Origin of the sequence: Quadrisphaera sp. RL12-1S (genome assembly GCF_014270065.1) — a bacterium.
Taxonomy (GTDB): Bacteria; Actinomycetota; Actinomycetes; order Actinomycetales; family Quadrisphaeraceae; genus Quadrisphaera.
Map to the genome: position 1 here is coordinate 1 of NZ_JACNME010000010.1, position 56665 is coordinate 56665.

Annotated in this window: 56 protein-coding genes (1 of these 56 cut by a window edge); 29 read left to right on the plus strand and 27 right to left on the minus strand. The window is 75.2% G+C overall.

Annotated elements, in window-relative coordinates; genetic code table 11:
* Positions 1 to 152 precede the first annotated feature (152 nt).
* The 7 genes from H7K62_RS16045 (at position 153) to H7K62_RS16075 (ending at position 8053) form a co-directional block, all read left to right on the plus strand.
* Entirely contained in the window at positions 153 to 1277 is a 1125-nt protein-coding gene (locus H7K62_RS16045; protein WP_186720185.1) for a sugar ABC transporter ATP-binding protein, read from the plus strand.
* The gene (locus tag H7K62_RS16050) at positions 1274 to 2329 is read left to right on the plus strand and encodes an ABC transporter permease (RefSeq protein ID WP_186720188.1); all 1056 of its coding nucleotides are present in this window, start codon (positions 1274 to 1276) and stop codon (positions 2327 to 2329) included. Before H7K62_RS16045 ends, H7K62_RS16050 begins: the two co-directional genes overlap by 4 nt.
* On the plus strand, positions 2326 to 3291 hold the full coding sequence (locus H7K62_RS16055) for an NAD-dependent epimerase/dehydratase family protein (protein WP_186720189.1): 966 nt from the start codon (positions 2326 to 2328) through the stop codon (positions 3289 to 3291). Before H7K62_RS16050 ends, H7K62_RS16055 begins: the two co-directional genes overlap by 4 nt.
* Positions 3288 to 4724: a gluconokinase, GntK/IdnK-type gene (locus H7K62_RS16060; protein ID WP_186720195.1), complete on the plus strand. Its 1437-nt coding sequence runs from the start codon at positions 3288 to 3290 to the stop codon at positions 4722 to 4724. Before H7K62_RS16055 ends, H7K62_RS16060 begins: the two co-directional genes overlap by 4 nt.
* The gene (locus tag H7K62_RS16065) at positions 4717 to 5634 is read left to right on the plus strand and encodes an amidohydrolase family protein (protein WP_186720196.1); all 918 of its coding nucleotides are present in this window, start codon (positions 4717 to 4719) and stop codon (positions 5632 to 5634) included. The genes H7K62_RS16060 and H7K62_RS16065 overlap by 8 nt, the downstream gene beginning before the upstream one ends.
* A gap of 146 nt (positions 5635 to 5780) precedes the next feature.
* Entirely contained in the window at positions 5781 to 6113 is a 333-nt protein-coding gene (locus tag H7K62_RS16070) for a hypothetical protein (protein WP_186720197.1), read from the plus strand.
* A gap of 245 nt (positions 6114 to 6358) precedes the next feature.
* Entirely contained in the window at positions 6359 to 8053 is a 1695-nt protein-coding gene (locus tag H7K62_RS16075) for an ABC-F family ATP-binding cassette domain-containing protein (protein ID WP_186720198.1), read from the plus strand.
* A 27-nt stretch (positions 8054 to 8080) separates the two neighbouring features.
* Here the strand turns inward: H7K62_RS16075 and H7K62_RS16080 are convergent, their stop codons facing one another.
* The 9 genes from H7K62_RS16080 to H7K62_RS16120 form a co-directional block, all read right to left on the minus strand.
* On the minus strand, positions 8081 to 8695 hold the full coding sequence (locus tag H7K62_RS16080) for a DJ-1/PfpI family protein (protein WP_186720200.1): 615 nt from the start codon (positions 8693 to 8695) through the stop codon (positions 8081 to 8083).
* A gap of 23 nt (positions 8696 to 8718) precedes the next feature.
* Positions 8719 to 9147, minus strand: coding sequence for a GNAT family N-acetyltransferase (locus tag H7K62_RS16085; RefSeq protein WP_186720201.1), 429 nt, complete (start codon positions 9145 to 9147; stop codon positions 8719 to 8721).
* 260 nt (positions 9148 to 9407) lie between these two features.
* A complete protein-coding gene (locus H7K62_RS16090) occupies positions 9408 to 10430 on the minus strand; it encodes a LacI family DNA-binding transcriptional regulator (protein WP_186720203.1) in 1023 nt (340 codons plus the stop codon).
* Between the two features lie 188 nt (positions 10431 to 10618).
* Positions 10619 to 11350, minus strand: a complete 732-nt coding sequence (locus H7K62_RS16095) for an alpha/beta fold hydrolase (RefSeq protein ID WP_222437724.1) — start codon at positions 11348 to 11350, stop codon at positions 10619 to 10621.
* Positions 11351 to 11460: 110 nt separating this feature from the next.
* A complete protein-coding gene (gene folE / locus H7K62_RS16100) occupies positions 11461 to 12060 on the minus strand; it encodes a GTP cyclohydrolase I FolE (RefSeq protein WP_186720444.1) in 600 nt (199 codons plus the stop codon).
* Between the two features lie 31 nt (positions 12061 to 12091).
* The gene (gene purU / locus H7K62_RS16105) at positions 12092 to 13030 is read right to left on the minus strand and encodes a formyltetrahydrofolate deformylase (protein ID WP_186720208.1); all 939 of its coding nucleotides are present in this window, start codon (positions 13028 to 13030) and stop codon (positions 12092 to 12094) included.
* Entirely contained in the window at positions 13027 to 13881 is an 855-nt protein-coding gene (locus tag H7K62_RS16110; RefSeq protein WP_186720210.1) for a methylenetetrahydrofolate reductase, read from the minus strand. Before H7K62_RS16110 ends, purU begins: the two co-directional genes overlap by 4 nt.
* 13 nt (positions 13882 to 13894) lie before the next feature.
* On the minus strand, positions 13895 to 14614 hold the full coding sequence (locus H7K62_RS16115; RefSeq protein ID WP_186720212.1) for an alpha/beta fold hydrolase: 720 nt from the start codon (positions 14612 to 14614) through the stop codon (positions 13895 to 13897).
* Positions 14611 to 16044 carry an aminomethyl transferase family protein gene (locus H7K62_RS16120; RefSeq protein ID WP_186720213.1) on the minus strand — a complete coding sequence of 478 codons (1434 nt, stop codon included), beginning with the start codon at positions 16042 to 16044 and terminating at the stop codon, positions 14611 to 14613. Before H7K62_RS16120 ends, H7K62_RS16115 begins: the two co-directional genes overlap by 4 nt.
* 298 nt (positions 16045 to 16342) lie before the next feature.
* Here H7K62_RS16120 and H7K62_RS16125 point away from each other — a divergent pair, with 298 nt between their 5' ends.
* Positions 16343 to 16930, plus strand: a complete 588-nt coding sequence (locus H7K62_RS16125) for a TetR/AcrR family transcriptional regulator (RefSeq protein WP_186720214.1) — start codon at positions 16343 to 16345, stop codon at positions 16928 to 16930.
* Positions 16931 to 16998: 68 nt separating this feature from the next.
* On the opposite strand, the gene H7K62_RS24150 is transcribed toward H7K62_RS16125, so the two are convergent.
* From H7K62_RS24150 to H7K62_RS16170, 9 genes are all read right to left on the minus strand, one after another.
* The gene (locus H7K62_RS24150; protein WP_370591814.1) at positions 16999 to 18609 is read right to left on the minus strand and encodes a methyl-accepting chemotaxis protein; all 1611 of its coding nucleotides are present in this window, start codon (positions 18607 to 18609) and stop codon (positions 16999 to 17001) included.
* 120 nt (positions 18610 to 18729) lie between these two features.
* A complete protein-coding gene (locus H7K62_RS16135) occupies positions 18730 to 19755 on the minus strand; it encodes a LacI family DNA-binding transcriptional regulator (RefSeq protein WP_186720216.1) in 1026 nt (341 codons plus the stop codon).
* A 64-nt stretch (positions 19756 to 19819) separates the two neighbouring features.
* Positions 19820 to 20656 carry a PaaX family transcriptional regulator gene (locus H7K62_RS16140; protein WP_186720217.1) on the minus strand — a complete coding sequence of 279 codons (837 nt, stop codon included), beginning with the start codon at positions 20654 to 20656 and terminating at the stop codon, positions 19820 to 19822.
* Between the two features lie 116 nt (positions 20657 to 20772).
* A complete protein-coding gene (locus H7K62_RS16145) occupies positions 20773 to 21516 on the minus strand; it encodes a maleylpyruvate isomerase family mycothiol-dependent enzyme (protein ID WP_186720219.1) in 744 nt (247 codons plus the stop codon).
* A gap of 1 nt (position 21517) precedes the next feature.
* The gene (locus tag H7K62_RS16150) at positions 21518 to 22408 is read right to left on the minus strand and encodes a fumarylacetoacetate hydrolase family protein (RefSeq protein WP_186720220.1); all 891 of its coding nucleotides are present in this window, start codon (positions 22406 to 22408) and stop codon (positions 21518 to 21520) included.
* Positions 22405 to 23565, minus strand: coding sequence for a cupin domain-containing protein (locus tag H7K62_RS16155; RefSeq protein ID WP_186720221.1), 1161 nt, complete (start codon positions 23563 to 23565; stop codon positions 22405 to 22407). Before H7K62_RS16155 ends, H7K62_RS16150 begins: the two co-directional genes overlap by 4 nt.
* Positions 23562 to 25322, minus strand: coding sequence for a (2,3-dihydroxybenzoyl)adenylate synthase (locus H7K62_RS16160; RefSeq protein WP_186720224.1), 1761 nt, complete (start codon positions 25320 to 25322; stop codon positions 23562 to 23564). The genes H7K62_RS16155 and H7K62_RS16160 overlap by 4 nt, the downstream gene beginning before the upstream one ends.
* A complete protein-coding gene (locus H7K62_RS16165) occupies positions 25319 to 27511 on the minus strand; it encodes an acetate--CoA ligase family protein (RefSeq protein WP_222437725.1) in 2193 nt (730 codons plus the stop codon). Before H7K62_RS16165 ends, H7K62_RS16160 begins: the two co-directional genes overlap by 4 nt.
* A complete protein-coding gene (locus tag H7K62_RS16170; RefSeq protein WP_186720227.1) occupies positions 27508 to 29169 on the minus strand; it encodes an FAD-dependent monooxygenase in 1662 nt (553 codons plus the stop codon). The genes H7K62_RS16165 and H7K62_RS16170 overlap by 4 nt, the downstream gene beginning before the upstream one ends.
* Positions 29170 to 29357: 188 nt before the next feature.
* On the opposite strand from H7K62_RS16170, the gene H7K62_RS16175 reads away from it, so the two are divergent.
* Positions 29358 to 29759, plus strand: coding sequence for an ATP-binding protein (locus H7K62_RS16175; RefSeq protein WP_186720229.1), 402 nt, complete (start codon positions 29358 to 29360; stop codon positions 29757 to 29759).
* Positions 29760 to 29792: 33 nt separating this feature from the next.
* Here the strand turns inward: H7K62_RS16175 and H7K62_RS16180 are convergent, their stop codons facing one another.
* Positions 29793 to 30476, minus strand: a complete 684-nt coding sequence (locus H7K62_RS16180; RefSeq protein ID WP_222437726.1) for a DUF1345 domain-containing protein — start codon at positions 30474 to 30476, stop codon at positions 29793 to 29795.
* 177 nt (positions 30477 to 30653) lie between these two features.
* Here H7K62_RS16180 and H7K62_RS16185 point away from each other — a divergent pair, with 177 nt between their 5' ends.
* The 3 genes from H7K62_RS16185 (at position 30654) to H7K62_RS16195 (ending at position 33354) form a co-directional block, all read left to right on the plus strand.
* Positions 30654 to 31700, plus strand: coding sequence for a Gfo/Idh/MocA family protein (locus H7K62_RS16185; RefSeq protein ID WP_186720232.1), 1047 nt, complete (start codon positions 30654 to 30656; stop codon positions 31698 to 31700).
* 33 nt (positions 31701 to 31733) lie between these two features.
* Complete coding sequence (locus tag H7K62_RS16190; protein WP_186720234.1) at positions 31734 to 32762, plus strand: Gfo/Idh/MocA family protein; 1029 nt, start codon at positions 31734 to 31736, stop codon at positions 32760 to 32762.
* 115 nt (positions 32763 to 32877) lie between these two features.
* Entirely contained in the window at positions 32878 to 33354 is a 477-nt protein-coding gene (locus H7K62_RS16195) for a YbaK/EbsC family protein (protein ID WP_222437727.1), read from the plus strand.
* Positions 33355 to 33474: 120 nt separating this feature from the next.
* On the opposite strand, the gene H7K62_RS16200 is transcribed toward H7K62_RS16195, so the two are convergent.
* Positions 33475 to 34020 carry an ArsR/SmtB family transcription factor gene (locus H7K62_RS16200; protein WP_222437728.1) on the minus strand — a complete coding sequence of 182 codons (546 nt, stop codon included), beginning with the start codon at positions 34018 to 34020 and terminating at the stop codon, positions 33475 to 33477.
* 68 nt (positions 34021 to 34088) lie between these two features.
* Here H7K62_RS16200 and H7K62_RS16205 point away from each other — a divergent pair, with 68 nt between their 5' ends.
* Positions 34089 to 35411, plus strand: coding sequence for an MFS transporter (locus H7K62_RS16205; RefSeq protein WP_186720239.1), 1323 nt, complete (start codon positions 34089 to 34091; stop codon positions 35409 to 35411).
* Positions 35412 to 35620: 209 nt separating this feature from the next.
* Here the strand turns inward: H7K62_RS16205 and H7K62_RS16210 are convergent, their stop codons facing one another.
* The 5 genes from H7K62_RS16210 to H7K62_RS16230 all read right to left on the minus strand — a co-directional run bounded on the left by H7K62_RS16210 (position 35621) and on the right by H7K62_RS16230 (position 40732).
* Positions 35621 to 36559: a phosphotransferase gene (locus H7K62_RS16210; protein WP_186720241.1), complete on the minus strand. Its 939-nt coding sequence runs from the start codon at positions 36557 to 36559 to the stop codon at positions 35621 to 35623.
* Between the two features lie 120 nt (positions 36560 to 36679).
* Entirely contained in the window at positions 36680 to 38095 is a 1416-nt protein-coding gene (locus H7K62_RS16215; RefSeq protein ID WP_186720242.1) for a glycoside hydrolase family 32 protein, read from the minus strand.
* Positions 38096 to 38129: 34 nt separating this feature from the next.
* A complete protein-coding gene (locus tag H7K62_RS16220) occupies positions 38130 to 38468 on the minus strand; it encodes a hypothetical protein (protein WP_186720243.1) in 339 nt (112 codons plus the stop codon).
* A gap of 108 nt (positions 38469 to 38576) precedes the next feature.
* Positions 38577 to 39023 (minus strand): hypothetical protein, encoded by a 447-nt coding sequence (locus tag H7K62_RS16225; RefSeq protein ID WP_222437730.1) that lies wholly within the window; start codon positions 39021 to 39023, stop codon positions 38577 to 38579.
* 158 nt (positions 39024 to 39181) lie between these two features.
* Complete coding sequence (locus tag H7K62_RS16230; protein WP_186720244.1) at positions 39182 to 40732, minus strand: MFS transporter; 1551 nt, start codon at positions 40730 to 40732, stop codon at positions 39182 to 39184.
* Between the two features lie 90 nt (positions 40733 to 40822).
* Between H7K62_RS16230 and H7K62_RS16235 the strand changes: the two genes are divergently transcribed.
* The 3 genes from H7K62_RS16235 (at position 40823) to H7K62_RS16245 (ending at position 42714) form a co-directional block, all read left to right on the plus strand.
* Positions 40823 to 41398, plus strand: coding sequence for a TetR/AcrR family transcriptional regulator (locus H7K62_RS16235; protein WP_186720246.1), 576 nt, complete (start codon positions 40823 to 40825; stop codon positions 41396 to 41398).
* A gap of 184 nt (positions 41399 to 41582) precedes the next feature.
* Complete coding sequence (locus H7K62_RS16240; protein WP_222437731.1) at positions 41583 to 42140, plus strand: 2'-5' RNA ligase family protein; 558 nt, start codon at positions 41583 to 41585, stop codon at positions 42138 to 42140.
* A 121-nt stretch (positions 42141 to 42261) separates the two neighbouring features.
* Positions 42262 to 42714 (plus strand): hypothetical protein, encoded by a 453-nt coding sequence (locus tag H7K62_RS16245; RefSeq protein ID WP_186720250.1) that lies wholly within the window; start codon positions 42262 to 42264, stop codon positions 42712 to 42714.
* A gap of 4 nt (positions 42715 to 42718) precedes the next feature.
* Here the strand turns inward: H7K62_RS16245 and H7K62_RS16250 are convergent, their stop codons facing one another.
* Together H7K62_RS16250 and H7K62_RS16255 are read right to left on the minus strand one after the other, a co-directional pair.
* Positions 42719 to 43375 carry an HAD-IA family hydrolase gene (locus H7K62_RS16250; RefSeq protein ID WP_186720252.1) on the minus strand — a complete coding sequence of 219 codons (657 nt, stop codon included), beginning with the start codon at positions 43373 to 43375 and terminating at the stop codon, positions 42719 to 42721.
* A gap of 66 nt (positions 43376 to 43441) precedes the next feature.
* Positions 43442 to 43948 (minus strand): pyridoxamine 5'-phosphate oxidase family protein, encoded by a 507-nt coding sequence (locus H7K62_RS16255; protein ID WP_186720253.1) that lies wholly within the window; start codon positions 43946 to 43948, stop codon positions 43442 to 43444.
* Positions 43949 to 44032: 84 nt separating this feature from the next.
* Here H7K62_RS16255 and H7K62_RS16260 point away from each other — a divergent pair, with 84 nt between their 5' ends.
* From H7K62_RS16260 to H7K62_RS16320, 13 genes are all read left to right on the plus strand, one after another.
* On the plus strand, positions 44033 to 44224 hold the full coding sequence (locus tag H7K62_RS16260; protein ID WP_186720254.1) for a hypothetical protein: 192 nt from the start codon (positions 44033 to 44035) through the stop codon (positions 44222 to 44224).
* 1 nt (position 44225) lies between these two features.
* On the plus strand, positions 44226 to 44396 hold the full coding sequence (locus H7K62_RS16265) for a hypothetical protein (protein ID WP_186720255.1): 171 nt from the start codon (positions 44226 to 44228) through the stop codon (positions 44394 to 44396).
* A gap of 3 nt (positions 44397 to 44399) precedes the next feature.
* The gene (locus tag H7K62_RS16270) at positions 44400 to 44714 is read left to right on the plus strand and encodes a hypothetical protein (protein ID WP_186720256.1); all 315 of its coding nucleotides are present in this window, start codon (positions 44400 to 44402) and stop codon (positions 44712 to 44714) included.
* Between the two features lie 75 nt (positions 44715 to 44789).
* Positions 44790 to 44999 (plus strand): hypothetical protein, encoded by a 210-nt coding sequence (locus H7K62_RS16275; protein WP_186720258.1) that lies wholly within the window; start codon positions 44790 to 44792, stop codon positions 44997 to 44999.
* A gap of 8 nt (positions 45000 to 45007) precedes the next feature.
* Positions 45008 to 45670 (plus strand): Pr6Pr family membrane protein, encoded by a 663-nt coding sequence (locus H7K62_RS16280; protein WP_186720259.1) that lies wholly within the window; start codon positions 45008 to 45010, stop codon positions 45668 to 45670.
* A 134-nt stretch (positions 45671 to 45804) separates the two neighbouring features.
* The gene (locus H7K62_RS16285; protein ID WP_186720260.1) at positions 45805 to 46887 is read left to right on the plus strand and encodes a LacI family DNA-binding transcriptional regulator; all 1083 of its coding nucleotides are present in this window, start codon (positions 45805 to 45807) and stop codon (positions 46885 to 46887) included.
* Positions 46888 to 46943: 56 nt separating this feature from the next.
* A complete protein-coding gene (locus H7K62_RS16290; RefSeq protein WP_186720261.1) occupies positions 46944 to 48236 on the plus strand; it encodes an ABC transporter substrate-binding protein in 1293 nt (430 codons plus the stop codon).
* Positions 48236 to 49231: a carbohydrate ABC transporter permease gene (locus H7K62_RS16295; protein ID WP_186720269.1), complete on the plus strand. Its 996-nt coding sequence runs from the start codon at positions 48236 to 48238 to the stop codon at positions 49229 to 49231. The genes H7K62_RS16290 and H7K62_RS16295 overlap by 1 nt, the downstream gene beginning before the upstream one ends.
* The gene (locus H7K62_RS16300) at positions 49228 to 50106 is read left to right on the plus strand and encodes a carbohydrate ABC transporter permease (RefSeq protein ID WP_222437732.1); all 879 of its coding nucleotides are present in this window, start codon (positions 49228 to 49230) and stop codon (positions 50104 to 50106) included. The genes H7K62_RS16295 and H7K62_RS16300 overlap by 4 nt, the downstream gene beginning before the upstream one ends.
* Before the next feature lie 122 nt (positions 50107 to 50228).
* Complete coding sequence (locus tag H7K62_RS16305) at positions 50229 to 52331, plus strand: hypothetical protein (RefSeq protein ID WP_186720271.1); 2103 nt, start codon at positions 50229 to 50231, stop codon at positions 52329 to 52331.
* A gap of 19 nt (positions 52332 to 52350) precedes the next feature.
* Positions 52351 to 53358, plus strand: coding sequence for a glycoside hydrolase family 130 protein (locus H7K62_RS16310; RefSeq protein WP_186720273.1), 1008 nt, complete (start codon positions 52351 to 52353; stop codon positions 53356 to 53358).
* Between the two features lie 97 nt (positions 53359 to 53455).
* On the plus strand, positions 53456 to 54277 hold the full coding sequence (locus H7K62_RS16315) for a hypothetical protein (RefSeq protein WP_186720275.1): 822 nt from the start codon (positions 53456 to 53458) through the stop codon (positions 54275 to 54277).
* A gap of 123 nt (positions 54278 to 54400) precedes the next feature.
* On the plus strand, positions 54401 to 56665 hold the 5' portion of the coding sequence (locus H7K62_RS16320; protein WP_222437733.1) for an FdhF/YdeP family oxidoreductase. 75 nt of this gene lie beyond the right edge of the window; only the first 2265 of its 2340 coding nucleotides appear in the window; it begins with the start codon at positions 54401 to 54403; the stop codon falls past the right edge of the window.

The following is a 56665-nucleotide window of genomic DNA, read 5'->3' on the forward strand; positions in this document are numbered from 1 at the left end:
GGGGTCACCCGCACCGAGTTCACCTCGCGGCAGGCCCTTGCCGAGGGGGTGCGGATCGCCCACCAGGAGCCGGCCGTCGTGCCCCAGCTCACCGTGGTGCAGAACCTCCTGCTCGGGCGGACGTCGACCAGGCGCTGCAGGACGTCCACCGCATGGGCTTCCCGCTCCAGGCGCGGACGGTGGTGGGCCGGCTCAGCCCGGCGCAGCGGCACGCCCTGACGATCGCCCGCGCCTTCGCGTTCGACGCGAAGATCGTGGCGCTCGACGAGCCGACCACGTCGATGCTCGAGCACAACGTGGAGGGGGTGCTCTCCCGGGTCCGGGAGATCGCCCACACCCGCGGCGTGGGCGTCATCTACGTCTCGCACAAGATGCCCGAGGTCATGCGCGTGTCCGACACCGTCGTGGTCCTGCGCGACGGCCGGACCGCCTACGACGCCCCCATCAGCGAGACCTCCTCGGAGGACATCGTGCGGCGGATGGTCGGTCGCGAGCTCCTCTCCTTCACGCGACAGCACCCGGTCGCCGCGGACGCCCCGGTGCACTTCGAGGCGCACGGGGTCACCCATCCCAGCGGGGTCGGCCCGGAGTCCATCTCCGTGCGCCGCGGCGAGGTCGTCGGGATAGCGGGCCTGGTCGGCTCCGGCCGCACCGAGTTCCTGCGGGCGCTCATCCGTGCGGACGAGGGCACCGGGGGCAGCGTCAGCGTCGCCGGCCGGGAGGTGCGGATCCGCTCCCCGCGCGACAGCCGCGACGCGGGCATCGCCTTCATCCCCGAGGACCGCAAGCACCAGGGCCTGGTGCTGCAGACCCCGGCGTTCGCCAACGTCGCCCTCACGTCCGACCGCCAGCTCAACGGCTTCGGGCCGTTCACCAGCACCCGCAAGCAGGTCGACACGGCCGAGGAGATGGGCCGGCGGATGTCGCTGCGCCCCGCGAACGTGCGCCTCAACGCCCGGCAGTTCTCCGGTGGCAACCAGCAGAAGATCGTCATCGCCAAGTGGATGTGGCTGGGCGCCAGCACCTTCCTCTTCGACGAGCCCACCAAGGGCGTCGACGTGGGCGGCAAGGTCGAGATCTACCAGCTCATCGACCAGCTGGCCGCCGAGGGCAACGCCGTCGTGGTGGTGTCCAGCGACCTCCCTGAGGTCATCTCCGTCAGCGACCGCGTGCTGGTCATGCGGTCGGGGCGGTTCGTCTCCGAGCACGTCGGCGACGACATCAACGAGCACAGCATCGTGACCAACGCCATGGGCGTCTCGGGAGGAACATCGTGAGCACAGCTCAGACCGGGAGCGCCGCGGCCGCGCCGCGCCGCTCGCTGAACCTGCAGGCCGTCGGCATCTACCTGGCGGCCGTCGTCCTGTTCGTCGTCCTCGGGGTCCTGAACCCGAACTTCCTCACCCTGCCCAACCTGCGCGACGTCGCGGTCTCGGCCAGCGTCAACGCGATCATCGGGATCGGCCTGACCTTCGTCATCATCACCGCGGGCATCGACCTGGCGGTGGGGGCGATGGCCAGCTTCGTCGGCATCGTGAGCGCCACGCTCATGGTGAACTCGGGGCTGCCGCCGGCCGGAGGGCTGCTCCTGGGGCTCGCCGTCGGGGTGCTGTGCGGCGCCGTCAACGGCCTGCTCATCACCAAGCTGTCGCTGCCACCGTTCATCGCCACCCTCGGCACCATGAGCGTCTTCCAGGGCGGGGCGTACGTCGCCACCAACGGCAAGCCCGTGTACGACGTGCCCCAGCAGTTCGTGCTGATGCTCAACAGCTACGTGGCCGGCGTGCCCGTCGTCGTGGTGGTCGTCGCCGTCGTCGGCGTGGCCGCCTGGCTGCTGCTGCGCAAGACGGTCTTCGGCCAGAACGTCATCGCCGTCGGCGGCAGCGAGGAGACCGCGTGGCTGTCCGGCGTCCGGGTCCACCGGGTCAAGATCGCCGTCTACTGCATCTCCGGCGGTCTGTCGGCCCTGGGCGGCCTGGTCATCGTCGCCCGCATCAACGCCGCGCAGCCGGACGCCGGCGCCCCCTACCAGCTCACCGCCATCGCGGCGGCGGTCATCGGCGGCGCCAACCTCATGGGCGGCGAGGGCCGCATCGCCGGCACCCTGGTCGGTGCGCTCATCCTGGGCGCCCTCACCAACGGGCTGGTGCTGCTCAACGTGCCGAGCTTCTACGAGCAGATCGTGACCGGCTCGGTCGTGCTCATCGCCGTCTCCCTCGACCAGGGCAGCCGTGGCTGGCCGCTGCTGGCCAAGCTGCGCAGCCGGTCGACCCCGGGTGGGGGCAGCACGCCCGCAGCGCCCGCGCAGGCCCCCTCGGTGAACGCGTGAGCAGAGCGCTCGCCTCCCTCGCCGGTGCCCAGGTCCTGGTCACCGGCGGGTCGGGTCTCATCGGGCGGCCCACCGTCGCGGCGCTGCTCGCGGCCGGCGCGGTGGTCACCACCCTGGACCGGGCCCCCGGCGCGACCGGGACGGCGCCCGGCGACGCCGACGGAGGGCAGCGGGTCCGCGTCGTCCTCGGGGACGTCACCGACACCGACGTCCTCGCCGGCGCGCTCGACGGCCAGGACGCCGTGGTGCACCTGGCCGGCTACGCGGGCCTGGGCATGGCCGACGCCGCCGAGACCTACCGCGTCAACGCCGCCGGCACCTTCGCGGTCTTCGCCGCGGCCGCCGCCAGCGGTGTGGGCAAGGTCGTCTACGCCTCCAGCATCAACGCCAACGGCTACCCGCTGGGCGTGCGCCGCACCATGCCGCCGTCGCTGCCCTACTCCGAGGACGCCACCCCGGCGGTCTCCGACGAGTACTCGCTGTCCAAGCTGGCCGGGGAGCAGGCAGCCGTCATGGCCCACGACACCTGGGGGCTGTCCCTGACGGGCCTGCGCTTCCCGCTCGTGCGCGACACCACCCTCGACGGCGGGCGCACGTTCGGCGCCCACGTGCGCGCGGCGCTCACCGGTGACCCGCGCCGCCAGGCGGCCGAGGGGTGGAGCTACCTCGACGTCGCGGACGCCGCACGGGCCGTGCTCGCGGCGCTCCTGCACGACACGCCCCCGGCTCCCGGGATCCTCGTCGCGGCGCCGCTGACGTACCTGACCACGCCCACCGCCCGGGCCGCGGCGCTGCACGCGCCGGGCGTCGAGCTCGGAGACCTGCCGGGCCGTGCCGTCGGCCTCGACCTGACCCGCGCCCGCGACGTCCTGGGCTTCGAGGCGCGCGTCCTGCTCGACGATGTCGCCCCCGAGCAGCTGGTGGACCTCGAGCTGCTGGCCGGGAGCGGGACCGGCGGATGAGCGCCGCCCTCTCCCTGCTCGGCCTGGGCCCCATGGGGGCCCCCATCGCCGAGAACCTGCTCGCCGCCCGCGGCGACCTGGTGGTGTGGAACCGCACGCGGTCGCGCGCGGAGGCGCTGGCCGAGCGGGGCGCGGCGGTGGCCGACACGCCCCGGCAGGCCGCCGCGGACGTCACGCTCACGGTGCTCCCCGACCTCCCGCAGGTCGAGGCGCTGCTCGACGGTGACGACGGCCTGCTCGCCGGCTGGGCCGACGCCGGCACCACGGACCCCGTCCTGGTGGTCCACGGGACCGTCTCCCCCGTGGCCGTGGCCGCCTTCGCCGCGCGGATGCTCGTCGACCACGGCGTGCACGTGCTCGACGCCCCCCTCAGCGGGGGGACGGCGGGTGCGCGGGACGCGACCCTCAGCGTCATGGTCGGAGGCGACGCGGCGGACTTCTCCCGGGCCGCCCCCGTGTTCGCCGCGATCGGGACCACGGTGCGGCACCTCGGGCCCAGCGGCTCGGGCGCCATGGCCAAGGCGTGCAACCAGGTGGTGGTGGCCGGCACCGTCACCCTGGTCTCCGAGGCGATGCTCCTCGCCCGCAGCGGCGGGCTGGACCCCGCCGTGCTGCTGGAGCTGCTCCTGGGCGGCCTCGCCCGCAGCGCCGTGCTGGAGCAGAAGGGGCGCAACTGGGTCGACGAGGACTTCACCCCCGGAGGCAGCGCCCGCAACCAGCTGAAGGACCTCCGCTTCATCGCCGACGCGGCCCGGGCGGGCGGGCTCGACCTGCCGGCCACGGCCGTGGTGACCTCGCTCTTCGAGGAGGTGGTGGACCGCGGCGACGGCGACCTCGACCACACCGGCGTCTACCGCGCTCTCGCTGCGAGAGCGGGGCGTGAGGAGGCCGCTACGCGCACCTCCCCGGCGGCGGTGGTGGTCATGGGGGTGGCCGGGTCCGGCAAGTCGACTACCGGCCTGCTGCTCGCCGAGGCCATCGGCGGGCGGTTCGTGGACGGCGACGACCTCCACCCGCCCGCCAGCACGGCCAAGATGGCGGCGGGGACCCCGCTGGACGACGACGACCGCCAGCCGTGGCTGCGCGCCGTCGCCGAGGTCCTCGCCGGCGCCTCGGACCGGACCCCCGTGGTCGTCGCCTGCTCGGCGCTGCGCCGCAGCTACCGGGACCTCCTGCGCGAGCGCGCCGGCCTGCCCGTCGTGTTCGTCCACCTCCACGGGAGCCCCGAGCTCCTCGCCGAGCGCATCGGAGCGCGCACGGGGCACTTCATGGCCGCGGGCATGCTCGCCTCCCAGCTGACGGCGCTCGAGCCCCTGGCCCCTGACGAACCCGGGGTCGTCGTCGACGTCGGCGGGGCTCCCGAGGACGTCGTCTCCGCGGCGCTGGCCCACCTGCGCGGCGCCCACCGCACGAGAGGACAGGGACGTGCTTGACGGAGGACCGCTGGAGGTCGTCGACCCCCACCACCACCTGACAGACCTCAGCCGGTCCTACCCCTGGCTGGAGGGCCCCGTCGAACCGTTCCGGTACCACGGCGACGACCGCCCCCTGCGCCGGTCGTACTCCCTCGACGACTACCTCGAGGACGCGCGCGACGTCGTCCTGCTCGGCTGCGTGCACGTGGAGAACGGCGCCGCCGACGCCCTCGCGGAGACCGCCTGGGTGGACGCGGTCTCGCGCGAGCGCGGTCTGCCCACCGGGCACGTCGCCCACGTGTCCCTGTTGGACGCCGACGCGGCCCGCCAGCTGGAGGAGCACGCCGCCTACCCGGTGACCCGCGGCGTGCGGGACATCCTCAACTGGCACCCCGACCCCGTCTACACGCACCGCGACCGCGGCGACATCATCACCGACCCCACCTGGCGGGCCGGTCTCGCACGGCTGGCTCCGCTGGGACTGTCGTTCGACCTGCAGGTCTTCCCCTCCCAGCTGCACGAGGCGGCGCAGCTCGCCGCGGACTTCCCCGAGACCGCCGTGGTGCTCGACCACGCCGGCATGCCCATCGGACGTGACCCGGAGTCCTTCGACCAGTGGCGACGGGGGCTGCGCGCCGTCGCCGCGCAGGACAACGCGGTGGTGAAGCTGTCCGCGCTCGGCACCAACGACCACGCGTGGACCCGCGCGTCCATCGAGCCCTTCGTCCACGAGACCCTCGAGGCGTTCGGCCCGGGGCGCACGATGATCGCCAGCAACTTCCCGGTCGACAGCCTGTACAGCACCTTCACCGAGCTGTACGCGGCGTTCTCGGCGCTGACCGCCCGGCTGTCAGCCGCGGAGCGACGCGCCGTCTTCGTGGAGACGGCGGCCCGCACCTACCGGCTGCCGCTGACCGGTCTCCGCTGACCGGTCTCCGCAGCCTCCGGACGAGAGGTGGCCCCGGTGGAGATCTGCTGCCTCGCGCTGTTCGCGCCGACCGACCTCCGCCCGCGAGGTGGACACCGCGGGCGACCTTGCCGGGCGCCCGCTCCGGGCGCCATCATGATCGTGTGGTGGCGCGCGCGGACTCGAGGCCGTCCTTCGGTGCAGCGGCCGGGCTGCTCCTCGCTGGCGCCGGCTCGGCCGTGCTGGCGCTCGGCCGGCTGACCGTCACCGCGGACGGGGCTGCCGAGGCGGTGGGCACCACGGCCTGGCTGCTCGGTTGGACGCTGCTGACCTGGGCGGCTGTCGCCACAGCGGTGGCGGCGGCGACCTCGGCGCGCCACCTCCTGGCACGACGCGGGCCCTCGGCGCTCACGTGGGTGCTGCTCGTCGCGGCGACGGCGCTCGTCGTCGCCACCGCCGTGGCCAGCCCCCTCGTGGGGACAGGGGCTGGCAGCGCCTGACAGCCGGGGCGGCTGCGGGGACGGCGGCGCTGCGAGGCGTGGAGACCGCGCCTGCAGAAAACGAGTGGCGTCCCCCGCTCGGGGCGGGGCAGCATGGACGCGTCCTGTCGTCGACGGAAGGGGCACCGGTGGAGATCTCCGGCCTCGCGCTGTTCGCGCGCTGACCGGCCTCCACCCGCGAGCAGATCCGCGCGGGAGGAGCACCGCTGGTCAGCGCACCGCCGCCGACCGTCCGGAGCCCCCGCATGTCCCAGCCCTTCCACGCCCCTGCCCCCTCCCACGCCGCTGCGCCGACCGCGCCGCCCGTCGTCGTCCTGGCCGGCCTGTCCTTCGAGCACCCCGACGGCACCGTGGTGCTCGACGGGCTGACCGGCACCTTCACCGAGGGCCGCACGGGCCTCGTCGGCCGCAACGGGTCGGGCAAGACCACGCTGCTGCGCCTCGTGGCCGGTCAGCTGCGCCCCACGGGCGGCGCCGTCAGCGCCACCGGCCAGGTGTCGCTGCTCCCCCAGCGGCTCACCCTCGGCACGGACGTCCGGGTGGCCGCGCTCCTCGGGGTGTCGGCCGCGCTCGACGCGCTGCGCGAGCTCGAGCGGGGTGACGCCACCCCCGAGCGCGCCGCCTCGCTCCTGGACGCCATCGGCGAGGAGTGGGACGTCGAGACCCGCGCCACCGCCGTGCTGGACGCCCTCGGCCTGCCGGCGGGCGCCCTCGACCGGCGGGTCGGGCAGCTGTCCGGCGGGGAGGCGGTGCTGGTGGCGCTGGCCGGGCTGCGGCTGCGCGCCGACGCCGACCCGCGCTCAGTCACGCTGCTCGACGAGCCGACCAACAGCCTCGACCGCGAGGCCCGCGAGCGCCTCGGCGCCGTGGTGGACGGGTGGCGCGGTGCGCTGGTGGTGGTGAGCCACGACGTCGCGCTGCTGGAGCGGATGCAGGTGACGGCCGAGCTGCACGACAGCCGGCTCCGCTCGGTGGCCGGCCCGTACAGCGCCTACCGGGAGCTGCTCGACGCCGAGCAGACCGCCGCGCTGAGGGCCGAGGCCGCGGCGGAGCAGGTGCTGCGCCGCGAGCGCCGCCAGCGGGCGGAGGCGGAGGTGAAGCTGGCGCGGCGGGAGCGGTACGCCGCGTCGATGAAGGAGAAGAACCGGTACCCGCCGATCGTGGCGAACGCCCTCAAGGGGAAGGCGGAGGCGTCGGCGGGGCGGCTGCGGCAGGAGCTGGACGACGACGTCGCCGCCGCCCGCGACGCCCTCGCCGAGGCCAGCGACCGGGTCCGGGACGACGACGCCGTCCGCATCGACCTCCCAGACCCGGGCCTGCCGTCCGGTCGCCGGCTCGCCGTGCTGCGCAGCGCCCAAGAGCTCTCCGAGGACGACGACGAGGGGCCCGGTCTGCACTCGGTGGTGCTGGCGGGCCCGGAGCGGGTGGCGCTGACCGGACCGAACGGGGCGGGCAAGACGACCCTGCTGGAGTCCCTGGTGCGCGGCGGTGGCACCACGGCGGAGCTGCTCACCGACCGGGTCGGCTACCTGCCGCAGCGGCGCGACGGGCTGGACGAGGACGCGAGCGCCCTCGAGCAGGTGCGGGCCGCGGCACCCAGCCGGCAGGAGCAGGAGGTGCGCCACGCGCTGGCGCGCTTCCTGCTGCGCGGGGACGCGGTGCACCGGCGGGTGGGCGACCTGTCCGGCGGGGAGCGGTTCCGGGTGGCCCTGGCCCGGCTGCTGCTGGCCGAGCCGGCCCACCAGCTGCTGGTGCTGGACGAGCCCACCAACGACCTCGACCTCGCCACGGTGGACCAGCTGGTCGGTGCGCTGCGCTCCTACCGGGGCGCGCTGCTCGTGGTGAGCCACGACGACGCGGTGCTCGACCGGCTCGACCTCACCCGCCGGCTGCGCCTGGACCGGGCGGGTCGCCTGCGCGACGACACCGCTCCCCCGTGACGACCGCCGGCGTGAGCGCCACCTCGCTCAGGCGTCGCGCCAGTCGTAGTCCATCTGCCGGGCCGTCGCCGTGGCCAGCTCCGGGCTGACGAGCCGCGCGACGAGGTGCAGCGCGAGGTCGATCCCGGCGCTGATGCCCGCGCTGGTGGCGAGGTCCCCGTGGTCGAGGTACTTGACGCCACCGACCACGTGCAGCGCCGGGAACGCGGCGCGCAGGTCCTCGAGGTCCTCCCAGTGCGTGGTGACCGGGCGCTGGTCGAGCAGCCCGGCGGCGGCGAGCACGAACGCTCCGGTGCACACCGACGCCACCACCTCCGCGCCCGGGCGGCTGCGCCGCAGCCACGCCAGCACGGCCGGGTCGGCCGCCACGGCGTCCACCGCTCCCCCGGGGACGAGGACGACGTCGCAGGCCGGGGCGTCGGCCAGGTGCACGTCGGCGCCCAGGCGGAGCCCGCCGCGCGCCCGCACGCGCGGCTCCCCGTCGTCGTCCTGGTCCCCGGCCGCGACCAGCACCACCTCGAACGGGAGCGGTCCGCCGGAGCGGGCGGCCACCCGGCAGGCCACGGAGAAGACCTCGAACGGGCCGCAGGCGTCCAGCACCTCGACCTCGTCGAACAGCAGCAGGCCCACGCGTCGCGTCACGGACGCATCGTGCCCGGTCTGCGTCAGCGGGAGGCGGGCTTGACCCAGCGGCGCCAGTCGTCCTGGGGCGCGTAGCCCGCGGAGACCCAGAACGCGCGACCCAGCTCGTTGTCGTCGAGCACCATGGCGCAGAACCGCTGGGCGCCGAGGGCGCGCAACCGGTCCTCGGCGCGGGACAGCAGCAGGCCGCCGATGCCGCGCCCGCGGACGTCGGGGTCGACCGCGAGGCGGTAGAGGTTGGCCCGCCACCCGTCCCACCCGGCGATGACCGTCCCGACGACCCGTCCGCCCAGCTCGGCCACCACCAGGGCCCCGGGGTCGCGCTGCACCAGGCGGACCACCGCCTCCGGCTCGTCCGCGGGGCGGGAGGCGTTCTCCCCGGCCCTCGCCCAGAAGCGGAGGAGGGCCTCGGCCTCGTCCGCCCGTCCGCTGCGCAGCACGACGTCCACCACGGTCCGATCTTCCTGCCCGGTCCGCAGGACGGGTGCAGCCGGGTGTCGCCAGGTGTCGCCAGGTGTCGCCAGGTGTCGACATCGCTGGGTGCGTGCATCCGGTTCATCGATGAACTACGGTGGGCAGCGCCAGGTGCTCGAACAGCCGAGGCCCCTGGCGGGCGCCGGCCGTGCCGCGCTCGGAGCGCCGCAGTCCTCCGGCCCCCAGGAGGCCTGCGGCGCTCCTCCGCTGCCGCGCAGGCCGCTGCCGGTCGCGGGACTCAGGTGGTCTCGCGCTGCACCACGCGGTGCTCGACGGTCCGGGTCCGCGGGCCCTCGTAGGACGTGTCCCGCTCGATCTGGGCCACGAGCAGCCGCACCGCGCGCGCCGCGAGCTCGGCGACGTCGATGGCGACCGTGCTCAGGGCCGGGGTGCTGCGCGCGGCGTCCCTGACGTCGTCCACCCCGATGACCGCCACGTCACCGGGCACGTCGAGGCCGTGGCGGCGCAGGGCGTGCACCGCCCCCAGCGCCAAGGAGTCGTTGCCGCAGAAGACGGCGTCGAACGGCACGCCGCGGGCCAGCAGCTCCTCGGCCGCACGGACCCCGCCGTCCCAGGTCCACCGCTGCGCCACCACCAGGGTGGAGGCGTCCGACAGGCCGGCCGACCGCAGCGCCCGGCTCCACCCCTGGCGGCGGTAGGCGCCCGCGGTGCTCAGCCCGGGGTCGTCGTTGGGCCCGACCATCGCGATGCGGCGCCGTCCCCGCTCCAGCAGGTGCGTGGTGGCGGCGTGGCCGATGCCCTCGTTGTCGAGCACCAGCTGGTCCACGTCGGCGTGCATCGGGTGGTCGGCCAGCAGCACCACCGGCTGGTCACCGACGAGGAGGTCGCGGTCCTCCTGGCCCAGGGCGTGGGGCTGGAAGACCAGTCCGTCGCTGAGCAGGCGGTCGTGACCGCCCAGGACCGCCCGCTCCCGCTCGCGGTCGGACTGGGTCTGCTGGATGGTGACGGCCCACCCGTGGCGCTCGGCCTCGTCGACCGCGGCGAGGGCCAGCTCGGCGAAGTAGTCGATGCGCAGCGCCGGCACCGCCACCGTGAGCAGGCCGGTGCGCCCCGTCCGCAGGCCCCGCGCGGTGACGTTCATCTGGTAGCCGAGCTCCCGCACCGCCGCCATGACCGCGGCGTGCGTGGCGGGGGTGACCGGCTTGGCGCCGGACAGGACGTTGGACACGGTGCGGCTGGAGACGCCCGCCGCCGCGCCGACGTCGGCCATGGTCACCGGCCGGCGCTGTGTCGACGTCATGCGGACATCAAAGACGGTCCTCGGTCGCCACCCGAGGTGTGTCCCCAACGGCAGGCACGTGGCGAGCCGGCGCGTCGGGGAGCCCTCGACCGTCCCGGGAGCAGGCCGAGCCGCCGGGTGAGGTGGGGGCACCACCCGGCGGCTCGGGGTCGAGGCGCGCTGCCGCGCAGCGCTGCCGGGCGTCGGGGTCAGGCCCCGACGGCGGCGAGGAGGTCCCGGGCGACCACGTCGGGACGGGTGAACATCGCCTCGTGGCTGCCCTCGCTCGTGATGACCGTGGGTCGGTGGAGGCGTTCGGGGAAGCGCGGCGTCCACCCGAACTCACCCGGCGGGAGGGCGAGGTCGTCCGGGGAGACCACGTACGACTGCGCGACGTCGAGGGCCGCGTAGTCGATGCGGCCCACGGGGTCGGTCATGGTGGCGTACGGCTGCGGCGTGAGCAGGGAGTGCGCGAGCAGCTGCACGTCCTCGGAGGCGTCCTGAATGAACCCTCCCTGCAGCACCGGCAGCGGGAAGGTGAGGCTGTTGTCGTCGCTGGCGCCGGCCAGGGAGTCGAACAGCTCCTGGTAGTGCGGCGGGCACAGGTCGCGCAGCGACTCCCCCGCCAGCGGCACGAACGCGCCGTAGTAGACGAGGTGGGCCAGGCGCGGCTCGAGGTCGTGCGCGACGGCGGACAGGACCATGCCGCCCCAGGAGTGGCCGACCAGCGAGACGTCGTGGAGGTCGCGCTCCTTGACGTAGGCCACGAGGTCGCGGGCGACGTCGTCGAGGCCGACGCCGCGGCGGTCGTCGTCGGCGCCGAGGCCGGGCGGGGTGTACGCGTGCACGGTGTGGCCGGCGGCGCGCAGGTGGTTCGCGACGGCCTGCCAGGCCCAGCCGCCGTGGCAGGCGCCGGGGACCAGGACGAAGGTGCGGGACACGGGGACCTCCGGGGATCTCGTCATCGGGATCACGACCCCGCGAATGTAACGGCATCCCGTCGCGCGACGCAAGACTGTGTTACATCGAGAGGGGTGTCCTGCCCGCTCGCTCAGGTGGCCCGGGCATCCGTCAGCGCGAGGAACTCGGTCCGGGTGCGACCGTCGGTGCGCATCCGGCCGAGCAGGGCGCTGGTGCGGGTGCGCGCTCCGGTGGCGCGCACGCCGCGCACCGACATGCACAGGTGCTCCGCGTCCAGGACGACGCCGACCCCTCGCGGCGCCAGCCGCTGCTGCAGCAGCGTCGCGACCTGGCTGGTCAACCGCTCCTGCACCTGGGGGCGGGCGGCCAGGTGCTCGACCACCCTCGCGAGCTTCGACAGCCCCACGATGCGGTCTCCCGGCAGGTAGCCGACGTGCGCGACCCCGACGAAGGGCAGCAGGTGGTGCTCGCACACCGAGCGGAAGGGGATCCCCCGGGCCAGCACCACCTCGTCGTACCCCTCCTCGTTGGGGAAGGTGGTGAGGGTGAAGGGCGGGGGGTCGAGCAGCTCCGCGTAGGCGCGCGCCATCCGCTCCGGGGTCCCGGCGGTGCCGGGCCGGTCGGTGTCGACGCCGAGCGCCCGCAGGAGGTCACGGGCGGCGGCCGTGGCGGCAGCCAGGTCGACACCGGCCTCCCGCCCCTCGCCGAGCGCCCCGGCGGGCGGTGGCACGGCGCTCACAGGTCCACAGCCCCTGCCGCTCTCACAGGACGACCGTGGTGCCCTCGTGGCGCAGCACCCGGTCCTCCAGGTGCCAGCGCACCGCCCGCGACAGCACCGCCCGCTCCACGTCCGCGCCCAGGCGCACCAGGTCCGGGGTGTCGTGCTGGTGCCCCACCCGCACCACGTCCTGCTCGATGATCGGGCCCTCGTCCAGCTCGGCGGTGACGTAGTGCGCGGTGGCCCCCACCAGCTTCACCCCCCGCTCCTTGGCCTTGGCGTAGGGACCCGCGCCGATGAACGCCGGCAGGAAGGAGTGGTGGATGTTGATCAGGGGGCAGCCCACCGCCTCCAGGAACGACGGGGTGATGATCTGCATGTAGCGGGCCAGCACCACCAGGTCCACGTTCCCGGCCAGCAGCTCCAGCACCCTGGCCTCGGCCTGCTCGCGGGTGTCCCTGGTGGCGGGCACGTGGACGAAGGGCACCCCGAAGCCGCGCACGTCCTCGGCCAGGTCGGGGTGGTTGGAGATGACCATGGCGATGGTCATCGGCAGCTCCCCGCGGCGGTGGCGCCACAGCAGGTCCAGGGCGCAGTGGTCGGTCTTGGACACCATGATCGCCACCCGCTGGGGCTTGCTGGCCTCGCGCAGGGTGACGTCCATCCCGAACGGAGCCGCCACCTGCTCGGCGAAGGTCCGCTCCAGGTCGGCACGGGCTGCGGCCAGGGCGGGCAGGCGGAACTCGGTGCGCTGGAAGAAGGTGCCGCCCTCAGGGGCGGTGGAGTGCTGGGCCAGGGAGACCACGTTGGCGCCGGCGTCGGCGAGGAAGGTGCTGACGGCGGAGACGATGCCGGGCCGGTCCTGGCACCGCACCAGCAGCCGGCCGAGGTCACCGTGCTGCGGGGCGCCGCCCGGAGCGCCGCCGCGCTGGGGGACGAGCGCCGCCGCACCCGTCGTCGTCCTGGTGGTCGCGGTGGTCATCGCCGGGTCTCCTGGATCCACTGGGCGGTGGCCCGCAGGCCGCCGAACGTGTAGAAGTGCAGCGCCACGTCTCCGTGGCGGGCGGGGTCGTACTGGTCCGCGAGGTCGGCGACGAAGCGGTCGGGTCCCGCGGTGCTCACGAGGTTGGCCATCGACAGGCCGTACTTGCGCAGGATGCTCGTGCTGGTGCCCACCCCGAACCGCCTGGCGTAGCCGAGCAGGCGCTTGACCCCGGCGGGACCGGGCACGCCGACGCGCACGGGCACCTCGATGCCGCGCGCCCGCACCTGCTCGAGCCAGGCGAGCACGGTGGTGGCGTCGAAGCCGAACTGCGTGATGACGCTGGCGTCGAGGCCCTGCGCCGCCACCTCGGACACCTTGGCCTCGAGCGCCGACCAGAGAGCCTCCGAGCTGATCGCGGGGTGGCCGTCGGGGTACCCCGTGACGGCCACCCCGCGCGCCCCGTGCTGCGCGAGCACGCCGGACCGGATCAGCGAGAGGGCGTCCGGGAAGGGGCCCTCGGGCGAGGTGGGGTCTCCGCCCACCACGAGCAGCTCGGTGATGGCGCCGGCCTCCGCGAGGGCCCGGCAGTAGCCGGCCAGGCCCTCGGCGGAGTGCTGGCGGCGCGCGGCGATGTGCGGCACCGGTACCAGCCCCTGCCCCAGCACGGCACGGACGCCGTCGAGGCGCAGCGCGTCGTCCTCGGTGCCCAGGTACGTGACGTTGACCCGGGTGCCCGGGGCCAGGAGGCCAGCGGCCTCCAGCAGCCCCGGGGCGTCCTTGCCGGTCATCTCCAGGGACGCGCCGACCAGGAGGTCGGCTGAGGTGCGGGTCGTGTGGTCGCTCGTCATCGCCGCGCGCTCCTCACGCGTCCAGCAGCGCGGCGGCGAGACCCGCCGGCTCGGTCAGCAGGGCCTCGTGGCTGCCCGGTGCCGAGCGCGCCTGCACTCCGAGACGCGCGATGAACTTCCCCCACCCGTCGTCGCCGGGCGGCAGGCCGACGTCGAGGTCGCTGAGCACGTACGACAGCGGCACCCCCCAGCTCTGCGGGTCGACGTGGTCGAGCGCCTCGGTGAAGTACTGGTACGGCTGGGGCACCAGCAGCCGGTGCACGATCTGCTGGGCCTGCTCGGACGCGTCGTTCATGAAGCCCTGCTGCCACACCTCCAGGGGCAGCGCGACGGTGTCGTCCGACGACGACGACGCCAGCGCGGCGAACAGCTCCTGGTAGCCCTGGGGCACCTCGTCGAACAGGGAGACGCCGCTGCGGGGCACGAAGGCGCTCCAGAAGACGACGTCGGCGAGACGGCCGGCGAGCGCGGGCGCCGCGGCGGCCACGGGGTAGCCGCCCCAGCTGTGCGCGACCAGCGTGACGTCGTGCAGGTCGCGGCCCTCCACGAGCTCCACGATCGCGCGCCCGGTGTCGGCCAGGGTGAGCCCGCGCGGGTCGTCACCGTCCGCCAGCCCCGGCAGGGTCGGGGTCAGGACCGTCTTGCCGGCGGCGCGCAGGTGCTCCGCCACGCCCCGCCAGGCCCATCCGCCGTGCCAGGCGCCGCCCACCAGGACGACGGTGCTGCCCTTCACGCCGTCACCGCCGACGCACCGGCGCGCATGAGGTGCTGCACCGAGGAGGCGTAGGGCGCCGGGGCGACCGTGGCGCGGATGGTGGTCTGCTCGTGGCGCTCCACCTGCGGCTTGCGGGAGCCGCCGTCGGGCTCGCCCCAGGTCAGCACGACCTCGTCGCCGACGGTCGCGTGGCCGTGGTGCAGCATCGCCAGGGAGAGCAGCTCGCCCTCGGGGTTGAGGTACCCGGCGTGGCAGGAGACACCGGCGAACTCCCCCGAGGTGCTGCGCACCTCGTCGAACTGGTTCCAGGCGTAGTAGGCGACCGGCATCTCGATGGACTTGTAGCGCGGGCCGGGGCCGAACTGCGACGCGAGGACCTTGGCGACGTCGTCGCGGTTCCAGACGAGGCTCACCTTGGTGCGGCGCTGCTCGGGCGCGATGGCCTCGAGCGCCTCGCGGCCGATGAAGTCGTGGTCGAACTTGACGATGTTCCCGTAGCCCAGGTCGTACGGGGTCGCGTAGTAGTCCTCGATGCGCGGGGAGCGGAAGCTGCCGCCGAGCTCGGTGCGGGCCTCCCAGCCGTCGCCGGGGAGCCACTCGCGGAAGCCGCGCAGCTCCTCGCCGGTGAAGATCGCCGGGACCGGGTAGGCCATCCACGCGTTGGACAGCGGGGTGCTGAAGTAGGCGCTGGTGCCCACCGGCTTGATGCCGTAGCGGGCTCCGACCTCGAGGATCGCGTCACGCACGCGCTCCTCCTCGGCGAACGGCCCCGACAGCTCCACGCCGCGGTGGCCCGCCATGCCGTGGCGCAGCACGAGCACGTCCACCCCGGCGATCGTCACCGTGGCGGTGCGGAAGAAGCCGATCTCGGGCACGTCGCCCTCGACCACCTCGCGGAAGACGTCCTGCGCCGCGGGGCCGTCCAGCTGGAACCGGAAGTTGGTGCGTCCGCCCGCGGGGTTGATGTTCGAGGGCGCGTCCCGCACGACCTGCACGTCCCAGTCGCCGGTCTCGGCGTGGTAGGCGACCCAGTCCTGCAGGGGCATGCCGCTCACCAGCTCGAAGCGGTCCTCGCCGAGGCGGTAGGCGATGCAGTCGCCGATGACGTGGCCGCTGGGGGCGCAGACCACGTACTGCTTGGCGCGGTCGGTGGTGAAGTTGGCGACGCTGTTGATGCCGAGGTGCTCGAGCAGCCGCAGCGCGTCGGGGCCGGACAGGAACAGCTCGGGCATGTGGTGGGACTGGTGGAACAGCGCCGCGGTCTCGTCCCAGGCGGTCTGCTCGTCGCGCCAGTTGGTGAACGCCGGCGGGATGAAGGCCGCGGACTTGCTGCCCGACCGCGCGAAGTGGGGTGCGGGGGCGTCGTTGGAGAAGTGCTCGACCAGGTCGGGAGTGCGGTCGATGAGCTGCTGGAGCGACTCCTGCGTGGCTCCACCTGCGTCAGACATGGGGGCTTCCTTTCGAGGAGAGGACCTGGGCGGGTCGCGCTGAGTACGGGCGTCGGGCCCTGCGCGGTCAGGGGACCGGTGTGGTCGCGGGGCTGCCGGCGAGTCCCTCGTCATCGAGGAAAGACGCTCACCGACGGCCGTCGAGGCGCACCTCGCGCTGCCACCCGGAACCAATACTGAACGGTGCAGTACGGAATTCCTAGCAGCGCCTGCCGGTGACGTCAAGAGGCGGCCGAGGCGCCCCGGAGGCCCGCGCCGGCGAGGGTGCGAGCCGCGAGGGCGGAGCTAGCCTCGAGGCGTGACGGACACGGAGCCGGCGGTCCGGCGCGGACGGCCGCGGGACCCCGCCAAGGACGTCGCCGTGCTGGAGGCGACCATCGCCCTGCTGGCCCAGGAGGGACTGGGGCGGGTCTCCATGGACCGCGTCGCCACGGCGGCGGGCGTGTCGAAGGTGACCATCTACACGCGCTGGAGCAGTCGCGACGACCTCATCGCCGCCGCCCTGCAGCACCTCGAGCTGGGTGACCTCCCCCCCGCCACGGGCGACCTGCGCGAAGACCTCGTGAGCCGCCTCGAGGCCATGAGGCGCCAGTACGAGCGCGTGGGCGGCATGAGCATCATCGGCAGCTGCCTGGCCGGTGAGCCGAGCTCGGGGCAGATGCTGGAGATCATCCGCCGCAGCACTCTTCTACCCCGGCGCGAGCACTTCGCCGAGGTGGTGCGCACCGCGATCGACCGCGGGACCCTGCCCGCCGACCTCGACGTGGAGCGCTTCACCAGCCTGCTCATCGGCTCCCTGTACGCCGACCACCTGGCCGGGCGCCCCCTCGACGAGCACTGGGCGCCGGCGGTGGTGGACCTGGCGCTGCGGGGCGCGCTCGCCTGACGCCGGGCGCCACCGGGTGGGGACGGCTCACCGCGCCGTCCCCACCCGCCGCACACCCCGTCGCGGACTCAGACGGTGAACCCGGCGACGGCCTCCTGGAGCTGCGCGCCGAGCGCGGTCAGCTCAGCGGACGCGCTGCGGGTCTCCGCGGCCCGACCGCGGCTGCCCTCGGCGCCAGCCGCCAGGGCGGAGGTGTTGGCGGCGATCTCCTGGGCGCCGGAGGCCGCGTCAGCGACGTTGCGGGTCATCTCCCGGGAGGTGGCCGACTGCTCCTCCACGGCGGCGGCGATGGTCGTCTGGTGGTCGTTGATGCGGCTGATCACCTCGCTGATGCGCTCGATGGCCGAGACCGCGCCGTCGGTGTCGCCCTGGATGGCGCTGACCCGGCGCGAGATGTCCTCGGTGGCCTGCGCGGTCTGGCGGGCCAGCTCCTTGACCTCCCCGGCCACCACCGCGAAGCCCTTGCCGGCCTCGCCGGCGCGGGCGGCCTCGATGGTGGCGTTCAGGGCCAGCAGGTTGGTCTGCTCGGCGATCGAGGTGATGAGCTTGACCACCGACGCGATCTCCTGGCTGGAGGCCCCCAGACGGGCGACGGTGGTCGTGGTGTCCTCGACGGCCTCCACCGCCTGCGCGGCGACGGCAGCGGCCTCGGCGGCGCTGGCCGAGATCTCGCCGATCGCCGTCTGCATCTCCCCGGAGCCCGCCGCGACCGTGTCGACGCTCCCCGACACCGTCAGGGCGGCCGCGGAGACGACGTCGGCCTGGGCGGCCGCCTCGTCGGCCTTGGCGGCCACGTCCGCCGCCAGCTGGTCCAGCACCCGTGACGTGCCGGTGAGCTGACCGGTGGTGGCGATGACCACCGCCATCGCACGGCCGAAGCCCTCGAGGGTCTGGTCGAGGGAGTCCGAGACGGAGGCGAGCTCGTCCCTGCCGCTGATGCCGGCGCGGGCGCGCAGGTCTCCTGCGGCCACCGCTGCCAGCACGCCGCGGACGCGGTCGAGCGGTCGGGTGATGCTGCGCGTGACGACCAGGGCGAGGGTCACGGAGGCGACGAGCGCGGCCAGGGCGATCACCGCGAGGATCCTGACCGCGGCGTCGGAGGCGGCCTGGGCCTGCGCGGCGGCGGCGGCCGCTGCCGTCGACTGCGCCGCGAGCGCCGCCGAGATCGCCTTCTGGATCTCGGCCTCGTGCTCGAGGGCCTGGGGGATGACCTTCGCCAGCGCGGCGGTGTCACCGGTCTCCAGGCCGGTGACCACCTTGGCGATGACGTCGCGGTAGGAGACCATGGTGGTCGACACGGTCTTGATCGAGTCCTCGGCCGCGGGCGTCAAGGGGACCCCCGCCATGCCGTCGAGGTCCTTCCCGACCTGGTCGAGGGACTTCTGCGTGATCTGCTTGAACTGCGTCTGCTGCTCGGGGGTCAGCCCGGCGACGAAGGCCCGCGCGTTGTTCGTGAGGTAGGTCTGCCAGTCCGCGTTCAGCGTGCCGAGCCGCTCCAGGGGCAGGGTGCCCGCGGTCCGGACCTCCTGGGCCCGGCTGTTGACGTCCAGCACCTGGACGACGCCGACGCCGCCCATGCCGAGCACGGCCACGGCCAGGGTGACGGTCACGGCGAGCAGACGGGTCCGGACGGTCCACCGCGACGTGCGGAGGCGCGGGCCAGGGGACGAGGTGGACACGGGCGGGGTCCTCTCAGGAGGCGGAGGTGTGACACCACTGTGTCGGCCGACGCGAAGTCGTCCTTGAGCGGTCGTCGTCCGGTGGCGCCGAGGACCACCGCTACCCCGCCACCGCGCCCGTCAGCTGCTCGCCCGCTCCACGACGCGGTGGGGGACGGTCCGCGTCATCGGGCCCCGGTAGGACGGGTCGCGCTCGACCTGGGCCAGCAGCAGTCCCACCGCGGTGGAGGCGGTCGCAGTGGTCTCGAGCGCGACGGTGCTCAGCGCGGGGTGACTGCGAGCGGCGTCCTTGATGTCGTCCACCCCCACCACCGCGACGTCCCCGGGGACGTCCAGCCCGTGGCTGAGCAGGACGTGCATCGCGCCCAGCGCCAGGGAGTCGTTGCCGCAGAACAGTGCGTCGAAGGCGGCGCCGGAGGCGAGGAGCTCCGCGGCAGCCGCGGCTCCGCCCTCCCACGTCCACCGCTGCGCCTCCACCACCAGCTCGGGCGCCGACGCCAGCCCCGCCGCCTCCAGCGCCTGGCGGTAGCCCCGCAGCCGGTAGGCGCCGGCCAGGCTCGCTCCGGAGTCGCGGTTGGGACCGATCATCGCGATGCGCCGACGCCCCCGGCCCAGCAGGTGGGAGGTCCCCGCGCGACCGATCGCCACGTTGTCCAGGACCAGCTGGTCTGCACCGGCCTGCAGCGGGTGGTCCGCCAGCAGGACCACCGGCTGGTCGCTGACCAGCAGGTCGCGGTCGTCAGGCCCGAGGGCGTGGGGCTGGAAGATGAGGCCGTCGCTGAGCAGGCGGTCGTGGCCGCCGAGGATGGCCAGCTCCCGCGACCGGTCGGACTGGGTCTGCTGCAGGGTGACCGCCCAGCCCCGGCGCTCGGCGGCGTCGACCACGGCCAGGGCGAGCTCAGCGAAGTAGTCGATGCGCAGGGCGGGCACGGCCAGGGTCAGCAGACCGGTGCGGCCGGTCCGCAGGCCGCGGGCGGAGACGTTCATCTGGTAGCCCAGCTGCCGCACGGCCGTCATGACGGCGTCGCGGGTCGTCGGGGAGACCGGCTTGTTGCCCGACAGGACGTTGGACACGGTCCGGCTCGTGACCCCCGCGACGGCGCCGACGTCGGCCATGGTCACCGGTCGCCGCGGGCTCGTCGTCATGAGCACATCAAAACCGACCGGCGGCCTGTCCCGGTCCAGCCCCTCGACCGGTCGAGCTGCCCGCTCAGGTGACCGCGGGGGGCTCGGGCACCTCGGTCTGCACCACGGACTCGACGTGGGCGCGAGCCGCGGGCCCCAGCGCGGCGTGGGTGCGGGTGAAGAGCTCCCAGGCGCGCTGGCCCGGCCAGTCCGACGGGCACAGCTCGACCGGCAGGCGGGGGTCCTTGAAGGGGAAGTGCCGGTAGGTGGAGACCAGCTGGGTGCGCGCCACGAGCGCCGCGGCACCCTCCAGGCGCTCCGGGTGGGCGGCCAGCTCGGCGTTGGCCTCGATGAACTCCCGGTACTCCGCGGCCAGCGCCGGCAGGTCCCAGCAGCGCGCCGCGAGCGCGCGGTCGTGCTCGTGGTCTCGGGAGGCGCAGGTGAAGACGTCGGTGCGCTGCGCCAGCTCGCCCCCGAGCAGCTCGGCGGTGGCGGCCTCGATCTCGGCGCGCCGGTCCCCCGGCGCCAGCCACGTGGAGGTCGCCATCTGGCCGAAGCCGTGCCAGGCCAGGGTGCGGCGCAGCTCGTCGCGGCCGCTGCGGTCCGCCTCCGCCAGCCCGTAGATGAGCATCGTCCACGTGCGGTCCCACTCCTGCGCGGGCACCGCGAAGATCCGCCGTCGGCCCTGCTCGAGCAGCGCGAGCATCTCGTCGCTGAGCCGGTAGACGGTCTCCCGCCCGATGCGGCGGGTGGTGAACCAGCCCTCGCGGCGCAGGCGCGACAGCGTCATCCGGACCGTGGCGGGGGCGACGTCGAAGGCGCCCAGCAGCTCGGTCATGTGCCCCAGGAGCACCTCGCCGCCGGTGTAGCGCAGGTAGTCGCCGAAGAGGTCCAGCACGAGCGAGCGAGGGGCGGCCGTCACCGGGCCCATCTCACCACGACGGCCGGTGAGCGCCGCTGGCAGTGCGGCCAGCGGGCCCTCTGCGGGCCGCAGGACCGCTGGCCGCACGACCGCCGTCGTGGGCGCCGCGCCGGCCGTCACAGCCAGCGGGGTGCGGCCCGGGGCCCCTCCCCCACCCACTCCAGCGCGTCACCGGTCGGGCCGCTGGCCCGGCCGGTGGCCCACGCGACGAGGTCGGGCAGGTCCCCGCAGACCACCGACGAGGCCGCCGCGGCGTCCGCGCCCCAGGAGCGCTGGCCGCTGACCAGCCGCAGCCCCGCTCCCTCACCGCGGCGCGACCAGGCGCCGAGGACGTCGGGCAGCAGCCGGGCGAGGAACTCCTCGGGGAGGTCGCGCACCCGCAGCCCGGCGCCCAGGTCCACGGCGTGCAGCCAGACCTCCCGCTGGCGCAGCCACAGCGTCTCGCGGACCGGGACCTCCCGTCCCTGGGCGGTGCGCACGGGCGCCGCCCAGCGGTCCTCGGGCAGGTCGCGCCAGCGCACGTCCAGCTCGATCGCGGCGTGCTCGGCGAGGCTGCGCAGCGCCTGCGGCCGCAGCGTGGAGCCCAGGTCGATCTCGGCGTTCCGCGCCTCCGGCGAGGCGTACATCGGCGTCTCCACCCCGGTGTCCGCCCACACGACGAGCCGCGAGAGGGCCCGCGCGTTGTAGCCGACGTGCGCCACGAGGTGGCGGCGCGTCCAGCCCGGCATGAGCGAGGGCCCGTCGAAGCCGGCGTCGTCCACGCGCGAGAGCTCCCGGCGGAACGCCGCCTCGCCGAGCCGCGCCGCGGCGAGGTCGGCGAGGACGGCGGGGTCGGTCGCCAGCACCTGGCGAGCGACCACGTCAGCCCACCTGCCCCGAGGGCTGCGCGGGCAGCTGCTCGGCGACCACGCTGTTGCGCAGCGTGCCCAGCCCCTCGACGGTCACCTCCACGACGTCGCCGTCCACGAGGTAGCGCGGGGGCTTGCGCGCCCGCCCCACCCCGCCGGGGGTGCCGGTGAGCAGCAGGTCGCCCGGTGCGAGCTCGAGGACCGTCGAGACGTAGGAGACGAGCTCCGCGGGACCGAAGAGCAGGTCGTCGGTGGGAGCGGACTGCACCTCCTCGCCGTTGAGCCGCGTGGTGATCGCCGGGCCCGGCTGCCAGGAGTCGGCCGTGGTGAGCACCGGCCCGACCGGCGTGGACGAGTCCCACACCTTGCCCTGCAGCCACTCCTTGGTGCGGAACTGCCACGTCCGCATCGAGACGTCGTTGGCGACGGCGTACCCGGCGATGGCGCGTGCGGCCTGTGCGGTGTCAGCGCGGCGCACCCGCTGGCCGACCACCACCACCAGCTCGCCCTCCCAGTCGAGCGCGTCGTCCTCGGGGGGCAGCGGCACCTCGTCGCGGGGGCCGGTGAGCGTGGAGGCCCACTTGGCGAAGAGCGTGGGGTGCTCGGGCAGGTCGCGGCCCATCTCCAGGATGTGCGCCTTGTAGTTCAGCCCGACGCAGACCACCTTGGCCGGGTGCGGCACCAGCGGTGCGAGGTCGAGGTCGCCGTAGCGGTGGGTGGCCCCACCGGCGGAGGCCGCGAGCTGCTGCCACCCGTCGACGGCGAGCAGCGCGCCCACGTCCGTGGCCCCGCCCAGCGCAGCGGGGTCCAGCTCGACGACGCTCGCGGCGTCGTCGTCCTGAGGACCGTCGAGCCGGCCGACGCGCGTCGTGCCGTCCGGGAGTCGAAGGGTCAGGAGCTTCATGCGTCGTCCTCCACGTGCGTGCGGGCCAGAGCGAGCTTCTCGACCACCGGGTGGTCGCTGAAGGTGAACAGGTCGAGGCCGGCGCCGTCAGCGGCGACCTGGTAGGGCACCCAGGACGGGACGACGACGAGGTCGCCCTTGGCCACCTGGTGCTCCGTGCCGTGCTCTGGGCCACCGAGCACCACCGTCCCGGTGCCCTCGAAGACCTGGAACACGCTGGAGCCGACCTCGCGGCGCGTGCGCGTGGCCGTGCCCGCGGTGAGGCGGTGGAACTCCGCGCGCAGGGTCGGCATGACGTCACCGCCGGTGGTGGGGTTGGTGTAGCGGACGGCGGCGTGGCCGCGCTCCACCGTGGCCGGGTGACCGGCGGCCTCCAGCTCGAGCTGCGCGCGCAGCGCGGCGTCGGTGTGCTCCCAGCGGTAGGCGCCGATGGGCGAGGAGACCGTGTTCTGCAGCTGCGACAGCGGCCGCAGCCCGGGGTGGCACCACAGCTCCTCCGAGCGCGACAGCCGCGGGGTCGACTCGTCCGTGACCCGGTCCGCGCCGAACTCGAAGAAGGAGGAGTCGGTGTAGTGGACCAGCGGGATGTCGAGCCCGTCGATCCACGCCATCGGCTGGTCGGTCTCGTTGTGGTGGCCGTGGAAGCGCCACCCGGGGGTGAGCAGGAAGTCGCCGCGGCTCATGCGGACGGGGTCGCCGTCGACGACGGTCCACACGCCCTCGCCCTCCACCACGAAGCGGAAGGCGTTCTGGCTGTGCCGGTGCTCGGGCGCCACCTCGTGGCCGCCGAGGTACTGGATGGCCGCCCACAGCGTGGGCGTGGCGAACGGCTGCCCGCCCAGGCCGGGGTTGGCCAGCGCGATGGCGCGGCGCTCGCCGCCGCGGCCCACCGGCACGAGGTCGCCGGCGCGCTCGGCCAGCGGCAGGAGCGTCTGCCAGCGCCACACGTGCGGCACGGCCCTCGGGCGGGGCGACGACGGCATGAGGTCGCCGATCTGCGTCCACAGCGGGATGAGGTCCGCGGCGCCGAAGTCGGCGTAGAGCTCCTCCAGGCGGCGCTCCTCCTCCGGCGTCGGGGGCGGGGGCACCGGGGTGCCCGCCACGAGGTCCTCGTCCGCGCCGGCGGGGTGGGTGGTCTGCTGGTCGAGGGTGGTCATGCTCCGCTCCCTGCTGTGCTCGGGGTCTGCGCGTGCTGGAGGCGGCTGGCGACGTCGGCCCGCAGCGCCTTCTTGTCGATCTTCCCCACCTTGCTCATGGGGAGCTCCCCCACCACCTCCAGGCGCTCGGGCGTCTTGAACGCGGCCACGCCGAGGCTGGTGAAGGCCTCCTTGAGCTGCTCCAGGCTCATGACGCCCGCGCCGGCGCTGGGCACCACGTACACGCAGACGCGCTCGCCGAGCACCGGGTCGGGCATGGCGACGGCGGCCGCGAGGTCCACGCCGCCGGCGCGGTAGACGAGGTCCTCGACCTCCTCGGCGGAGATCTTCTCGCCACCGCGGTTGATCATGTCCTTGTCGCGGCCGTGCACGACGAGGTTGCCGTCGGGCCGCCGGACCACGACGTCGCCGCTGCCGTACCAGCCGTCGGCGGTGAAGGCGGTGGCGTACTGCTCCGCGGGTGAGCCGGGCGGGCTGTAGTAGCCGCGCGGGGTGTAGGGGCCGCGGGTGAGCAGCGCACCGGGCTCGCCGTCGGGGAGGTCCCTGCCGAACGGGTCGACCACGCGCACCTCGTCGGCCTCGTGCACCGGGCGGCCCTGCGTGGTGGTGACGACCTCGTCGGGGTCGTCCAGGCGCGTGGTGTTGATGAGCCCCTCGGCCATGCCGAACACCTGCTGGAGGGTCGCGCCGAGCGCCGGCCGCACGCGGGCGGCGTACTCGTCGGGCAGGCGGGACCCGCCCACCTGCAGCACGCGGAGCGTGCGCAGCTGGCGCCTGCCCTCCTCGCCGAGCTCCGCGGCGTGGTCGACCCAGCGCTGCGCCACGGCGGGGACGGCGGCGGAGATGGTGACCCCCTCGCGCTCGACGGTGGCGAACGCGCGCACCGGTTCCGGGCTCGGGAGCATCACCGCGCGCCCACCCACCAGCAGCACGCCGAGCACGCCCGGGCACGCCAGCGGGAAGTTGTGGCTGGCCGGCAGGGTGCCCAGGTAGACGTCGGCGGAGCCCAGCTCGGCGGCGTCGGCCGTGGCGCGCAGGTTGCACGCGTAGTCGTCGTGGGTGCGCACGATGAGCTTGGGCAGCCCCGTCGTCCCCCCGGAGATGAGCAGGACGGCGACGGCGTCCGCGGCCGGCGCGAGGCCGTCGGCGACCACGCGGTCCGTGGCGGCCTCGCTCGCGTCCGCCGGAGGGGCGACGAGCGCGCCGAGGTAGGTGGAGCGGCCGTCACGCGGGGCTCCGTCCGGCTGCCCGTCCTCGGGGGTGCCCAGGACGAGCACGTGCTCGAGGTCGGGCAGCTCCTCGGCCAGCTCGTGGGCCAGGGCCTCGTGGTCGAAGCCGCGCAGCACCGACGGCACCGCGACGGCACGGGCCTGCGAGAGCGACGCGAGGTGCGTCAGCTCGTGCTTGCGGTGGGCGGGCAGGGCCATGACGGGGATGAGGCCGCTGCGCAGGCACGCGAGCGTCAGCACCACGAACTCCCAGCCGTTGGGCAGCTGCACCAGGAGCCGGTCGTCGGGGCGCAGGCCCAGGTCGAGCAGGCGGCGGGCTGCCGCGTCCGCGCGCTCGGAGAGCTCGCGGCGGGTCAGCCGCACCTGCGCGGGACCGGCGTCGACGAGGGCGACCTCGTCGGGGTGGGCGTCCGCGACCTCCCACAGCAGGTCGCCCAGAGGGCGCCCCTGCCAGTACCCGGCGGCGCGGTAGCGCGCGGCGACGTCAGCGGGCCAGGGGACGACGCCGTCCCGGCTCGGGCAGCTCATGCTCGGACCTCTGCTTCCTCGGGGATCTGGCCGCTCGCGGCCGCGTCGGCGTCGGTGATCAGGACGGCGTCGAGGGCCAGCAGGCCGTCGGCGGTGGCGCGCAGCGGGTTGACCTCGACCTCGGCCAGCCCGGGGTTGCCGGTCAGGAGCGCGGCGAGCGCCGCGAGGACGTCGGCCAGCTGCTCGGTGTCCACGGCCGGAGCGCCGCGGTGCCCGTCGAGCAGGGCGCGGGTGCGCAGCTGGTCGGGCAGGGCCAGCAGCTGGCCCCGGGTGAGCAGCGCGGGGTCGGCGGAGGCGATCGCGACGTCGGCGAGCACCTCGGTGGCGACGCCTCCGGCGCCGAGCACCACCACCGGCCCGAACACCGGGTCCCGGCGGGCGCCGACCACGAGGTCGACCCCCGGGGCCGCCATGGCCTCGACGAGGCACGGCTGGTCGCCGAGGCGCGCGAGGGCGTCGAGGGCGACGTCGAGGCCGGCGGCGTCGCGGACGCCCACGTGCACACCGCCGACGTCGCTCTTGTGGAGGATCGCGGCGTCGCTGACCTTGACCACCACGCGGCCGCCGTCTCCCCGGGGCGCCAGCTCGGCGAGCGCGGCGTGGGCCTCCTCGCGGGTGCGGCACAGGCGCCGGGGCGGCGTGGCGATGCCGACCTCGCCGAGCAGGTCCTTGGCGCGGGCCTCGTCCCAGGCACCCGGCTCGACGGCGGGCGCGGACGTCGCCTGGCCGGGGCCGCTGGAGGCCACCGCCGAGCGGGCGCTGGCCGGAAGGGCCCCCTGCGCGCGGGCGTCCTCGACGAGGGCGACCAGCGCGGTGGCGAGCGCGCCCGGGCCGACGGCCACGGGCAGTCCGGCGCCGTGCGCCGCGGCTCGGGCCCGGTCCACCTCGCCGGAGGTGCCGTCGAGGCCGACCACGGCCACGGCGCCGGCCAGGTCGGCCCCGGAGATGGCGCGCGGGAGGTCGACCACGGGCTCGGCGAGCGCGTAGACGCCGACGGCGCTGACGGCCGGGTCGGCGGCGACCGCCGCGACGACCTCGCCGTGCTGCGGACCGGGGCGCCCGGTGTCGACGGGGTTGGCCTGGTAGGTCATCGGCGGCAGCAGCTGCGACAGGCGCTCGCGCGTGGCGGGGGCCAGCTCGGGCAGCCCCACGCCCGCGCGGTGCAGCGCGTCGGCGACGAGCAGCCCGGGCCCGGCCTGCGCCGTCACCAGCCCCACGCCCGTCGCGCTGGTCGTCGGGCGCAGCCGCGCCCGAGACAGCGCGCTGGCCGCGGTGAGCAGGTCGTCCTCGCGGTCCACCACCACGGCACCGGCCTGGCGCAGCAGCGCCCGGGTGGTGCGCCACGACGTCGCGAGCGCCCCGGTGTGGGAGGCGGCGAAGCCGCTGACGTCGTTCTCCCCCACCACGAGGGCGACCACCGGCAGGCGGCGGCTGGTGCGGCGCACGGCGTGCAGGAGCGCCGGGCCGTCGGGCACCGACTCCAGGTGCAGCGCCACCGCCCTCGCGCTGCTGTGCCCGCTCTCCGCGGCGGCGGCGAGGTGGTCGAGCACGTCGGCGGCCGTCACGTCGACGCCCGCGCCGATGCCCACGCCCAGCGCGACGCCCTCGCCGGAGCGCTGCAGGGCGAACGACAGCGCGTGGTTGAGCCCGCCGCTGGCGGCCACCACGGCCACGCGGCCGGGCAGCACCTGCGCGGCGTCGGGCACGAAGCTGGCGCGCAGCCGCGCCCCGGGCACGAAGAACCCGGAGGTGTTCGGTCCCAGCAGGCGCAGGCCGGTGCGGCGGACCACCTCGAGCAGGTGGCGCTCGTGCTCAGCGCCCTCCGGGCCGGACTCCCCGAACCCGCCGGAGCAGACCAGCAGCGCCCTGACGCCGGCCTCGGCGCAGTCAGCGGCGGCCGCGGCGCAGGCGGCCGCGGGCACGCACAGCACGGCGAGGTCGGGCGCGCCGCCGGCGTGCACGACGTCGGCGGCGGCCTCCGCCACGGTGGTGCGGGTGCCGGCGGCGCCGCGGGCGTTGACCAGCCCGACGGGGCGGCCACCGGCGGCGAGCGCCGCGGCCATGGCGCCGCCGAGCTTGGTCGGGTCGCTGCTGGCGCCGACCACCACCACCCCGCGGGGCGCGAACAGCGCGTCCAGCCCCCGCCGACCGGTGGGTGCCGCCGCGCGGCGGGAGGCGACAGCGGTCACGAGGTCGCTCCCGCCAGCTCGGACCGCGGCGCGGCAGCGCTCTGGGGCACGACGACCGCCACGGCGTCGGCGCGTCCGGACAGCAGCGCGGTCTCCACCGCGTCGTCGAGGGCGGCGGGGTCGTCGGCGTCGACGGCGAGCACCGCGACCAGCCCGCGGCGCAGCCGTGCCTCCTCGCAGACCAGCGTCCGCGTCAGCGGGGTGCCACCGGAGACGACCACCACCCCGGCGGCGGGCAGGGCGGACGTCACGGCCTCCAGGTCGCGCTCGTCAGCGGGAGCGGTGACGGCCACCGCGGCCGTCCCGTCGACGGCGAGCAGGCGCTCGCCCTCGTGGGCGAGCCAGGGCGCGCCCTCGCCGTCGACGCCACCCGTGACCAGCTGCAGCCGGCGGCCGGGAGCGGTCACGGCGCTCGTCGTCGTGCTGGTGAGCTGCAGGGGGGTGGCCAGCGGAGCGGAGCCGTGCTCGACCGCCCAGTGGCCCCTCACCCGGCCGGCGAGGGCCGGGTCGCGCTGCGCGACCTTGTCGATGCCGATGCTGCGGGAGAAGAAGTGGAAGGCGAAGGTGGTGGCGTCGAGGTCGCGGGCGTAGTCGCCGAACCGCTCCCACCACGCCAGGCTCGGCACCGCGGCGCGCTGGATCTTGGCGACGGCCGCCCCGCGCTCGGTCTGGTAGGCGGCCAGGGCCGGGGCGAGCGCGTCCGCCCCGTCGGCGCCGGCGACCTCGCGAGCCAGGACGACGGCGTCCTCCATGGCCATCTTGGTGCCCGACCCCACCGAGAAGTGGGCGGTGTGGACGGCGTCACCGAGCAGCGCGACGGGGGCGAGGTCGCCGTCGGCCGGCACCCACCAGTCGCGGGTGGCGCGGGTGCGGAAGCTGGACCAGCGCGAGCTGTTGGCCACGAGGCGCGCGCCGCTGACGTCGTCGGCGAAGAGGGCCTCGAGGTAGCGCCGGCTCGCCTCGTCGGAGGGACCGGGGGGCTGGTCGGTGTCGAAGGCGTCCAGCCCGGCGCGGTGCCAGGTGTCGGGGTCGGTCTCGACGATGAAGGTGCTCAGCTGGTCGCTGATGGGGTAGCCGTGCACGGCGAAGGCACCGTTCTCGTCGCGCCGGTGCAGGAACGTCAGGCCGTCGAAGAGGTGCTCCACGGCGAACCAGATGAACTTGGCGGTGGCGGTGGTGACGGTGTGGCCGAGGTCGTGACCGGCCTCCTCGAGCTGGCGGCGCACCGCGGAGCCGGTGCCGTCGGCGCCGACGACGAGGTCGTGCCGCTGGCGGAGGTCGGCGAGCGCTGGCGCCTGCTCGCCGAAGCGGATCTCGACCCCGGCGTTCTCGGCCTCCTCCTGGAGGCGGCGCAGCAGCACCCGGCGGTGCACCGCGGCCATGCCGTTGCCCGCGAAGGTGCGCTGCTCCCCGTCCTTGCGGACCTCGATGGCGTCCCAGTGGGTGCCGTGGTCGCGCAGGGCGTGGCGCAGCACCGGGTCGGCCTCGTCGATGACGCGCAGCGTGGCGTCGGAGAAGACGACGCCGAAGCCGAACGCGTCCTCGCGGCGGTTGCGCTCGTAGACGGTGACGCGGGCGGAGGAGTGCTGCCGCGCCAGCAGGCTCGCGAGGAACAGGCCGCCCGGCCCGCCCCCGACGACGGCGATGTCGTGGCTCATGGGCGTCACGGTAGGGCGACGGACGCCGAAGTGCAACAGTCTGGCGTCGCCGTGTTTGTCACGCGTCACATGTGAGCTGGCCGGGAGTCCCCGAACGGCCGCACGCACGGCGCGCCCCCGTCGGCGCGCCGTGCCACAGTGGGACTGCTGTGACCACTGATGCTCATGCCGACCCCGACGCGCCCCCCGTGCACCGCGAGCACGCCCGGGTGGTGCTCCGGCACACCCCCTCGGCGGCCGGCGCCGCCCGGCGGTTCGCGCGCAACCACCTGTGCCCGGCGCACGCGGCCGACGCGCTGGACGCGGTGCTCGTCGTCGTCAGCGAGCTGGTCACCAACGCCGTCGAGCACGGCCAGCCACCCGTGGTGCTGACGCTGCTCTGCAACGTCGAGCAGGTGGTGGTGGGCGTCCACGACTCCTCCACCACCGAGCCGCGCCGCGCCGAGGGCGAGGTGCCGTGGCACTCCGAGAGCGGGCGCGGCATGCAGCTGGTGGAGGGACTGTCGGTGCACTGGGGCGTCAGCGACGAGGGCCCCGGCGGCGGCACCGGCAAGGGCGTCTGGGCCACCATCACCCTCGACCCGACCTGACCCGACCTGCCCCGACCTGGACCGCCGGCGGGCTCAGCCGGACGAGCCGAGGCCAGCCAGCAGGTTGATCGTCGCCCCCAGGACCACCGCGCCCAGCAGGAACGACAGCAGCGCGTGCCGCAGCGCCGCGCCGCGCATCGACCGGGACGTCAGCCCCGTGTCGGAGACCTGGTAGGTCATGCCCACCGAGAACGCGACGTACGCGAAGTCGAGGTAGGACGGCGGCCCGCCCTCGAACTGGATGCCACCGGGCTCGTCGCCGTCGTAGTACAGGTAGGCGTAGTGCAGGCAGAAGGTCGTGTGGACGACGAACCACGACGCCGCCACCACCAGCAGGCCCAGCCCGGCCAGCAGGTCCTGCGCGGCGCCGTGCGCGTTCCCCGCCTGCACGAGCAGACCGCCCACCCCCACGAGGCTGCCCAGGCAGGCGAGCAGGAGCACCGTGCGGCTGGCCGGGCGCGACGGGTCGTCCCGGGTGGCGTGGGCGGCGGTGGCCTTCGCGTCGAACCGTGCGATGAGGCGCAGGTCGCGCGCCAGCACCACCGCCGCCACCACGATCCAGCCCGCGGCGAACGCCGCCGCGCCCGCTCCGGCGAGCACGGCGAGCGCCGCGACCACCGCACCGGTGACGAGCGCCGCGGCGAGCCGCCGGGAGGCGCGCCGGGGGCGGTCCAGCGTCTCCGCGTAGGAGTGGTTCACCACGGGCTTGGGGCTCACGAGCCGGAGGCTACGGCGCGAGGGGGCTCCGGGGCGCGCGGCTCACCCCGTCGCCACCTGTGGATGCCCTGGGCGCAGCACCGCCGGGACGAGTTCGTCCAGTGACTTGAGCAACCACTGGGGGACGTGGTCGGATGGACGGCGTCCGACCTTCGACGTCGAAACGGATCTTCCGCCGTGCCCTCCTCCCCTCCCGCACCGCACACCCCCCAGCCGCTGCGCGTGGCCGTCCTCGGTGCCTGGCACGTCCACACCGACGACTACGCCAGGTCCGTCCTGGCCCACCCCGGCACCGAGCTGGTGGCCGTCTGGGACGACGACGCCGAGCGCGGCCGGGCCGCCGCCGACCGCCTGGGGGCGCCCTTCGTCCCCGACCTGGCCGAGCTGCTCGCCGGTGGCAGCGCAGCGGGCCGCGTGGACGGCGTCACGGTGACGACGTCCACGGTCGCCCACCGCGAGGTCATCGGGGCTGCGGTCAGCGCGGGCGTGCACGTCTTCACCGAGAAGCTGCTGGCCCCCACGGTCGCCGAGTGCACCGAGCTGCTCGCCGAGGCCGAGCGCACCGGCGCCGTGGTGGTGGTCTCGCTGCCCCGCCTGTACGCGGGGTGCACCGCCGCGGTCCGCGAGGTGGTGGACAGCGGCCGCCTCGGCCGCGTCACGTACGCCCGGGTGCGGCTGTCCCACGAGGGCGCCGTCACCGGCTGGCTGCCGGACCGGTTCTTCGACCCCGCGCCCTCGGTGGGCGGCGCCCTCACCGACCTCGGCTGCCACCCCGTCTACCTGGTGCAGCTGCTGCTCGGCGCCCGCCCCGACACCGTCACCGCGGTGTACGCGTCCGTGACCGGGCGGGCCGTGGAGGACAACGCCGTCGTCGTCGCCAGCTACCCGGGAGGCGTCATCGGGGTCGCGGAAGCGAGCTTCTCCTCCCCCACCCCGTTCACCATCGACGTGTTCGGCACCGAGGGCACCGTCAGCTGGACCGACGCGCCGGGCCGGCTCACCGCTACCGGTGCGGCCTTCCGGTCCGCGGAGCAGGACGACGACGGTGCGCCCGTGCTGCTGCCCGTCTCGGAGGACTCCCCCGGCGCGTTCGCCCAGTGGGTGGACCACATCCGCTCCGGCACCCGCGCTGAGGAGAACACCTCCCGCGCCGTGGAGCTCACGCGCCTGGTGGTGGCCGCCAACCGCGCCGCCGCCGAGCAGCGCGCCGTCCCGCTCGACTGACCACCTCCCCCCGCTCGACGAGGAGCTCCAGCCATGACCAGCACCGACAGCCCAGCCCTCCCGACCGCACCGATCACGATCGGGCTCATCGGCGGCGGTGGCATCGCCACCGCGCACCTGCGCGGCTACGCGGCCGCGGCGGACCGGATCCGCGTGGCGGCCGTCGCCGACGCCGTCGAGGCGACCGCCCGCGCCCGCGGCGAGGAGCTCGGCGTCCCCTCCTTCACGGACTACCTGCAGATGATCGCGTCGGCCGAGGTCGACGCCGTGGACATCTGCCTGCCGCACCACCTGCACGCCGACGCGATCGTCGCCGCGGCGCGCGCGGGCAAGCACGTGCTGTGCGAGAAGCCGCTCTGCCTGACCCCGCAGGAGGCGCGGCGCGCGCAGGCCGCCGTGGCCGAGGCGGGCGTGACGCTCATGTGCGCGCACAACCAGCTCTTCCTGCCCGCGGTGGCCACGGCGAAGGCGGTCATCGAGTCGGGTGCGCTGGGGCGCATCTACGAGGTGCGCACCACCGACAGCTTCTTCAACGACTTCGACCCGTCGAACATGGGCTGGCGCGCCCACGCCGCCACCAGCGGCGGCGGCGAGCTCATCGACACCGGCTACCACCCGACCTACCTCATGCTCCACCTCGCCGGCGGCGTGCCCGTGGAGGTGACGGCGATGCTGTCCACCCACCGGCTGTCGTTCATGGAGGGCGAGGACTCCGCCCAGGTGCTCGTGCGCTTCGACAACGGCGTGGTCGGGCAGCTGGTCACCAGCTGGGCCTACGAGGCGGCGCCCGGCACGGAGCGGTTCTCCGTGGTCGGCGAGCTCGGGTCGCTGACCTCGGACGGGACGTCGCTGCGCTACGACCTGCGCGACGGGACGAGCAGGACCGAGGAGTTCGAGCCGGTGGACACCTTCTCGGCGGAGATCTCCGCCTTCGCCGACTGCCTGCTCACCGGGACCCGACCGATCCACACCGAGGCCGAGGGCGTCGCGGTGCTCGGCACCATCCTCGCGGCCTACGAGGCGGCCCGGGAGCGCCGCGTCGCCGAGGTCATCCGCGCCTGACCACCCCCCACCCTCCGTGATCATGGGCTTCCCGAGCACTTTCACCCCGTGATCATGGGCTTCCCGAGCGCCTCCCGTCGGTGGAGGACGACGGGGCTGCGCCAGGATGGCGGGCGTGAGCACCGAGCGCGTGCAGGCCTTCCTCGACGAGCACCTGCCCGGGACCCGGGTCATCGAGCCCGAGGTCGACACCCCCACCGTGCAGGCGGCGGCCGACGCGCTCGGGGTCGAGCCGGGGCAGATCGCCAAGACGCTGGCGCTGCGCGCCGGTGACCGGGTGGTGCTCGTGGTGGCACGCGGCGACGCACGGCTCGACAACGCCAAGTTCAAGGCCGCCTTCGGTGCCAAGCCGCGCATGCTGCCCGGCGAGGAGGCCCACGCGGTGACCGGCCAGCCCGTGGGCGGCGTCAGCCCGTTCGGTCACCTGGAGCCGCTGGAGGTGCACTGCGACGAGTCGCTGCGGGCCTTCGACGTGGTCTACCCCGCCGGGGGCAGCCGCCGCTCGGCGGTGCCGCTGACGCCGGCGCAGCTCGGCGCGCTCACCGGTGACCGGTGGGTGGACGTGACGCGGCCGCCGCAGCCCAGTCCGTGACCGCTCCGCTGTCTGACGGTGCTCGGGAAGTCCATGATCACGGCCGGAAAGTGCTCGGGAAGTCCATGATCACGGCCGGAAAGTGCTCGGGAAGCCCATGATCACGGAGCGACGGGGCGGCTAGTCGCGGTCGGGGTCGCGGTGCAGGGCGACGAACAGCGACAGCGGTGTGGCGTCAGCCGCCCCGGGACGCTGGGCGAACTCGTCGAGCAGCGCGTCCAGGCGCTGCTCCAGCTCGGCGCGACCCTCGGCGTCCAGCCGCAGCCCGAGGCGGGCGACGCGCAGGTCGGGGTCGGCCGGGGCCTCCTCGGTGCCGTCGCCGAGCAGCACCGGCAGGGTCTGCGTGAACGCCTCGACCATGGCGCGGGCGGAGCGCTGCTCGTCCAGCTGCCACGACTTCCCGGTGGCGCGGTACGGCACCGAGCGGGCGCCGCGGCGGCCGCGGGTGGAGGGCATCGGCTCGAGGAAGCCGGTGCCCACCAGCGTCCGCACGTGGTGCAGGGCGGTGGCGGCGTTGAGCCCCAGGCGCTCGGCGATCGCGGCGTTGGTCATGGGGGTGTCCAGGCACATCCGCAGGATCCGCAGCCGCACGGCCGAGGCCAGGGCCTTGGCCTCCGCCTCGGTGGCGACGCGTCGGTGCGGGAGGTCCCAGGTCTGAGCGCTCACGCACCCAACGTAGACACGACATGACGCACCGCGCTCAGTGATTGACATTCCTCAACCACTCCCGTCGCATGGACCTCGTGGACCGCACAGACCCCGTGGCCCCCGGCCTGCTGCGCGCGCCCGAGGGCCGCGACTTCCGCCGCCTGTGGGCCGGCGACTCCGTCTCCCAGGGCGCCACGCAGGTGGGCGACCTCGTCGTCCCCCTGCTCGCCGTGACGGTGCTGGCCGCGACCCCGCTGCAGATGGGCGTGCTCTCCGCGGCGCAGTCGGCGGCGTTCCTGCTGCTCGGGCTGCCGGCGGGCGCGTGGGTGGACCGCTGGTCCAAGCGCCGCGTGCTCCTGCTCGGCAACCTCGTGCGGGCCGTGGCCCTCGCCGTCCTGCCGCTGGCCTGGTGGGCGGGGGTGCTGTCGCTGCCGCTGGTGGTGGCGGTGGCGTTCGTGGTGGGGGTGGCGACGCTGTTCTTCGACGTCGCCTACCAGAGCTACCTGCCCTCGCTCGTGCGCGCTGATCGGCTCGGGGAGGGCAACTCGCTGCTGCAGGTCTCGGCGTCGGTGGCGCAGGTCGGGGGTCCGGCGGTCGGCGGGTGGCTGGCGCGGCTGCTCGGGGCTCCGCTCGCGGTGGCGGTCTCGGCGGTGGCGTTCGCCGCCTCCAGCGGGCTGCTCTCGCGCATCTCCCACGTCGAGCCACCGCCGGACCGCTCCGCGCGCCGGTCGCTGCGGGCGGAGGTGGCCGAGGGCCTGTCGTTCGTGGTCCACCAGCCGCTGCTGCGCCGGATCGTCGCCACGACGAGCCTGTCCAACCTCGGCGGCAGCGCCTCGTCGGCGCTGCTGGTCCTCTACGCGGTGCGCCAGCTCGGCCTGTCGGAGGGGCAGGTCGGCACCGCGCTCGGCATCGGCGCCGCGGGCGCGCTGCTCGGTGCGCTGACGGTGCAGCGCGTGGTGCGCGCCGTCGGCGAGGGCCGCACCATCGCGCTGTCCCTGCTGCCGGGGATCGCGGCCGGTGCGCTGCTGCCGCTGGCCGCACCGCTGGTGTCCCGCGGCTCGCTCGACGACGACGGCGCGGTCGCCCTCCTCGCCGTCTCCGGCGCCGTCATCGGCGTGAGCGTGGTGCTCTACAACGTGGCGCAGGTCACGTACCGGCAGCGCATCACGCCGGCGCCGCTGCTGGGGCGGATGAACGCGTCGGTGCGCTTCCTCGTGTGGGGGACCATGCCGATCGGTGCGCTGCTGGGCGGCGCGCTCGGCGAGCGGGTGGGGCTGGTGCCCATGCTGTGGACGGCGCTGGCGGTGGAGGCGCTCGGGGTGCTGCCGGTGCTGCTCAGCCCCCTGCTGCGCTCCGGCCCCGCCGCCGCCCCCGAGGCCCCCGCCGACGGCGGCTCCGCGGAGCCCTGACCCCCTCCCCCGCGCAGCGGTGAGGTGTGCCCGCACCCCGGTGGGGAGCCTCGGGCCCGGTGGGCAGGCTCAGACCCGGATCCGGCCCCGGAAGCGGGACTCAGGCTGCCCACCGGGGCTGAGCCGGCCCAGTCGCCCCCTGCTGCTCGCGCAGGACGTGGCGCCCTGACGCACGATCGTCACCGCGCCGGGCGGGCAGCCCCAGAGGGTCAGCAGCGCTCGCGCAGCCACGCCAGCGCCGCCCGGGCCTGCGCCGCCTGGAACGCCCGCAGCACGGGCAGGCCGGGCACCGGTGGGAGCCGGGCCGCGTCGGTGAAGTACGCGGCGTCGGCGGCGAGCACAGCGGTCACCTCGCCCTCCCTCCCGGGGAAGCGCTCGGCGAGCAGTGCGTCGGCGTCCACGTCACTGCCCGACAGCCGCACGTTGAGCAGCAGCGCCACCGCGTCGAAGACCGGCGACCCGATGACGGCGTGCGGCCAGTCGACCACCACCACTGACCCGTCGTCGCGCTGCAGGAGGTTGTCGGCGCGCACGTCGCCGTGCGCCAGCGACTCCCCGGCCAGCGCCCGGTTGCCGCGGCGAGCGAGCACCGCGAGCTCCTCGAGCCGCTGCGCGGCCCAGGGGTCGACGCGCGACAGGTCAGGCCAGGGGTCGGCGAGGAGCCGCTCGAAGCCGGCGTCGTCGTGCTCCAGGTCGACCTCCGCGCGGGGCAGCGCCTCGCGCAGCGCAGCGGGGATCTCGGCGCGGGCCACCGCCGCCAGCGCGTCCAGCGCGGACTCGACGGCGGGCAGCCGCCAGGGCAGGGCGGGGCACTCGCCGTCGACGTCCTCGATGACCAGGGCCACCCACCCGTCCCGCTCGACGAGCCCCAGCAGCGCTGGCACCGGCAGGCCCGCGGGGAGCGCGCCGAGCACGCGCGCCTCGCGGCGGTGCAGGTCCACCGACCCCGGGTGGCGCTCGCCGTCGAGCGCCTTGACGAAGGCGCGTCGCCCCGATGCGGTCACCACGCGGTCGGCGGAGCCGGGTGAGAACCCGCCCACCTGCGTCACCGCCCGCACCACCGGCGATCCGAGCTCGCCGGCGACGGCGACGCGCAGCCCTCCCGGCAGGTCGGACCACTGCGCCCGGCCGCCGCCCTCGCCCCTCACCGGCCCACCGTGCCTGTCCGTGCACGACGTCCGCCACGGGTTTGCTGCGCACAACGCCCATGATCACGATGGGTGGTGCGCACAACGCCCATGATCACGGTCGGGGGCGGGGAGGGGCGGTCAGGGGGTCAGCACCCGCACCGACGCGCGCGCCCGGCCGGTGACCTCGACGGCGGCCACCGCCGTCGCCGCGAGGTCGCTGCTGGCCGCGGCGCGCCCGTCGCTGGTGAACACCTCGACGATGCCCGTGTCGACGTAGACGTCGGCCCACCGCACGCGCGGCTCCTCCGGCGTCCAGGTGCCGTCTACGAGCCGGTCGGTGGTGGAGCGCCCGAACGCCGACAGGTCCACCACCGTGCGGTGCCCCTCCGGCGAGACGAGCACCAGGGTGCTGGCAGGCAGGGCCGCGTCGTCGTCCACCGCGAGGTTGATGACCACCGCCTGCGCCGGCTCGGGCAGCACCGCCGGCCCGCTGAGCCCGTCGGTCTCGACGACCACGTCACCGGCGAGGTCGCTGATCTCCGCCACCGGCGCCTGCTGGAGCCGGCCGCCCACCACGCGCCAGCGCCGGGGCAGCGACTGCGCGCCCACGCTGGTGCGGCCGGCGCTGGCCGGGTCGTCCTGGGTGCGCAGCCAGCCGAAGGCGATGCGCCGGCCGCCGTCGGCGGTCGTGTACGACTGCGGCGCGTAGAAGCGGGAGCCGAGGTCCAGCACGCCGCGGCGCTGGGGGACGAAGCGGGGCGGTGCGCCTGCGGGCTGCTCCAGCCGGCCGGTCAGCCACACCGCTCCAGAGGAGTGGTGCAGCTCCGCGTCGGCGTCCTTGGAGTACCAGGACAGCACCACCACCAGCTCCTCGCCGTCCAGGTCGCCGGGGCCGTCCCCGGCCGGGGCGAAGACGTCCGGGCACTCGAAGACGTGCGCGTCCAGGCCCGCACCGGCGGCGTCGAGGAGGACGCCCTCGTACTCCCACTCCCGCAGCTCGGGGTCGGTGGTGGCGTAGGAGAGCAGCTTCGCCGCGCCGTCGTGCCCGGCGGTCCCGGCGGCCACCACCTGCCTCCAGTGCAGCTGCCCGCCGGGGTCGCGGGTGCGCAGCACGGCGTGGTCGCGCCAGTCGGTCAGCGGCGGGTCGAGGTCGGGCCAGTCGGAGACCACCGGCGCGTCGTCGGGGTGCCAGGTGACCAGCGAATCGTCGTCGGCGACGGCCCGCAGCGCCACCGCGCGCTGCGGGCCACCGCCCCCGGGCGGCTGCACCCCGGTGTAGAGCACCGCCTCGCGGCCACCCGGCAGGTCCACCGCGCAGCCGGACCAGCAGCCGCCCGCGTCCGGGCCGCCGGGCCGCGGCGAGAGCGCCGTGGGGTGCTCGGTCCAGTGGACGAGGTCGGGGCTGGTGGCGTGGCCCCACCGCATGACGCCGAACGTCGGCGCCTCGGGGTTGTGCTGGAAGAAGACGTGGTGCACGCCGCCGAACTGCGCCAGGCCGTTCGGGTCGTTCATCCACCCGGTCGTCGGCGTCAGGTGCAGGAGGGGCCGCTTCACGCCCCCCATGCTGGCGCACGGGGGGCGCGGAGGATCAGCCGACCTTGGGGCGGGCGGTGGGGACGACGGCGACGGGCCCGGGCACGAGCCGCGCCCACCCCACGCCCGTCCAGACGTGGCTGGCGCGCCCGGTCCAGGAGCCGCAGGTCAGGTCGATGACCTCCTCCGCGGGCACGTCCGGGTCGAGGTAGAGGTGGCCGGGCATCGGCTGCTGCACCACCTCGAGGGCGTGCGCGCCGCGGGCGGCGGGGGGCTTGGCGCGGCCGGGGGTGGGTGCGAGCTGCGGCGGTGCAGCGTCCGGGAGGACCTCGCCGCTGGCACGGCGGAGGCGCGGGACGCGCGGCGTGCGGAGGGAGCGGTCGGAACGGGTCACGCGACGACGATAGATCGCCCTGCGTGATCGGTTGGGGCAGTTCGCCCCAACACGCGGTGCTGCGAGCGCCTCGTGACAGCACCGAGACCCACCTGTGACCACGCTGCGTCAGCCCCCGGAGAGACGGCGCTCCAGCAGCTCGGCGAGGGCGATGGAGTCGCCGTCCCGCCCGCCGCGGCCCCACACCAGCGGCGGGTCGCTCGGGGTCACGCGGACGCCCCGCCACCGCGCCACCAGCCGCTCAGCGCCGCTCAGCGGCACCGCGAGCAGGTAGAACGCGCCGTCCTCCCCCACACCGGCGCGGCCGTCCCGCCGCAGCACCCAGCCGTGCACGCTGGTGCGGTACCGGCCACCGGCGGAGTCCACCACGCGCAGCTCCTCGGTGGGCAGGCCCGCCGCCCGGGCGCGCTCCACGAAGTCGCGGACCTGCGCCCGGGCGACGTCGGTCTCGGCGGCCTCGGCGCGCGCCAGCCGGTCGGCCTGGGCGGCGGCGGCCTCGCGGCGCCGGCTCACCCACTCCTCGTCGCGGCCGTCGTGCTGCCCCGCGGTCTCCACCCGGCCATCCTGGCCCGCGGTCGGCCCCTCCTCGCACCAGGACGACGACGAGGGCCGCCCTCCCCGCGCGAGGCGCATGATCGGACCCGAGCGCAGCAGCCGGGCCCTGGCGCTGTCCACCACCACCGGGCTGCTCGGCCACGCGCTGGGGCGCCGCGTCAGTGGGCAGCGGCGCTCAGGCGCGCCGGGATCATCCGCCACGCGATGACCGCGGCCACCGCGGTGAGGGCCGCGGCGCTCAGCGACGTCACCTGCATGGCGTGGACGAACGCCTCGCGGGCGGCGTCGAAGGCGGCGCCGTCGGCGCCCGCGGCGCGCGCGCCCGCCAGGGAGTCGCCAGCCGCGGCGGCCACGGCGGGGTCGGTGCCGGCGGGCAGGTCGAGCCCGGCCCGGTAGACCACGCCCAGCAGCGAGCCGAGCACCGCGATGCCCAGGGCGGCCGCCAGCTCGTAGGCGGTCTCGGAGATCGACGAGGCGGCACCGGCGCGGTCGGAGGGCACCGCGCTGACCACGGCGTCGACCGCCACGGTCTGGCTCAGGCCCACGCCCAGGCCGATCGGCACGAGCGTCAGGGCCAGCCACAGGTAGCTCGGCGCGCTCTCGGCCGCCGCGAGCAGCGCCAGCCCGAGCGCGGCGGCGAGGAGTCCGACGGCGGCGGTGCGCCCGGCGCCCAGGCGCGGGAGCAGCACGCCGATGACGGCGATGGCGCCGATCGCCGAGAGCATGAGCGGCGTCTCCTGCAGGCCCGCCTGCAGCGGGCTGGAGCCGCGCGCCAGCTGCAGGTACTGCGAGAAGAAGAACAGCAGGCCCATGAGCGGGAACACCGAGGCGAAGTTCACGGCCACCGCGCCGGAGAAGGCCCGGCGGCGGAACAGGTCCACGTCGATGAGCGGGTGCTCCAGCCGGCGCTGGCGGCGCACGAACGCCACCAGGCCGGCCGCGCCGACGACCAGGGACAGCGCCACCACGGCGTCGAGGCCGTCGTGGGCGAGGTGCTTCACGCCGTAGACCACGGCGACCAGGCCCACCAGCGACAGCAGCACCGACGGCAGGTCGAGCGGACCCGGCACCGGGTTGCGGGACTCGCGCAGCAGCCACGCCCCGGCCACGAGGAGCACCGCGACCACGGGCAGGTTGATGAGGAACACCGAGCCCCACCAGAAGTGCTCGAGCAGGGCACCGCCCACGAGGGGGCCGAGCGCGGCGCCGCCGGAGGCCCCCGCCGACCACAGGGCGATGGCGAGGGTGCGCTGGCGCGGCGCGGTGAAGGTGCTGCGGATGAGCGACAGCGTGGACGGCATGAGCGTGGCACCGGCCACGCCGAGGAGCGCCCGCGCGGCGATGAGCACCTCGGGCGACGGCGACAGGGCCGCCCCGAGCGAGGCCAGCCCGAACGCGGCGGTCCCGAGGAGCAGCAGGCGCTTGCGGCCGATCCGGTCCGCCACGTTGCCCATGGTGACGAGCAGCCCGGCGAGGGCGAGGGAGTAGACGTCGCCGATCCACAGCACCTGGGTGGAGCTGGCGCGCAGGTCGGCGGTGAGCGCGGGGACCGCGAGCGCCAGCACGGTGGCGTCCACGGCGAGCAGGACGACGGCGAGCACGAGCACGCCCAGCCCGCCCCACTCGCGCCAGCCGGCTCCCCGCGCGGGGTGCTGCGGGTGCAGGGGGGTGGTCGGTGCCTGCTGCGCGTCGAGCGCCGGCGTGGCCATCGTCGTCCTCCGGAAGGAAACTGTACTGACTGGTCAGTACAGTAGATGGGGTCCGGGGAGGGCTGTCAACCGAGGGGCGAGACTGGTGTCATGGGGCGCACCACGGGCAGGACCGCTGCCGAGACGCGGCAGCAGGTGGTCCGCGCCGCCGCCGAGGTGGTGGCCGAGCGCGGCGGCAGCGCCGGCCTGGAGGAGATCGCCTCGCGGGCCAGCGTCACCAAGGGCGGGCTGCTGTACCACTTCGGCAGCAAGGAGTCGCTCCTGCACGCGGTGGCGCAGCAGCTGCTGGACGACTTCACCCGCGACGTCGAGACCGCCCTGACCCACGAGGATGACGACGAGGGCCGCTCCGGCCCGGCGCCGGGCCGGCTGACCCGCGCCTACGTGCGCGCCACGCTCGCCGCCGCGGCTGACGCCGAGCGCACCCGCCGCGCCACCACGCTGCTCGTGCACCTGCAGACCGACCCGGCGGTCGCCGCGATGATGCAGGCCGACGCCGAGCAGTGGCGCGAGCGCCTCCTGGCGGACGGGCTGGACCCGCTGGTGGCCACGCTGGCGATCGCCGCAGCGGACGGCATCTGCATGGCGCCGCTGTACGGCGACGCCCCGCTCGTGGAGGACCGCGAGCGCGTGCTGGCCGCCGTCCTGGACCTCACCCGCCGCTGAGCCGCCCCTCCCCGCCACACGCGCCCCTTCGTGCGAGGACGCGCCCCTTCGAGCGAGGACACGCCCCTTCGGAGGCGCTGATGGGGCGTCTTCTCGCTCGATGGGGCGTCAGCGGTCGCCACAGACCTCGCGGCACCCCGACGACGCATCCCTCTGCTCGTCCCTGGCGCGCGACCATGAGCGGGTGGTGCTGACGCCGTCGCCGGAGGCTCCTGCTCCGACGCTGACCGGCGTCGTCGTCCTGGTCTCCGAGGCGGACGCCGTGGTGCGCCGGCACCGGGACCACCTCGACGGCTCCGCGGCGTGGGGCGTCCCCGCGCACGTGACGGTGCTCTTCCCCTTCGCCGCGCCGCAGGACCTCGACGACGGCGCGCTGACGGCGCTGGCCGGGGCCGTCGCCTCCGTCCCGGCGTTCGAGGCCGCGTTCACGCGAACCGCCTGGTTCGGCGAGGACGTGCTGTGGCTCGCCCCCGAGCCCGCCGGGCCCTTCGTGGCGCTGACCCGGGCCGTGGCGTCCGCCTTCCCCCAGCACCAGCCGTACGGCGGCGCGTTCGACGGCTCCGCCCCGCACCTGACGGTCGGCGAGGCGCGCCTGCGGGGACGGGCGGCGCTGCGGGAGGCCGAGCGCGCCGTCCTCCCGCTGCTCCCGGTGAGCACGCACGTGACCTGCGCGCACCTCCTCGCCGGGACGACCGGGCCGGCCTCCTGGCGCGTGGTCCGCGAGCTGCCGCTCGGTCGCTGACCCCGCCGGCCGGCGGGACCCGTCGCGGCGAGGCTCCGGCGGGGCGCCGGACGGTCACGGGCTGCCCCGTCCGGGCCAGCCCCCTGCGGACGGGCCCCGCACCCCGCGCCATGATCCCCGCGTGGACGGGCGCAGGAGGGCTCCCCTCGTCGTGGACGTCTCCAGCGCCCCGCGCCGCTGGACCACCCGCGACCGGTTCCCCACCTGGCCGGTGCCCGCGCTGCTCGCGGCCACGGGCGCCGTGCTCCTGCTGGTCTCGCAGGCGGGCAGCATCGGGACGTCGCTGGGGCTGCCACTGGCGGTCGTGTCGGTGGTGGGGCTGCTCGGCAGGCTGTGGCCCTGGCACGCCTCCACCGAGGTCGACTCGCTCGGCGCCGACGTCCGCGGGGGCCTGCTGGACCGGGCCCCGCAGCGCGTGGAGTGGTCGCAGGTGCGCCGGGTGGTGCCGGCGGCCGGGTGGCGGGTGCGCAGCTGGCTGCTGCTGCACGACGGCCGTTGCGTGCCGCTGTGCGGGGTGGACCGCCGCGGCGCCCGGCACCTGGCCCGCCGCCTCGAGCGCGCCCGGCGCGGTTGACCCGCTACCAGGCGGGCGCCTGCGCCCGCACCCACGCCAGCAGGTGCGGGGCGGCGTCCGCGAGGGAGCCGACCACGAGGTCGGCGTCCGCGAGGGCCGAGGCCGGGTTCGACGTGGTCAGGGCGATGACCGGCATGCCTGCCGCGCGCCCCGCCCCGACGCCGGCGGGCGCGTCCTCCACCACCACGCAGTCGGCGGGCGCGACGCCCAGCAGCCGGGCGGCGAGGAGGTAGCCCTCCGGGTCCGGCTTGCCCCGGGTGACAGAAGCCCCGCCGACGACGACGTCGGGCACCGGCGCTCCCCCGGCGCGGAGGCGGTCGACGACGCGGTGGTCGTCGCCGGAGGTGACCACCGCCCAGCGCTGCGGGTGCAGCTGCGCCAGCAGCGCGGGGACGGCGGGGTAGAGCGAGAACGCGTCGGGGTCGTCGTCGACGAGCTGTCCGAGCCGGACCACCTCGGCGCGGGCGTCGAGGTGGGGTGCCACGTCGGCGAGGGTGTCGAGCACCCGGCGGCCGTGGGTGGCCGCGTGGACGGCGTCCGGGTCCAGCCCGTGCAGCTCCGACCAGCGGTCCCACACCTGGCGGTAGCCGGCGTGGGAGTCGACCAGCACGCCGTCGGCGTCGAAGAGCACGGCGCGGGCAGGTGGCGGCGGTGTCGGCACGCCACCATCCTGCCCGCGGTGATCAAGCCCGACGGGTCGGGCTCCGGCCATCCGGCCTGCGGGCGGTCAGGGGAGGTCGACCTTCGCGTTCTCCCCGCCGGAGTACTGCTTCCCCGTGAGCTTGGCCTTGGCGAAGCTGAGCGCCGTCGCGACGCGGCCGCCGGGGGTGTCCCAGTACTCCGCCGACTCGCCGTCGACCTTGAGCAGGACGATGCCGTCGTCGTCCTTCCCGTCCGGGAACCACGCCTCCACCACGGCGTTCCACAGCTCGCGCTTCTTCGCGGGGTCGCGCACCACCGAGCCGCGGCCGGTCAGCGACACCCAGCTGTCGGAGCTGGAGAAGGTGACGTTGACCTGCGGGTCGTGGGCGAGGTGCGAGACCTTGCGGGAGGACGCCTCGGCGAAGAACCACAGGTCCCCGCCGAACTCCGCCTCCTGCACGGCCATCGGCCGGCTGATGAGCGTGCCGTCGGGAGCGGTGGTGGTGAGCATCGCCTGCCGCTCGCCGGCGACGAGCTTCGAGACCTTCGCGACCTGGTCCGTCGGGGCGGAGCGGTCCTCGTGGTGAGCCATGGCCCCCACCTACCCCGCCGGACCCGCTCCACCCCTGCGGAGCGGGACGTTCCCCAGGAGCGCGCCGGGCCCTACCGTGATCACGTGTTCGCCATGAACCCCCTCGAGTCGGTCGTGCTCACCGTCGTGCCGCTGCTCCTGGGGGCGCTGGTGCTGGTCGCGCTGTACTGGGCGGTGCGGATGGGCGTGCGGCACGGCCTGCTCGACGCGCGCCGCCAGCTACCGCCGCACCCGGACGCCGGCGGCCGCCCACCCGCTCCGACGGACGGGGTGTGACGTGTTCGGCGCGCTCGCGGGGAACCCGCTGCCCCTGCTCCTGGGCCTGGTCCTGCCGCTCGTGGCGGCGATGGTCGGCGTCGTCGTCCTGTACGGGGTGGTCCGCCTGGCCGTCCGGCACGGGGCCGCCGACGCCGACCGGCTCCAGCGCCCCGCCGACCGAGCCCCCTGAGCCGTGCTCGACGTCGCGCTCGGGCTCCTGCTGCTCGCTGTGGCCGCGGCCGCGGTGGCACTCCCGCCGCTGCTGATGTCCCTGCTGGGGCGCTGGACGGTGCCCGGCGCGCTGGCCTGGCTGCTCGCCGCCTCGGCGGCGGTGGTCTGGACCGTCCGCAGCGCCCTGCTGGCCGACGCCTCCCCCGGGGGCGCCGGCCACGGGCTCGGCGACGCGCCCTGGTTCGCCGGCACCCTCGCCGCCCTGGCCCTGGCCCTCGCGGTGGTGCTGGTCCCGGGACGACGACGGCGCGCAGCGCGCTCGGCGCCCAGGGCCTGACCGCGCCGCGCTCGACCGGGCCGGTGGACCGCGTGCCGGGTCGACCGCAGCCGCGCGGTCGACGACGATGGGCGCGTGTTCCCCGTGCCCGAGGGCGTCCCCACGCTGCTGGTCGCCGCCGTGCCCGTGGCCGTCCTGGTGGTGCTCGTGGTGAACCTCGTGGTGCGCAGCCGCCGCGGGGAGTACGGGCGCGACGCGGGCGGCCGGCGGCGCGCGCCCTGGCTGCGGCCGGTGCTCATCGGGGTGGGCGCGTTCGCCGTCCTCAAGCTCGTCACCGACCGCTGAGGCCGTCGGTGTTCCGCGTCTGTCACGCCGTCATCGCGGCGCTCGTAGTGGTCGCTCTCGTGGTGGACGTGTCGGTGACCGTGGCCGGCGGCCCCGGCTTCGTCGCTGTCGACGGGAGCCCGCTGGGCCTGGCCGGCAGGCTGGCCAACCTCTTCTCGTACTTCACCATCCTCAGCAACGTCCTCGTGCTGGCCACCTCGGCGCTGTTCGCGCTGCGCTCCGAGCCGTCCGGCGCCCTGTTCCGGGTGCTGCACCTGGACGCGCTGCTGAGCATCGTGGCCACGGGCGTGGTGTACGCGGTGCTGCTCGCAGCCACCGAGCACCCCACGGGCTGGTCCGTGGTGTCCAACACGATCTTCCACGACGTGGTGCCGGTGGCGTTCCCGCTGGCGTGGCTGGTGTTCGGGCCCCGGCCGCGGCTCACCTGGCGCCTGGTGGCGCTGGCGTTCGCGTGGCCGGTGGCGTGGCTGGTCTACACGTTCGTGCGGGGTGCTCTGACGGGCTGGTACCCCTACGGGTTCCTGGACGCCACCCAGCTGGGGTTCTGGGGCGCGCTGCTGGGAGCCCTGCAGGTCTTCGTGAGCGCGGTGGTGCTCGCCGTGGTGGTCAAGCTGCTCGACTCCCGCCTGCCCGCCCTCGCGCGGAGCAGCAGCCGCCCCACCGCGCACTGACGCCGCACTCGCGCGCCCGAGTGCGCCTTGGAGGGCCCGTGAGGACGCACTGAGGTGCGCGAGTGCGGCGGGGGGGGGGGGGGGGGAGTTGAACCGGTTTGACACGTCCGTGTTGAACCGGTTTGACTACCGGCATGGCACACAGGGGTGCGCGGGCGACGATCGCCGACGTGGCGCGCGAGGCGGGCGTCTCCAAGGGCACCGTCTCCATGGCGCTCACCGGCCGCGGCCGCGTCGCGCCGGGCACCCGCGAGAAGGTGCTCGAGGTGGCCCAGCGCCTCGACTGGGTGCCCAGCGCCCGCGCCCGCAGCCTGTCCACCGACCGCGCCGACGCCCTCGGCCTGGTGCTGGCCCGCGAGCCCGAGCACCTGGGCGCCGACCCGTTCTTCGCCCCGTTCATCGCGGGCGTCGAGGCGGCCTTGTCACCGCGCGGCCAGGCGCTCGTGCTGCACGTGGTCACCACGCCGGCCGAGGAGCACGAGGCCTACCGCCGCCTGGCCGCCGGCCGCGTGGACGGCGTGCTGCTCACCGACCTCCGCGTCGACGACGAGCGCCCCGAGCTCCTGGCCGGTCTCGGCCTGCCGGCCCTGGCCGTCGGCCACCAGCGCTCCACCACGGCCACCGCCCCGCTCCCCCAGGTCGCCCTCGACGACAGGGCCGGGGTCCGCGCCGCCGTCGACCACCTCGTCACCCTCGGTCACCGGCGCCTCGCCCACGTGACCGGCTCGGCGCGGCTGGTGCACGGCGTGGACCGGCTCGAGGCCTTCCAGGACGCCGTGTCCGCCCACGGTGACGCCCTCGACACCCCCACCGTGCTCGACGGCGACTTCTCCGCCGCCAGCGGCGCGGCCGCCGCCCACCGCTGGCTGGAGCTCCGCGCCGCGCACGGCGCAGCCGGTGCTCCGACGGCGCTCGTCGTCGCCGGCGACCTCATGGCCACCGCGGCGCTCGGCGTGCTCGCCGCCGAGGGCGTCCGCGTGCCCGCCGAGGTCTCGGTCACGGGCTTCGACGACGCGCCGCTCGCCGCCCACCTCTCGCCCCCGCTGACCACGGTCCACAGCGACGCCGCCGCGTGGGGCCGCGCCGCCGCCGACGCCCTCCTGGACCTGCTCGAGGACGACGACGAGCGCCGCACCGATCGCGTCCGACCGGCCGTCGCCGACCTGCCCGCCGCCCGCCTGGTGGTCCGCGCCTCGACGGGCGCCCCACCGGCCTGACCGCCCCCCACCCACACCCACACCCACCACGTCCGACCCCCCCCGAAGGAGGAGGAATGCAGACCAGCGCTCGATGGGGAGCGGTGGCCGCGGCAGTGCTGCTGACCGCGACGACCGCCGCCTGCGGCGGTGGACAGGGCCCCGGGAACCCCCAGGGACGAGGCCCCATCACCATCTGGCTCTCCAACAACGAGCAGGAGGTCGCCTGGGGCGAGGAGCAGGTCAAGGCCTGGAACGCCGCCCACCCCGACCAGCAGGTGACCGCCCAGCAGATCCCCGCCGGCAAGTCCTCCGAGGAGGTCATCGGCGCGGCGATCGCGGCGGGCACCACGCCCTGCCTCATCTACAACACCTCGCCGGCCGCGGTGCCGCAGTTCGTCAAGCAGGGCGGGCTGGTGCCGCTCGACACGATGCCGGGAGGTGCGGACTACATCACCCAGCGCACGGGTGCGGCCGCTGAGCAGTACCGCTCCCCGGACGGGCACTTCTACCAGCTGCCGTGGAAGTCAAACCCGGTCATGGTCATCTACAACAAGAAGATCTTCGCCGCGGCCGGGCTGGACCCGGAGAACCCGCAGCTGTCCACCTACGCCGACGTGCTGGCCGCCTCGGAGAAGATCGTCAGCTCCGGTGCCGCGCCGTCGGCGATCTGGCCCTCGCCGGCCAGCCAGTTCTTCCAGAGCTGGTTCGACCTGTACCCGCTGTACGCCGCTGCCAGCGGTGGCCAGCAGCTGGTGGTGGACGGCAAGGCCCAGGTCGACTCGGCGCCCGCCCTCGACGCCGCCGGCTTCTGGCGCCAGATGTACGCCAAGGGCCTCTCGCCTCAGGAGGCGTACACCGGAGACGCCTTCGCCGACGGCAAGGCCGCCATGGCGATGGTCGGTCCGTGGGCGGTGGCGGTGTACGGCAAGGACGTCGACTGGGGCGTCGTCCCCGTCCCCACCCCGAACGGTGAGCCGGCGCAGGAGGTCCACACCTTCTCCGACGCCAAGAACGTCTCCCTGCCCGTCGCGTGCCAGAACCAGGCGACGGCGTGGGACTTCCTCCAGTCCACCACCAGCACCGACGCCGACCGCGCCCTGCTGACGGAGACCGGGCAGATGCCGATGCGCGCCGACGTCGCGCAGACCTACGCCGACTGGTTCGCCAGCGCCGACGGCGCCCCGTACGCGCCCTTCGCCGCCCAGGCCGCCCGCACCGTGGAGGTGCCCAGCGTGAAGAACTCCGTGGAGATCTGGCAGGACGTCCGCAACGCGTGGACGGGCTCGGTGATCTTCGGCAAGGAGCCGGTGGCGTCCGCGATGCGCGACGCGAACGGCGAGGTCCAGCACCTCCTGGAGGTGCCGTGATGAGCGCCCTCACGCCGGCCCGCCCCGGCCCCGCGTCGTCGTCCTCCCCCGCCGGGAGGAGCAGGACGACGACGAGCGCCTCCGACGGCCGCCCCCCGCGCGGCGGCCTCACGCCGCTGCAGCGCGCCTTCGGCCGCCACCCGATCGGGGTGCTGCTGGCCCTTCCGTACGCGGTGTTCCTCGTGGCGGTGTTCGCCTACCCGGTGGTGCTCGCCGCGTGGATGAGCGTGCACGACTGGTTCTTCTCCGCGCCCGGCGTGGAGGTCTCCCACCCGTTCGTCGGGTTCGAGAACTACCGGCAGGTGCTCACGGACCCGCAGGTCCACCAGGCCTTCCTCAACATCGGCGTCTTCCTCGTCATCAACGTGCCGCTGACCGTGGCGCTGGCGCTCGTGCTCGCGGTGGCGCTGAACCGCGCGGCCCGCGGGCGGACGTTCTTCCGGGTCGCGTTCTACGTGCCGTACGTGACGGCGAGCGTGGCCCTGGTGGGCGTCTGGCTGTTCCTGCTGGGCGGTGACGGGGTGGTCAACTCCCTCCTCGGCCCGCTCGCCCCGGACCCGTCGTGGCTGGTGAACAGCAGCCTCGCCATGCCGAGCATCGCCGGCTTCGTGGCGTGGAAGCAGCTCGGGTTCTTCGTGCTGCTCTACCTGGCGGCACTGCAGAACGTCAGCAGGGACCTCTACGAGGCCGCCTCGATGGACGGGGCCGGGCGCGTCCGGCAGTTCTTCACGGTGACCGTGCCGGGCGTGCGGACGACGACGGCGCTGGTGGTCATCCTCGCCGTCATCACCGGCGCGAACCTCTTCACGGAGCCCTACCTGCTCACCGGCGGCGGCGGACCGGACGGCGCGTCGACGTCGCCCGTGCTGCTCATGTACCAGCTGGGCATCGAGCAGGGGAACCCCGACACCGCCTCCGCCCTCGGCATCGTGCTGGTGGTGGTGGTCGGGCTGCTGGTCCTCCTGAACCGCCGACTGCTGAGGAGCGAGTCATGAGCACCCCCACCCCCGTCCGCGAGGAGGCGGAGGCGAAGCGTCGGAAGGCCGGGGCGTCGCGGTGGGTGGTGCCCGCCGTCCTGACGCTCGGGGCGCTGGCGTTCCTGCTGCCCTTCTACCTCATGGTGATCGGCTCGCTGCAGGCGGAGCCCGACACGTCCATCAGCGGTCTGGTCCCGTCCGGCGGCCTGACCACCGCGAACTACAGCAACATCGACGGCTCCATCGACCTGTGGCGCACGCTGCTCAACTCCGGCGTCATCACCGGCGGCGCGATCGTCGGCACGCTGGTGTTCGGGGTGCTGGCGGGGTACGCCCTCGCCGTCCTGCACTTCCGCGGCCGCGGCACGCTGTTCGCGATGGTGCTGCTGGTGCAGGTCATCCCGTTCCAGCTGCTCACCATCCCGCTGTACGTGCTGACCGTGCGCACGTACGGGCTGGCCGACTCCTACCTCGGCATGGTGCTGCCGTTCCTCGTCAACACCACGGCGGTGTTCGTCTTCCGGCAGTTCTTCCTGCAGCTGCCGCCGGACCTGTTCTCCGCGGCGCGCATCGACGGCGCCTCCGAGCTGCGGGTGCTGTGGTCGGTGGCGCTGCCGCTGGTGCGCCCGGCGCTGCTGACGGTGGTGCTGCTGACGTTCATCGGTCCGTGGAACGAGTTCCTCTGGCCGTTCCTCGTCACCAAGGAGGCCGCGATGCAGCCGCTGGCGGTGGCGCTGGCCAACTACCAGGCGAACGTCGCCGCCACCACCTCCAACCCGTACGGCGCGGTGCTCGCCGGCTCGGTGGTGCTGGCCGCCCCCGCGGTGGGCCTGTTCCTCGTGTTCCAGCGCCACTTCACCGCCACCAACCTCTCCGCGGGGGTCAAGGGATGACTCGCACCACGACCACTCAGCAGGTGTCCCCGAGCGGTGACCCCCGTGATCATGGACGTCCCGCGCACACCACGGCCGGCAGGGCGTCTGAAAGTGCTTCGGAAGTCCATGATCACGGTGGGGTGGTCCCTCCTCCGCTGAGGACGACGACGCGCGCCGTCGCGGTGGCAGCTGCGCTGCTGCTCGGTGGCACCTGCCTGGCCGCGCCGGCAGCGGCAGCGCCGGCCCAGCCCCCGGCCGCTGGCCAGCAGAGCCAGGCGGACCGCAAGGCACCCCAGGGGCAGCGGCTGGCGAACACCGGTCACCTGACCACGCTCACCACGCGCGTGGCCCCGCCGGCCCAGGCCGGTCACACCACGTACCGGCTGGCCGAGGAGCCCGAGCTGGGCGTGCTGTGGACGTACGCCGAGCCGTCGCAGCCGTCAGGGAGCGCCTCCCGCCCGGGCGTGACGAGCAAGGACGGGTGGGACCTCCTCGGCGGCGGCACGTACGACGCCGCCACCGGCCGCTGGACGCAGGGCGCGTTCAACGCCGACGACGTCACCCGCGCCGCCGTCGCCTTCACCCGCCACTGGCGGGCCACCGGCGACGCGGCCAGCCGCGAGCAGGCGTACGAGCTGCTGCGCGGCGCGACGTACCTGCAGACCACCGACGGTCCGGACGCCGGGAACGTCGTCCTGTGGATGCAGCCCGACGGCCAGCTGAACCGCAGCGCGGAACCGGTGGAGCTGCCCGACCCGAGCGACTCCGCGGAGTCGTACTGGCTGGCTCGCACCGTCTGGGCGCTGGGTGAGGGGTACGCGGCGTTCGCCGCATCCGACGCGCCCGGCGACCGGGAGTTCGCGGCGTTCCTGGCGCAGCGGATGGCGCTGTCGCTGGACGCGCTGCAGCGCCAGAGCCTCGGCAGGTACGGGCAGTACGAGGTCTCCGACGGCGACCGCGTGCCCGGCTGGCTCATCACCGGTGGTGCGGACGCCACGAGCGAGGCCGTGCTCGGGCTGGCGGCGTTCGTCGGGGCGGGCGGGCGAGCAGCCGCCGACCCCGCCGTCGTCGCGAGGGCCAGGACGGCGCTGCGCCAGTACGCCGAGGGCGTCGCCGCCATGGGCACCCCGCCCACCACGGACGTCACGACCCGCGGGCGGGGCACGGCGGCGCCCACCTACCCGTTCGGCGCGGTGCTGCCGTGGACGCCGTCGCGCTCGCAGTGGCACGCGTGGGGCGCGCAGATGCCGGCGGCGCTGGCCGAGGCCTCCGACGTGCTCGGAGACCCGGCGCTGCTCTCCCCCGCCGTGGACGACGCGTCGGTGTTCACGCCGCTGCTGCTCGCCTCCGGCGGGCCCGACAGCTCCTGGGCCCCGGCGCCGGTGGACAGGTCGCAGATCGCCTACGGCGCTGACGCGCGGCTGGCCTCGGTGCTCGCCGTCGCCGACGAGAGCGGTGACCGAGCGCTCGACACGCAGGTGGCCGGGGCTGCGGGCGCGTGGTTCTTCGGTGCCAACCCGGCCGGTGTTCCCGTCTACGACCCGAGGACCGGCACCACCAACGACGGCATCAACGCCGACAGGACGGTGAACAAGAACTCCGGGGCGGAGTCGACCATCCACGGCTTCCTCGCGGCGCTCGCGCTCGACGAGCACCCGGCCGCGAAGGCGATCGCCACGCAGCAGACGCGCGTCACGCAGCGCGACGGGCTGCGGGTGGTGGAGGGCGAGGCCGGCACGACGTCCGGCACGGCCCCGGCCGGCAGCGTCGTCACGCTCCCCGAGGAGAAGGCGTGGACCGGTGAGGCGCAGTGGTCCGGCGGCGCCTACCGCTCGCTGCCGCCCGGCGCCGCGACGCAGCTGGCGCTGCCCGCGGCCGGCGGCCCGGGTCCGCGGTGGGCGTCCGTCGTCGTCGACCTGGCCGCCGCGCCGGGTGCTCCGGCGCCGAGGCTCACCGTGGCGGCCCTCGACACGAAGACCGGCAGGACGACCGCGCTGGGCGACGTGGACCTGCGCGGCGTGGAGCAGGGGGTCTCGGCCGGGCCGGGCTCGCTGCGCGCGCTGCCGCTGGGCGTGCCCCTGCCGCAGGGCGCCGACGCGCTGGTGGTGACCTCCAGCGGAGCGGCGGCCGCCGGGCCGGCGTCGCTGGACGCCGTCCTCGTGGTGCCGCAGACGCCGTCGCTGACCCTGTCCACCCCCGACGGGAAGCGCTCGACCACCGTCACGACCGACCTCACCCGCTGACCGAGAGGAACCGACACCGATGACCGCGACCTTCCCCCTGGGCCCGTTCACCCCGCACGCGAGCAACCCGATCCTGTCCCCGCGCGGCACCACGTGGGAGTCGGGCAGCGTCTACAACCCGGCGGCACTCGTCGTCGACGGGTTCGAAGGGGCCGAGGGCTCCGAGGTGGTGCTGCTCTACCGCGCCCACGCCGACGACGTCGTCAGCCACGTCGGCCTGGCCCGCAGCCGCGACGGCGTGCACTTCACCTGCGACCCCGAGCCGGTGTTCTCCCCCGCCGAGCCCCACGAGGTGCACGGCGTGGAGGACCCGCGCGTCACCGCGGTGGACGGCACCTACTACCTCACCTACAGCGCCTACGACGGCGAGCGCGCGCTGCTGTGCCTGGCCACCTCGACCGACCTGCGCACCTGGGAGCGCCACGGCGTGGTGCTGCCCGAGCTCAACAGCTTCGCCGGGCACGAGGGCGGGCCGACCGGCCCGTGGACCAAGGCCGGCGGGATCCTGCCGGTGCAGGTGGACGGGCGCTGGCTCATGTACGTGGGCGAGGGCTCGATCTACCTCGCGGAGTCCGACGACCTCCTCCACTGGCGGCTCGTGTCCGACCGGCCGGTGCTCGAGCCGGAGCCGGGCACGTGGTCGGAGTTCCTCGTGGAGGTCGGCCCGCCGCCGGTGCTGCTGGACAACGGCCTCATCTGCCTGGTCTACAACGCCGCGGTGAAGCTGCCCGAGGGCGGCGTGCGGTACGTGTGCGGGCAGGCGCTGTTCGACCCCGCCGACCCGACCCGCGTGGTGGCCAAGCTGGACCAGCCGTGGCTGGAGCCGCGCACCGCCGAGGAGCAGCACGGGCTGGTCTCCAACGTGACGTTCGTGGAGGGCCTGGTGCAGTTCCAGGGCTCGTGGTTCGCGTACTACGGGCAGTCGGACTCCACGCTCGGCGTGGCCGTGGCCCCGGCCGGGGAGCGCTTCGGCGGGTCGTCGTTGCCGATCACGTCCGAGCAGCGGACGGTGCTCGCCAGCGCCTGACGGGGACGACGACGGGGGCGGGCGGCCCGCGACCGGCGCTAGGGCCGCGGGCCGACCCCCACCCCCCCAGCGCGCCCCCCCCAGCACGGAGGCAGACGTGGAGCAGCAGGTCCCGTTCAGGGCGAGCCGCAGGCCGATCTGGGTGCTCGTGATCATCGGCGCCGCCCTGGTGGTGTGGGGGCTCGTGCAGGGCGCCGGACCGGTGCGCTGCGGCGACGACGTCATGCTCCCGGGCGACCGGTGCTCCTTCTACAGCTCCAGCTCCTACGACCTGCAGAGCTACGCCGAGCGCCGGGCCACCCAGCAGCGGCAGCCCTTCATCCTCGTCCCGGCGGGTGCCGTGCTGCTCGTGGCCGGCCTGGCGGGAGGGCTGCTGCTGGCCCGCCGGGTGGAGTCGCCGAAGGGCCGTGCGGAGTGGCTGGAGTTCGAGGCGCAGGCGGAGCGGTCGCGCCAGGAGCTGCTGCGGCGCGCCGCCCCCGCCGAAGGCACCGCTGGCGCTGACGGCGGCACCGGCGGTCCGTCGGTGTTCACCGCCCTGCTGGCCGAGCACGAGCGCCGCACCGCCAAGGAGCGCCGCCGCCACCGGTACCCGGCGGTGGCGCGGGGCCCGGTCCGCCGGGTCCGCGTGGCCAGCCGCCGGCCCGTCATCCGGCTGCTGCTGCTCGCGGCGGTGCTGGCGGGGGTGGGCCTGTGGGCGTGGAACTCCGTGGAGCCGCGCTGCTTGAACAAGCCCCTGGCCCCGGGCCAGACCTGCACCACCACGGTCGGGCGGGAGCGGGTGGAGCGGACGGCGGACCAGGTGCTGGTCTCCCAGCGCAGGCCGGCGACGTGGCTCTTCTACGGCGCGGCCGGCGCCGCGGTGCTCTCGGTGCCCGTGGGCCTGTGGCGCGGCCGGCGCGTGGACGTGCCGGTCGGCTGACCGCCCCGCCCCGCCCCGCCCCGCCGAGACCGCACTGACCGCGCTGACAGCGCTGACAGCGCTGACAGCGCACTGGTGCATCAGTCCCCGGGCCGGGTTGCAGACCTGATCTAGGCTGCCGACGTGGCGACGAAGCTCCCCTGGCCGGTCAAGCTCCCCGTGCGCACCGCTGCGCCGCAGGACGACGTCGACGACGCCGCCCTGCGGGTGCGCGGCCGCGAGGACCACGCCGCGGGCGCCACCGCCGTCGTCGTCGCCCTCCAGCACGGCGTGGAGCAGATGGGTCCGCTGCGGACGGCCCGCACGCTCCTGCGCCTCAACCAGGTGGACGGGTTCGACTGCCAGGGCTGCGCGTGGCCCGACCCCGACCCGGAGCACCGCCACACCGCCGAGTTCTGCGAGAACGGCGCGAAGGCCGTCGCCGAGGAGGCGACGCTGCGCCGCGTGACGCGCGACTTCTGGGCGCGGCACACCCTCGACGACCTCGCCGGCCGCAGCGACTACTGGCTGGGCCAGCAGGGCCGCCTCACCGAGCCCGTCGTCCGCCGCCCCGGCTCGGACCACTACGAGCCCATCAGCTACTCCGAGGCGTTCGAGCTCATCGGCGAGCAGCTGCGCTCGCTGCCCAGCCCTGACGCGGCGGCGTTCTACACCTCCGGGCGCACGTCCAACGAGGCGGCGTTCGCCTACCAGCTCTTCGCGCGGGCCTTCGGCACCAACAACCTGCCCGACTGCTCGAACATGTGCCACGAGTCGACGTCGGTGGCGCTCGCCGAGACGATCGGCGTGGGCAAGGGCAGCGTGCACCTGCACGACTTCTACGACACCGACCTCGTCATCATCGCCGGGCAGAACCCGGGCACCAACCACCCGCGCATGCTGTCGGCGCTGGAGAGGGCCAAGAAGACCGGCGCGAAGATCCTCGCCGTCAACCCGCTGCCCGAGGCCGGGCTGATGGCGTTCCGCAACCCGCAGACGCCGAAGGGGCTGCTCAAGGGCGAGCACCTGGCCGACCTGCACCTGCCGATCCGCGCCAACGGAGACCTGGCCCTGTTCCAGTGGTTCGGACGCGCGGTGGTCGAGGCCGGGCGGCTGGACCGGGCGTTCGTCGAGGCGCAGACCTCCGGGTTCGAGGCGTGGGCCGAGCACGTCCGCTCCACGGACAAGTCCGAGGTGCTCGCCGCCACCGGTCTCACCGAGGCCCAGCTCGACGAGGCGACCGCCCTGGTGGTGGCCTCCCCGCGGTTCATCACCTGCTGGGCGATGGGCATCACCCAGCACAGGAACGCCGTGGGGACGATCAAGGAGATCGTCAACCTGCACCTGGCGACCGGTGCCATCGGCCTGCCCGGCTCGGGCGTGTGCCCCGTGCGCGGCCACTCCAACGTCCAGGGCGACCGGACGATGGGGATCTGGGAGAAGTCGCCCGACTCCTTCCTCGACGCGGTCCGCGACGAGTTCGGCTTCGACCCGCCCCGCCGGCACGGTCACGACACCGTCGACACCATCCGCGCCATGCGCGACGGCGAGGTGCAGTTCTTCCTGGGCATGGGCGGCAACTTCGTGCAGGCCGCTCCCGACACCGGCGCCACCGAGGCTGCGCTGCGGAACTGCGCCATGACCGTGCACGTGTCCACCAAGCTGAACCGGTCGCACGCGGTGGCCGGGACGACGGCGATCGTGCTGCCGACGCTGGGCCGCACCGAGCGCGACGTCCGCGGCGCCGGCGCGCAGACGCGCGAGCAGTTCGTCACCGTCGAGGACTCGATGTCGATGGTGCACGCCAGCCGCGGGCGCCTGGCCCCGCCGGCGCCGGGCGTGCTCAGCGAGGTCTCGATCATCTCTGGGATCGCCGCTGCCACCCTGCGCGACCGCGACGACGCGACCGGGTCCATCGACTGGGCCGGGTTCGCGGAGGACTACTCCGCCGTGCGCCGCCACATCGCGGCGGTGGTGCCGGGCTGCGAGGACTACGACGCCAAGGTGCGGGCCCCGGGCGGCTTCCAGCTGCCGCACGCACCGCGCGACACCCGCACGTTCACCACGGCCAGCGGCAAGGGCGTGTTCTCGGTGGTGCCGCTGTCGGTGCTCACCGTGGCCGACGACCAGCTGGTGCTGCAGACGCTGCGCAGCCACGACCAGTACAACACCACGGTCTACGGGCTGGACGACCGCTACCGCGGCATCTCCGGCGGGCGCCGCGTGGTGTTCCTCAACCGCGAGGACGCCCGTGACCGGGGCCTGGCCGACGGCGACCACGTGGACCTGGTGGGCGTGTGGGAGGACGGCGTGGACCGCGTCGCCCACGACTTCCGGGTGGTGCTGTACGACACCTCGCGAGGCTCGGCGGCGGCGTACTACCCCGAGACCAACCCGCTGGTGCCGCTG

Bases quoted from the DNA above. Each gene is read 5' to 3' on its own strand.
- H7K62_RS16045 (WP_186720185.1), top strand. From the start codon at position 153: ATGGGCTTCCCGCTCCAGGCGCGGACGGTGGTGGGCCGGCTCAGCCCG.
- H7K62_RS16060 (WP_186720195.1), top strand. From the start codon at position 3,288: ATGAGCGCCGCCCTCTCCCTGCTCGGCCTGGGCCCCATGGGGGCCCCC.
- H7K62_RS16075 (WP_186720198.1), top strand. From the start codon at position 6,359: ATGTCCCAGCCCTTCCACGCCCCTGCCCCCTCCCACGCCGCTGCGCCG.
- H7K62_RS16090 (WP_186720203.1), bottom strand. From the start codon at position 10,430: ATGACGTCGACACAGCGCCGGCCGGTGACCATGGCCGACGTCGGCGCG.
- purU (WP_186720208.1), bottom strand. From the start codon at position 13,030: ATGACCACCGCGACCACCAGGACGACGACGGGTGCGGCGGCGCTCGTC.
- H7K62_RS16110 (WP_186720210.1), bottom strand. From the start codon at position 13,881: ATGACGAGCGACCACACGACCCGCACCTCAGCCGACCTCCTGGTCGGC.
- H7K62_RS16120 (WP_186720213.1), bottom strand. From the start codon at position 16,044: ATGTCTGACGCAGGTGGAGCCACGCAGGAGTCGCTCCAGCAGCTCATC.
- H7K62_RS16135 (WP_186720216.1), bottom strand. From the start codon at position 19,755: ATGACGACGAGCCCGCGGCGACCGGTGACCATGGCCGACGTCGGCGCC.
- H7K62_RS16150 (WP_186720220.1), bottom strand. From the start codon at position 22,408: ATGAAGCTCCTGACCCTTCGACTCCCGGACGGCACGACGCGCGTCGGC.
- H7K62_RS16155 (WP_186720221.1), bottom strand. From the start codon at position 23,565: ATGACCACCCTCGACCAGCAGACCACCCACCCCGCCGGCGCGGACGAG.
- H7K62_RS16160 (WP_186720224.1), bottom strand. From the start codon at position 25,322: ATGAGCTGCCCGAGCCGGGACGGCGTCGTCCCCTGGCCCGCTGACGTC.
- H7K62_RS16170 (WP_186720227.1), bottom strand. From the start codon at position 29,169: ATGAGCCACGACATCGCCGTCGTCGGGGGCGGGCCGGGCGGCCTGTTC.
- H7K62_RS16190 (WP_186720234.1), top strand. From the start codon at position 31,734: ATGACCAGCACCGACAGCCCAGCCCTCCCGACCGCACCGATCACGATC.
- H7K62_RS16205 (WP_186720239.1), top strand. From the start codon at position 34,089: ATGGACCTCGTGGACCGCACAGACCCCGTGGCCCCCGGCCTGCTGCGC.
- H7K62_RS16230 (WP_186720244.1), bottom strand. From the start codon at position 40,732: ATGGCCACGCCGGCGCTCGACGCGCAGCAGGCACCGACCACCCCCCTG.
- H7K62_RS16235 (WP_186720246.1), top strand. From the start codon at position 40,823: ATGGGGCGCACCACGGGCAGGACCGCTGCCGAGACGCGGCAGCAGGTG.
- H7K62_RS16255 (WP_186720253.1), bottom strand. From the start codon at position 43,948: ATGGCTCACCACGAGGACCGCTCCGCCCCGACGGACCAGGTCGCGAAG.
- H7K62_RS16285 (WP_186720260.1), top strand. From the start codon at position 45,805: ATGGCACACAGGGGTGCGCGGGCGACGATCGCCGACGTGGCGCGCGAG.
- H7K62_RS16290 (WP_186720261.1), top strand. From the start codon at position 46,944: ATGCAGACCAGCGCTCGATGGGGAGCGGTGGCCGCGGCAGTGCTGCTG.
- H7K62_RS16295 (WP_186720269.1), top strand. From the start codon at position 48,236: ATGAGCGCCCTCACGCCGGCCCGCCCCGGCCCCGCGTCGTCGTCCTCC.
- H7K62_RS16300 (WP_222437732.1), top strand. From the start codon at position 49,228: ATGAGCACCCCCACCCCCGTCCGCGAGGAGGCGGAGGCGAAGCGTCGG.
- H7K62_RS16310 (WP_186720273.1), top strand. From the start codon at position 52,351: ATGACCGCGACCTTCCCCCTGGGCCCGTTCACCCCGCACGCGAGCAAC.